This is a genomic window from Streptomyces sp. URMC 126 (assembly GCF_051386555.1).
Classification (GTDB): domain Bacteria; phylum Actinomycetota; class Actinomycetes; order Streptomycetales; family Streptomycetaceae; genus Streptomyces.
Window position 1 is genome coordinate 1 of sequence record NZ_JBPQTX010000006.1, and the last position, 56636, is coordinate 56636.

Consider the following 56636-nt stretch of genomic DNA (forward strand, 5'->3'; position numbering starts at 1 on the left):
GGTCTGGGTAGCGGGGTTTTCGGGGCAGGGGTGGAGATGAGTAGCGGTACTCATGTGGTCCGCGGGCCGGTCCGCGACGCTGCCGGGCATGAGTACTCCATCGATACAGCGGCCGACGACCACCGCCTTCTACATCCAGGCCGCCCTCTCCTTCGGACTGTCCCTGGTGGCCCTGACGGTCGGGATCGTGAAGCTGCCGGTGGGCGCGTGGGAGCGGGGGTTCCTGGCGCTGGGGCTGGTCTTCGTGGTGTCGTCGGCGTTCACACTGGCCAAGTGCGTGCGCGACCGGCAGGAGGTGGACGAGATCACCAATCGGGTCGACAAGGCGCGGATCGACAAGCTGCTCATCGAGCAGGACGCGTTCAAGGTCGACGGGCTGTGAGCGACTGCCCAGGGTGAGAGCACACGCGTAAGGCGGCCAGGGCGAGATCACGGGGCGGGAGCGCGGTGGCGTCCCGGCCGCCCGTGGCGGGCCGGTCCCCTCCTCTGGGGTGTTGACCCGGCCCCCCGCACCGTGAACGATGATCCGATCGAGATCTTCCTCTCGCGCCCCGTGCAACTCCCGCACCCCAGGAGGACAGTTGGACGTCCAGGGCCCCTCGGGCACCCGCCTCTCTCCCCTCTCCCGGCGCAGATTCCTCCAGGCCACCGCGGGTACCGCCGCCGTCGCCGGGGTCGCCGGAGCGGTCGCGGCGCCGGCGGAGGCCGCGGCGCCGGTGGAGGCGGCGCCGGGTTCCGTGGGTGCGGCGGCGGCTTCCGCGTCGTCGTCGCCCGTGCTGTCGTTCACCGCCGCGACCAACGGCTCGGCGTCGCTCTTCGGTGACCGTCTGGTGGCCGAGGTGCAGAACGTCCTGTGGTCGCTCCCCCGGGCGGGCGGGGACGCCGTGGCGATCACTCCGCCCGATCTGGAGCCGACGCGGCCCGTGCACGCGCCGGACGGCCGGCTGCTGGCCGTCTGCGCGTACCGGGGCGGCGGCTTCCACATCTGGACGCTGCGCCCCGACGGGACCGCGCTCCGGCAGCTGACCGACGGGCCCTGGGACGACCGCGGCCCGGCCTGGTCCCCCGACGGCACCCGGATCGCGTTCGCCTCCGAGCGCGAGGGCGACCCGGTGGCCGGCAGCCCGTACCGGATCTGGACGGTGGACGTCCGGACCGGCGCGCTGACCCGGGTCACCGGGCTGAAGGGCCAGGACGGGCCGCTGCAGGACGGCGCCTGGGAGGACTTCGACCCGGTCTGGTCGCCGGACGGCAAGCGGCTGCTGTTCGTCCGCGGCCAGGCGACCAAGGACGCCCTGGTGTCCCGGACGGTGGCCTCGGTGCCTGCGGACGGCCGGGGTCCGGTCCGCGTCGAGCACACCGAGACGGCGAAGGCGCAGGTCATGACGCCGGCCGTGAGCCCGGGCGGGCGGCTGGCCTATCTGCGGACGACGGCCGCGCCCACCGCGTCCTGCACCCTGGTCGTCGACGGCGCCGCCGTGCCCGTCAAGGGTGACGTGGAACCGGTGCCGCCGCGGTGGATCTCGCGCGACGAGCTGCTGCTGACCGTCGAGGGACAGTTCCGGGTCGTCCGCGTGGCGCCCGCGGGAGGCGGCCGGGAACCAAGGGCGGAGACCGTCGCCACCGTCCCGTTCACCGCGAAGCTGCCGGTCGACCGGCCGCGGTACCGCGTCAAGCGGTACGACGTCGAGGTCGGCGGCGTGGGCCGGGTGCGGGCGGTGCACCTGCCGGCGCTGTCCCCGGACGCCCGCCGGGTCGCGTTCGCCGCGCTCAACGCGCTCTGGGTCGCCGACGTCGACGGTGGCGCGGCGCCCCGCCGGGTGGTGCGCGCCGACGCCACCCGCTACCTCCTCGGCCCGTCCTGGACGCCCGACGGCAAGGCGCTGGTCTACGCCGACGACCGCTCCGGGCTGCTCGCCGTCCGCCGGCACGACCTGGACTCCGGAGAGGAGGCCGAGCTGGCCGGCGGCGGCCGGGTGAGCCCCGCGCTCTCCCCCGACGGCAAGCGGCTCGCCTGCCTCGACCTCACCGGCAACCTCCTCGTCCGCGACCTCGCCGCCGGCACCGACCGCGTCCTGGCCGCGCCGATGGGCGGCGGCGGGCTGCCCGGCCGGCCCAGCTGGTCGCCCGACGGCCGGTACGTCGCCTACTGCGACCGCAACCGGCTGAACCAGCGCTTCCGCGAGGGCTACAACCTCATCCGCGTCATCGACACCTCCGACGGCTCCTCCCGGCTGCACGCCCTGGCCCCGCACGCCTCCGTCGCCGACCGCTACGACTCGGGCCCGGTGTGGTCGCCGGACGGCCGCTCCATGGCGGTGATCAGCGAGTCCGCGCTGTGGCTGCTGCCGGTGAAGCCCGACGGCACCCCGGCGGGCGCGCCCCGGCGGCTCACCGACGAGGCGGCCGACCACCCGTCCTGGTCGGCGGACTCGCGCCGGATCCTCTACCTGTCGGCCGGACGGCTGCGACTGATCGACGTCGACGGGGGCCGGACGCGGACCGTCCCCGTCTCCCTGAGCTACCGCCGCCCGACCCCCGTCGACACGGTCGTGCACGCCGGCCGGTTCTGGGACGGCACCGGGAACACCGTGCGGGAGGACGTCGACATCCTGGTCCGCGACGGCCGGGTGCGCTCCGTCGAGCCGCACCGGGCGAGGCGCGCCGCGCGGCGCCGGGTGGACGCCTCCCGGCGTACGGTGCTGCCGGGCCTGTGGGACGCGCACACCCACCCGTGGCAGATCACCTACGGCGGCCGGCAGACCGCCCTCCAGCTCGCCTACGGGATCACCACGGCCGTCTCGCTCGGCGGCGCCGCCTACGAGCAGGCGCGCGTCCGGGAGGCCGTGGCCGCCGGCGACCTCGCCGGGCCGCGCCTGCTGACCTGCGGCGAGCTGCTGGACGGCGCCCGGGTCGCGTACAGCATGGGCCGGGCGCACCGCACCCGCGAGGGCCTGCGCCGGTCGCTGTCCCGGGCCTCGGCCCTCGACTGGGACTTCGTGAAGACGTACGTCCGCGCGCCCGGCTGGGTGATCGAGGAGGCGGCCCGGCACGCCCACGAGGTGCTGGGGGTGCGCACCGGTTCGCACCTGTGCACCCCGGGCGTCCAGCTCGGGCAGGACCTTACGACCCATCTCCAGGCCACGCAGCGCCTGGAGTTCGGGCACGCCACGTCGGCGACCGGCCGGGCGTACGAGGACGTGCGGGAGATCTACACCCGTACCGACTTCCACATGATCGCGACCATGTTCACCTCGACCCCGCTGCTCGGCGAGCAGCCGGGCCTGGCCGAGGACCCGCGGGTGACCCGGCTGATGCCGCCGTGGGACGTGGAACTGGTCCGCAAGACCGCCGCCGAGCGGCCCACCGGCGACCAGCTGGCCACCCTCCGTACCGAGGTGGACGTCTACCGGCGGATCCTCTCCGGCGGCGGCCTGGTCGCCCTCGGCACCGACGCGCCGCTGGTCCCGGTGGGCCTCTCCCTTCACATGGGTCTGCGCGCCCTGCACCGCCACGGCCTCTCCCCCGCCGAGGCGCTGCGGACGGCGACGGTGATCCCGGCCCGTGTCTTCGGCGCCGAGCGGGACCTCGGCACCCTGGAGGACGGGAAGCTCGCCGACATGACGATCGTCGACGGCGACCCCTTCACCGATTTCGATTCGCTGGTGCGGACGGAATCCGTGCTCCGCGGCGGGATTCCGTTCGAGCAGCGGCAATTGCTCGACGCCTACGGCGGCGACAAGGCCCCGGCGGCCCGGCGTGGCAGCTCGACGCACGGCGAGTGGCTGGAGGTCGGGCGGCTGCTGCGGCGGGATTCCTGCTGCGATCCGGGGCACTGATCACGGTCGGCTCGCGCGGGCGGGCGGGCGGTGCGGGCAGGAGCCGGCACCGCCCGCACCGCCGCTCACGACGGCAGCGGCGCCGACCGCCCCGGTGAGTCGCCGGCCTCCGGAGCGGCGTCCGGAGCGGCGTCCGGAGTCGTCAGGCGCCGGTGGATGAGGGACGCGATGCGGGCCAGGGTGCCGGTGCCGCTCATGAGCTCGGCCGGTGAGACGCGGACGTCGAAGTACTCGCGTGTGCGGACGAGGAGTTCGGCCCCCGTCAGGGAGTCGAGGCCGAACTCAGTCAGCGGCCGGTCCGCGGCCGGCTCGGCCGGGTCGGTGCGCGGGACGCCGGCCGGCAGGCGGCTGAGGACGTCGGTGATGGTGCGGATCGCCTCGTCGGCGGTCAGGGTGGGGAGGGAACGCAGGAGGTCCTCGCGGGTGTCGTCCGTTTCGAGGGCGTGCCCGGCGGTGAGCGGAGCGAAGCGGGACGCGCCGAGGGCGGCCAGCAGCCGGCGGGCGCGGGCCCAGTCGAAGCGGCCGGCACCGGCAACGTCCACGCGGCCGGCGAGGAGGGATTCGGCGACGGGAAAGAGGGTTTCGGGGCCGGCGATTCCGAGGCCGAGGGCCGTGATGGTGGTCTCCAGGCCGTGGCGGGCGACGTGGCCGGCTCCGGCGATGCCGCCCCAGGCGATGGCCCTTCCGGGGAGACCGGCGGCCCGGCGGGCGCGCACCAGGGCCTTCAGGTAGCCGCTGCCCGCGGCGCACCAGGTCTGCCTGCGAGGAGTAGAGCAGGAAGAGGCCGAGGTCACGGTCGGCGGTGAGGCGGTGCGAGACGGCGGCGCCGGCCGCCTCGGGGACGAGGACGGCGCCGAAGCGCTCGTCGCTCGCTCAGCTCGGTGAGCGGCGCGTCGTCGAGACGCATGGCGTTGTGCACGACTCCGCGCAGCGGGTGTCCGGTGGCGTCCACGGCGTCGAGGACTCGGCGTATGGCGGCCTCGTCGGTGACGTCCGCGGCGTACGCGGTCGCGGTGACACCGCGGCATTTCAGCCGGTCGAGGAGGTCGGCGGACTCCGGTGCCTCGGGGCCGCGCCTGCCGACCAGGGCGAGGTGGCGGGCGCCCAGCCCGGCGAGCCAGTTCGGCAGTGGCGGCGCCGAAACCGCTCAGGCCGCCGGTGACGAGGTGGATACCCCGGGCGTCCGGCGTCACCGTCGCCGTGGCGGCGTGGACGGGGACGGGGACGGGTTCGTCGACGGGGTCGAAGGAGACGACGGCGGCGCGGCCGGACTCCCGCCAGGCGGCCCGCGGTTGCGCGATCCGGCCGTCCGGCGCCGCGACCAGTCCGGCGGGGTCGGGCTGCCGTTCCGCCGCCGCACCGCTCCGGTCCCCCGGCCGCGGGGCGGCCCGCAGGACCGTTCGCTGTACGGAGAAGCGGGGTGCCCCCGGAGGGTATGCGGCGCAGCCGCAGGCGGTCCGCCTCCAGGGCGACCGTGCCGTCGGCGTCCATGAAGGTGACGTCCCAGGCGACCTCGGCCGCGGAGGCGGCCCGCTGCCGTGCCAGGATCAGCCCGGCGGGTGCCGGCGTGCGCCATACGCGCAGGGCTTCGAGGGCGCGGGGCAGGAGGGCCGTCATCCTCCCCCGTGCGGCGGCGCAGCAGGGGCGCGCCCGCCTGCAAGGCGGCGTCCGGCACCGCCGACCACAGCTCGTGGCCGGCGTCGCCGGGCGGGTCGCAGACGTAGGAGGCCAGGACCTCGCCCTCGCCGACTCGCCGCTCGCGCAGCAGGCGGAACGCCGGGCCGTAGGCGAGCCCGGCCGAGGCGTTCCCCTCGTAGTGCCGTCGGCCGTGGACGGAGTGCGGACAGCGGGCCCGCACCCCGTCCACGGCGACCAAGCCCGGGGGGTGCCCGAGCAGGGCCCGCACCTGGGCCCTGACGAGGGTGTGGCACGGTCCGCCGCGGGTCCGGCCGACGCTGACGGCGAGGGCGCCGCCGTCCGTGACGACGGTGGTCTGCAGCCGGGTGCCTACGGGTGCCTCCGGGGTCCGGCCAGGGCACGGTGAGGGGCTGGGTGATCTCGAAGTGACGTACCTCCACCGTGGTGTCGAGGGCGCGGCGGCCCGCCGCAAGGGCCGTCTCCAGGTAGGCCGCCGCCGGCATGACGACGGCATCGTCGACGCGGCGGTCCCCCAGCCAGGGGACCAGCTGCGGTTCGATCGTGCTCTCCCGAGCGGGGTGCGGGCCGGGCAGCCGCTCGCCGGGCACGGGGTGTTCGAAGCGGCCGGCGCCGCGCTGCGGTTCCAGCGGCCGGGCCGGCCGTGCCACAGGCTCTTCCGCTGCCAGGGGTAGGAGGGCGGTCGGTCACCCGGCCCGGGCGGGGAAAGCGCGCCGTCCGGTCCGTGTCGGCCCCCGCCGCGAGCGGCGCGGCGACGGCCGCGTGCGCCGCCGTCCGTCCGTCGGCGCCGCGCCGCAGGGTGGGCACGTACGTGGCCTCGGTGCGGCGGAGGTAGGGGGCGAGGACGGGGTGGGGGCCGATCTCCACGACGATGCCGGGTTCCGTGCCGAGGGCGTGTCCCGCCGCCTCGGCGAAGCGGACCGGTTCGCGGATGTTCCGCCACCAGTAGTCGGCCGTCGGCTCCTCCCCCTGCGACTGGCCACCGCCCTGGCAAGCGACCGCCTCGACCCCGGCGACACCGTCGCCCTCATCGGCCTGGCCGACGGGTTCAGTGTGGGAGTGGTGCTCCTCCGGCTGTGAACCGGAGGGTCAGGCGTCGGGCGCCGGAGGGTCCGGGGCCGGGTCGAGCAGGTGGGGGCCGTTCTCCCGGACGTTGTTGACGGCGGTGGACACCGCGCGGGCGTCGAGCCGGCCGGCGGCCGGGGCGGTCGGCAGCGCGCGGAGCTCGGCGGGGTCCCGGTGCGTGGGGTCGAGCCAGGTGTCCCAGTCGTCGGGGGCGATGGCCAGGGGCATGCGGGGGTGGACCCGTCCGGCGGCGTCGGTGGCCTCGGTGGTGATGACACTGCACGACGCCACCCACGCGGCGGGATCGTCGTCCTCGGTGACGGCGGGGTCGCGCCAGAACGCGTAGATCCCGGCCATGGCCATGACCTGCCCGTCGGCCGGGCTGATGAAGTAGGGCTGCTTGTACGCCTTCGCCCGTTCGGTGGCCGGGACCGGGACCCACTCGTAGAAGCCGTCGGCGGGCAGCAGGCAGCGGTGCTTGGCGAACGCCCGGCGGTAGGCCGGCTTCTCGGCCACCGTCTCCACCCGGGCGTTGATCATCTTCGCTCCGTCCGACGGGCTCTTCGCCCAGGACGGCACCAGCCCCCACCGCAACGGCCGCAGTCGCCGGACGATCTCCCCCGTCTCCCGGTCGGCGTGGTCCAGGACCGCCCACACGTCGTCGGTGGGCGCCACGTTCCAGGACGGGGCGAGGGACTCCCGCGGGTCCCAGGAGGTCACCCGGAACAGTCCGACCAGATCCTGTGGGCTGCGGGTGGCAGCGTATCGACCGCACACCCGGCCCACCTTACGGTCGGCGGGGGCGGGGCGACGGCGCGCCACGGCGGGCCGCTCGTCGGCGGCGGGTCCCGACCAGGGCGAGGGGCGGACCTGACGGGCGCGGGGCCGTCTCACCCGCGCCCGAACACCGCCCGCAGGAAGCGGAGGACCGCCTCCGCCGACTCCTCCGGCTCGCGCAGGTGGACCCAGTGGTCGGTATCCAGCTCGACGAGAGTGGTGCGCGGCCGCCGGGCGGCCATCTCGCGGGCCTGAGCGGTGGGCAGCACGGAACTGGCCGTTCCGTGCAGGAGCAGCGCGGGGCAGTCGGAACCCAGCCAGCGGCTCCAGTGGTCGCCGAGCAGGCGGGTGTCCGAGTCGACCATGTCCTCCGGGTGGCAGCCGAGCCGCCACCCGTCGCCGTACGGCCGTAGACCGCTCTCCAGCAGCGGCGCCAACGCGCCCGCCGCGGCCAGGAGTTCGGCGCGCGTCGGGGCGTGGTACGGCAGGCCGGACAGGAAGGACAGCGGGGCGGGCGTGACGACGGGGAGGTCCGCGGGCCCGTCGATGTTCACCAGGGCGCTGACCACGCGGGGCCCGCTCGCGGCGGCCAGGTGGTAGCCGTTGACAGCGCCGAGGGAGTGCCCCAGGACGGGGAGGGGGTGGCGGTCGAGGCCCAAGTGGGCGAGGAGGAGCCGGAGGTCGCCGAGGTAGCCGTCCCGGTCGTACCGCCGCGCCCGGTCGGAGTCGCCGTGCCCCCGCTGGTCGGGCGCGACCACCCGCCAGCCGTCGGCACCGAGCGCGGCGGAGAGCTCCGCGAACTCGGCGCCCTCGCCGAGGTGTCCGTGCAGCGCGAGCAGGGGCCGGCCCGCGGCCGGGCCGAAGTCGAGGTAGGAGATCCGCCGGCCGTCGGGGGTGGTGAGATGGGCGCGGCCGGATCGGCAGGAGACGGGTCGGCTCGGCATGCGCTCACCGTACAGCCGGCCACTGTCGGCTCACGCGGCCCAGGCGGGGCGCATCGCGCCCCGCCGCTCCGGCGCGTCGCGGGGTCGGCGGATCCCCGCGACGCGCGGGAAACCGGCCGGCGACGTCCGCTCCGGCAGACCCTGATATCCCTCGCCCGCCGACGAGTCGACGTCCTGTGGGCCCATGATCCGAGACGGAATCAAGGGGCCCACACGGCCGCAGCTCGCACCCAGTGCGGGTGGGGGCGGATGGGTGAACCGCGTCGGCCGCAGGCTGGAGGCCCGGCGTGGGGTGAGGTTTCGGACGATGATGACGACGTGGCGTGGATCAGAGTCGGTTGTCCGGGGTGGCGTAAGCACCGGGCGGGAATTCGCGGCGGAGGAGTCGTATGACGGTGATGCCGGCGTTCGGAGTGAATCGCTTCGACTTCACCTCGCCCTCGGCCTTCGCCGATGATGTGGCGCGAGCGGAACGTCTGGGCTGGGATTACGCGTTCATCCCCTCGACCCCTCTGCTGCTGCGTGATCCGTATGTGAACCTGGCGTTCGCCGCGGAGCGCACGCGGCGCATCGGGCTCGGGCCGCTGATCGTGAACCCGGTGATGCGCCACCCCGCGGTGACCGCGTCGTCGATCGCCACCATCGCGGGTCTGGCTCCGGGCCGGACCATGCTGACCTACGGCGCGGGGGACACGGCCGTCCGGCTGGTGGGCCGGCGCCCGGCGACCGTGGCCGCTCTCGCCGAAGCCGTCACTCTGGCCAAAGGGCTGCTGTCCGGGGAGGAAGTCCAGGTTCCGGCCGCCGCGCGCCCGGCCCGTCTGACCCATGCCGCACCGGTTCCGGTCTGGGTCGCCGCCGGCGGGCCGCGCACCCTGCGGATGGCCGGGCGGGTGGCGGACGGGGTGTTCATCAGGGTGGGACGCCACCCGGCCAACCTGCGCGCGGCCATCGACGCGGTACGGACAGGCGCCCGCGAAGCGGGCCGGGAACCGGACCGGGTCAGGATCGGAGCCGTCTTCCACACCGTCCTGGACGACGACCTCGAACGGGCTTCTCTGATCAGCCGCTCCATGGCCGCCGGATACTACGAATACTCACCACAGCTGTTCGATCCTCCGGGTTTCGCATGGAACGGTCCGCCCGTCGAAGAACTCAAAGCGAAGGTCTGGCCGGACTTCCATCACGCCGCGGACCTGACGGAATCCGGCCGGGTGGTCTCCTTCCTGCCGGACGAGGTGGCCGACGCCTTCGCCCTGTACGGCACGCCCGCGATGATCGCCGAGCAGCTCGAACGGGCCCTCGGTGACCTGCCGATCTCCGTGGTCGTCGCCCACCCGATGCCGGCCCCGCTCTCGGGCGGCCCGTCACCGTACATCGAGCGGTTCGCCACCGAGGTCATCCCGCGCCTGCGCAACCGACTCGCCAGCTGATCGCGACCCTGGTGATCAGGGGGTGTCGGAGCGCTGGTCGAGCCGCTCGTGAGTCGCGTGCGTGCATCACCCAGGCCGGATCCTCTCCACCGTCCAGCGGAAGACGCGAAAGATCGACGGCCCCGGCGCCCGCGGAGCCTCAGAGCGCCTCGACACCGCACCGCCCGCACACCGCCCGCGCCGGTCCGCCGTCGGTCGCGGGCCCGTACCCCCGGTTCCCCTCGCCGCAGGCCCGGCAGGTGACCGCGCTCGTCCCGTCGGGCGGCGGCGCCCAGCGGATCACGCGCCGGATCACCACCGGCAGCGGCTCGGTGGGGTGGACGACGGGGTCGGGGCAGTAGGCGATGCCGTTCCAGCCGCGTCGCCGCGCGCCCCCGCCGTGCGCGGCGTGCCAGGCGGCGTCGGCGGGCTCGTGGCGCTGTCCCCGCGCCTTGGCGGCCCGCCGGCCGGCCGCGCGCTCCCGTACGTGGGCCAGCCAGAGCTCGCGGGCGGCGTGCAGTTCCTCGACGGCGCGGACCAGGGCCGCGGGGTCGTCCTCGGGGTTCCGGGGGATCCGCGCGCTCAGGGTGAGGTGGTGGTAGGTGGCCCGGAAGCCGTAGGGCGCGAAGCCCACCAGGCAGCACCGCAGGTCGCAGCGGCGGTACGCGGCCGGCAGCCGGTCGTCGTGGACCCGCCGCCGGTGCACCGCGAAGCCGCTCATCCCCGGGAGCCCGCCCCTCCGCCGGACGTCACCGTTCCGCCGCGAGGTCGAGCCGCGCCGACGAAGCGGGCGTCCGGCCGACGGCCCGGTCCCGCGGGGATTCCGCCGCGACGGCCCGCCACCACTCGTCCGGCTCCAGCCCGGCCGCCGGTTCGAAGGGCCGGCCGGGGCGGGGCACCGCGTAGCGGACGCCGGCCCGGCGGGCGGCGGTGACGGTGCGTTCGGCGGGCTCGTCCCACGGGTGGGGGGCGAGGTTGAAGGTGCCCCAGTGGATGGGGAGGAGGACGCCGCGTTCGGCGGCGGCGGAGCCCTGGAGGTCGAGGTGGGCGCGGAGACCCTCCTCCGGTTCCATGTGGATGTCGGGCCAGAACTCGCTGTACGCACCGATCTGGATCATCGTGGCGTCGAACGGGCCGTAGCGCTCGCCGATCCCGGCGAAGCCCGGGAAGTAGCCGGTGTCACCGCTGTGGAAGACGCGGTGCTTGGGGCCCGCGACGACCCAGGATGCCCAGAGGGTGTGCTGGGTGTTGCGCAGCGCGCGCCCGCAGAAGTGACGGGCGGGGGTGGCGGTGAGGGTGAGCTCGCCGACGAAGGTGGTCTCGTGCCAGTCGAGTTCGGTGATCTGCCCTGCCGGGATACCCCAGTGCTCCAGGTGCGCCCCGACGCCGAGCGGGACGACGAACTCCGTTCCCGTCCGGGCCAGCGCGCGGACGGTGGGCATGTCGAGGTGATCGTAGTGGTCGTGGGAGATGACCACGGCGTCCACCCGTCCGGTCTCGGCGAGCGGTATCGGCACCGGGTGCAGGCGGCGGGGGCCCGCGAAGGCGAAGGGCGAACAGCGCTCGGACCAGACGGGGTCGAACAGCACTCGGTGGCCGTCGATCTCGGCCAGCACGCTGGAATGGCCCATCCAGGTGAGCCGCAGCCCCGACACTACGGGCCCGGCCAGATCGGCGACGGTCGTCGGGTGCACGGGGACCGGGTGGGCGGGGGCGCGCAGGGCGCGCTCCTCCTTGCGGAAGTAGGTGGGCAGGTAGGCCAGCATCGAGCGGGTGCTCGGGGTCCGTTCCGGACCCGGGGGGTTGACGAAGACGCCGCCGGCGAAGTGGGGCGAGCGCCGGATGCGGGCCATCCGCTCCCCCGACGGATCGGCGCCGAAGGCGGCCGGGCGCAGCGCGTCGAGGGGAAGTCTGGGGACGCGGAAGCCGGTCACGGCACCTCCAGGCGTGGGGGAAGGGTCCGTCTCATTATCGAACGGCGCTCCCCGCCCGCGCCATCCTTGATCGTTTTTCCGAGCGCGAACGGCGATCGGGGAGCGACCGTCGGTAACAGCCCGAGCCGGGTGGGAGCAGGGCCCCGGCGGGGAGTCCTCGACGAGACCGCCCACCGCCCGCGCGTCACAGCCCGCTGACCCGCAGCGTGATGTTCAGCCGCCCGGTCAGCCCGAGCCAGGCGGGCGCCGTGCCCGGGAACGTCCGGGGCACGCCGTGGTACGCGTAGCGGGACGGCCCGCCGAAGACGAACAGATCGCCGCTGCGCAGTTCCACATCCGTCCATGGGCGCGTCCTGGTCTCCGTGTTGCCGAAGCGGAAGACGCAGGAGTCGCCGAGGCTGAGCGAGACGACGGGTGCGTCGGACTTCTCGTCGCCGTCGCGGTGCAGGCCCATACGAGCGCCCGCCTCGTAGAAGTTGACCAGCGCGATGTCGTACGGCTCGGGCCCGGGCGGCGTTCCGTAGGCGCGCGCCACGGCGTCCCGGGCCAGGTCGCCGAGCCGGCGGGGGAACGGCTTGACGGGCGCGCCGTCGCCGTCGACGACCGTCCGGGCGTACCCGTAGGGGTACCAGTGCCAGCCCAGGCAGACCGTGCGGACGGACATCTCGCCGCCGTTCGGCATCCGGACGGTCCGCAGGCCCGCGGGCGGCTCCGCCCACTTCCGGCAGTCCCGGAGCAGCCGGTGCTGGGCGGCCTCGTCCAGCCAGCCGGGGACGTGCACGGCTCCCGGCGCCACCTCGGCCGACGCTCTCGGAAACAGCTCGTCGCGCATACGTTCAGGCTAGGCGAGGCGAGAAGGGAGCGCCGGGGGGGTGCGGCCGCCCCGGAAAGTCGGCAAGGGAGACGGTGGTCGGTCGGGGAAGTCTTTTTTCCCCGAACCCGTCACATCCGCGCGGGCTCGCCCGTCCCACTCCCGCAAGCGATTCCGCGGACCGGCGGCGGCTCAGCGTCCCGCCTCCGGTCCCGGCGACCCGAGAGAGGACCGGTCCCCGTCATGGCCCGTATCCCCCTGAACCCGCCCGCCACCCCGCTGACCCGCCTCGTCGCCTGGTACAGCCGCCGTGCCTACGGCAAGGTGCTCGACCCGCTGCCGGCCATGGCCCACCACCGCGGTGTGCTGGTGGCCACGTCCCTCTTCGAGCTGGCCGTGGGCCGCTGGAAGCGGCTCGACCCCGGGCTGAAGGCACTGGCCGTGATGGCCTCGGCGGCATCCATCGGCTGCTCGTGGTGCATGGACTTCGGCTACTGGGAGAACCGGCGGCACGGCATGCCGCTCGAGAAGCTGCGCGACGTGCCGCGCTGGCGGGACAGCGACGTCTACACGCCGCTGGAGCGCGACGTGATGGAGTACGCCGAGGCGATGACGGCGACGCCGCCCACCGTGGACGACGCCCTGGTGGAGCGGCTGCGGAGGCGGCTGGACGACGCCCGGCTCGTCGAGCTGACCCAGATGATCTCGGTCGAGAACCTCCGCTCCCGCACCAACACGGCCCTGGGGCTGACCAGTCAGGGCTTCAAGGACAGCTGCGACGTCCCGGCGCCGGGCGCCGCCCCCGTCACCGGCCGCCGCCCTTGACCCCCACCCCGCCGTAGATCCCGACCCGGGCCAGGTCCGCCGGGGTCGGCGGCTCGCCGTCCGGGTGCCAGAGCGGCACCTGGACGACGCCGGGGTCCATCAGCTCGAAGCCGTCGAAGAACGGCACGACCTCGTCGTACGTCCGGAGCGTCACCGAGGCGGTCGCGTTCTTGTAGGCGTCCTCGGCGACCCGGGCGGCCTCGCTGTGGAAATCGGTGGTGCCGTGGCTGAGGACGAGGCAGCTGCCTTCGGGCAGCGCCTCGGTCAGGGTGGCGACGATCCCGGCCGCGTCCTCCTCGTCGGATATGAAGTGCAGGATCGCGACGAGCAGCAGGGCCACCGGCTGGTCGAAGTCGATCAGGCGGCGCAGCTCCGGGTGGGCGAGGATCTTCTCCGGCTCGCGCACGTCGGCCAGCAGGAAGCTCGCGTTGCCGTTGTTCGTCAGCTTGGCCCCGGCGTGCGTCGCCACGATCGGGTCGTTGTCGACGTAGACGACGCGGACGTCGGGGTCGACCTCCTGTGCCACTTCGTGGGTGTTGGGGGAGGTGGGGATGCCGGTGCCGATGTCGATGATCTGGCGTACGCCGCTTCCGACGACCTTGCGCACCGCGCGCAGCAGGAAGTCACGGTTGGCCCGGGCGGCGAAGCGTACGTCCGGCAGGACGGCGATGAAACGTTCCGCCGCCGCACGGTCGACCTCGTAGTTGTCCCAGCCGCCGAGGTAGTAGTCGTACATCCGGGCCGGGTGCGGCCTGCTGGTGTCGATCTCCTGGGCCGCGAATCCCCCGCTGCCGCCCGTGCCCTGCTCCGTCACTGTTCCCTACCCCTTTTCGGCTGTTACGACGGCCCGCCCGGTGACCCGCCGGCGGGTCTCCCCGTCCCGGACCGGCCGACGGCCGTGCCACTTCCCCTGTTCGAGCCCCGTGCGGGCCCGGTTCGAGCCCCACTCCGCCGTACCCGCCGGCCTCCGCCGGCACCCCCGTGACCCGCGGTTCACCGTACGGGCGCCGCGGCACCGGACGGCACCGGGGCCCCTGTCGTGCGGACCCCCGTCCGGTGCTCGGCGCGGGCGGAGCGGGACGTCTCCTGTCGTTCCCGGCGCCGACGCCTGCCGTCGCTCACAGACAGCGCTGCGGTCTGGCCCGCACGCCGACGGCCCTACCGCGCACGCCGACGGCCGCGCCCCCCACACCGCCGCTCACGTCCGCGGCCCCTCCGCCGCTCCGGCGAGCAGGAAGTCCGCCTCGCCGGCCTTGGCGCCCCTGATGAAGGTCTCCATCTCGCTGTGCGTGTAGATCAGCGCGGGCCCCTCCGGGTCCGTGGACTGGCGCAGGGCGACCCGGCCGTCCCTCAGGCGCATGACCTCGACGCAGCTTCCCCCGTTGCCGCCGCTCCACGGCTTGCGCCAGCCCTCGGTGCCGAGGTCGGTGGCGGGCATGCCGTTGTATATGCGATCCATGGTTCAGATCTCCTTACGAATGCCACCCAGGAATGCCTTGGTGGTGTGTGCCGGCGCGGCCTGCGCGCACATCCGGTCCAGTGCCTCCAGGAAGGCCGAGACGTCCTCGCGCTGGTCGAAGTAGGAAGCGCTGATGAGGTTTTCCGCGTACGCGATGTCCGGGAGCTCCTCGATGGGGAACCGGAAGATGTGGAACGGTCCGTACATCGCCGGATGCGGCCCGGCGGCGTACGGGATGACCTGGAGCCTCACGTTCGGCATGGCCGTGGCCTCGATGAGCCGGTCGATCTGGGCCCGCATGACCTCGGGGCCGCCGATCGGGCGGCGCAGCACCGTCTCGTCCATCACCACCCACAGCAGGGGCGCGTTCTCGCGGACGAGCAGGTTCTGCCGTTCGCGGCGGACGGTGACGGCCCGCTCGATCTCGGCGTCCGGCGCGTGCGGCTGGCCGGCGCGGAGCACCGCCCGGGCATACGCCTCGGTCTGCAACAGCCCGGGGACGTAGTGCGGTTCGTAGGCGCGGATGACGTTGGCCTCGCCCTCCAGGCTGACGAACGCGCTGAACCACTCGGGGAGCACGTCCCGGAAGCGGTGCCACCAGCCGGGCCGGTTGGCCTCCCGGGTGAGGGCGAGGAAGCCCTCGACCTCGGCGGGATCCTCGACGCCGTAGATCCGCAGCAGCTTCTCCACGTACGGGACCTTCAGGCCGACCTCGGCCTTCTCCATCCGGCGGATGGTGGCGTGCGTGACGTCGAGCGCCCGGCCCGCCTCCTGGAAGGAGAGCCCGGCCCGCTCGCGCAGGTCGTGCAGCCGCTTGCCGAGTACGACACGCAGCACGGTCGGTGCCCCTGCCGGCCGCGCGTCCCCCACTGTCCCCTCCTCCTGCCGTGCCAACTACCGTCTCCGCGCGGGACTTGTCCCCCACTGACCAGCAGTGTGCCACGCAGTCCGCAAAGCCGACAGGCTGCGCTTTCGATTCTGCAATTTACAGACTGAAGCTTGCCACATCTGTCTCGCATCGCACATAGTTGCGGAGTGGTCCCCTCCCAAGACGCACCTTTGCTGGGGCGCCGCGGCGGCTGCTTCGGCGGGCGCCCGCAGGCCGCCTACGCCTACGGGTTCAATTTCCCGGCCCTCAACGCCTCGGTGGCGGAAGCGCGAAGACGAGTCCTCGCCCGGTTGCGGGAGTGGGGCATCGACGAAACCGCCTGCGACGACGCCCGGTTGGTGGTGTCGGAACTCTTCACCAACGCGGTGCGGCACACCGACAGCGACAAGGTCAGCTGCCACCTGCGGGTGAGCGAGGCCCTGGTGCGCATAGAGGTCGCGGACCACGGCCGCGCCTCCACCGAGCCCCGGGCGCGCTGCAGCGGAACGGACGAGGAGAGCGGACGGGGACTGCTGCTCGTCGGCGCCCTCTCACAGGCGTGGGGCGTCCGGCCGGACGACGCCGGGCGGGGCCGCATCGTCTGGGCCGACCTGCCGCACCGACGGCTCTGTCCGTAGGCGGACCGCCCGCCCCCGCCACGGCTCCGTCCGCCCACACCAGGACCGCATCCCTATGGATCGTGCCCCGGCCCCTCCCCTACCGGGGGAAGGACCGGGGCACGATCCATGCGGCCCATCCGGCCCGCCGTCGCGCTACAGCGGCAGCAGGTCCGGCCGCTTGGGCTCCACGTGATCGCCCGACGACTCGCCGCGCAGCCGCCGCCCGATCCACGGCACCAGGTGCTCCCGCGCCCAGTGGATGTTGTCCCGCCGCACCTCGGCGGGCGTCCGCTGGTCCTCCGCCGGCCACGGCTGGTCCGGATCGGCCGGCACCGCCAGGCCCAGCACCTGCGCCGCGCGCAGCGCCACCCGGGTGTGCCCGTCCGGCGACAGGTGCAGCCGGTCGTCGCTCCAGGCCCGCCGGTCCTGCACCGAGCGCAGCGACCAGAGGTCGAGCACCGGGCAGTCGTGCCGGTCGGCGATGGCGCGGACGTGCGCCGTGTACGTGGCGATCTTGCCCCGCAGGTGCTTCAGCACCGGTACGTCCCGCGTGTCGAAGCCGGTGCACACCAGCACCGTGCCGACCGAGGTCCGGAGGTCGGCGACCGCCGCCTCGTACCGTTCGGCCACGTCGTCCGGGTCGGAGCCCGGCCGCAGGATGTCATTGCCCCCCGCGCAGAACGTGACCAGGTCGGGCGCGAGTTCCTTCGCCCGCGGCACCTGTTCCTCGACGATCTGGTCGAGGAGCCTGCCGCGCACCGCCAGGTTGGCGTACCGGAAGGTGTGCTCCTCCCGCTCGTCGGCCAGGAGTACGGCCAGTCGGTCGGCCCAGCCGATGAACGAGTCGCCGGGACCCGGGTCGCCGACGCCCTCGGTGAAGCTGTCCCCGACGGCTGCGTACGACCCGATCGCGCTCTTGCTCAATGATTTCGAATCGTCTGCCACGTCAGCACATCATTCCTGCTGACGAGTGACCTACGCCACCGTAACCAGGGGTTGACGTGCCGTGATGTATCCCACCCCGATTGGGTCGGCTCATCCGGAATAGGGCGGACGTAAGGTCGGACCGGCGCCGCGCACCCACGCCCGGCGCCGCCGACGACCGGAGGAGCGCCCGTGACCCAGACGCCGCACGTCCCCGCCACCGAGCCCCTGCTCTCGGGGGTCCGCAACTTCCGCGACCTGGGCGGCCTGCCGGCCGCCGACGGACGGCGCGTCCGGCCCGGCGTCCTCTTCCGCAGCGGCCATCTGGCCCGGGCCACCGAGGCGGACACGGCGTTCCTCGGCTCGCTGGGCCTGCACACCGTCTTCGACTTCCGCAACGCCGCCGACATCGCCGGCCAGGGCCCGGACGTGCCCCTGCCCGGCGTCCGTTACGTCAACCTCCCCATGAGCGACGCGGCGGACGGCGACAAGTTCTGGCGGATGGTCCACCACGGTGACCCCGAGCAACTGCGCGCCCTGCTCGCCGAGGGCCGGGCCGCCGCCCGGATGATCGCCTCCTACCGGTCGATCATCACCCACCGGACCGCCGAACACGCCCGCGTCCTGCGCGCGCTGGCCGACGGGGACGTGCCCGTCCTGATGCACTGTGCCGCCGGCAAGGACCGCGCGGGGCTCGCCGTCGCCGTCACGCTGCTCGCGCTCGGCGTCCCCCGCGACGCCGTCGAGACCGACTACCTGCTCTCCGGCGCCCCGCACCGGCGGTTCGCCGTACGCCGCGAGGTCCCCTTGCCGGCGGACGTCGCGGAGCTGCTCTCCCCGCTCTTCGCGGCGCGCGTGGAGTACCTGGCGGAGGCGTTCGCGACGATCGACGAGCGGTGGGGCTCGGTCGAGCGGTATCTGACGGACGGGCTGGGGTTCTCCGCCGAGGACCGGGAGCGGCTGCGGGAGCGCCTGCTCACGGCCTGACGGGCGCGCGGCACCCTCCGGTCAGGAAGTCTTCCGCAGCAGCCAGGCGTTGGGAGTGAAGGAGGAGTTGACGAAGACGACGCAGCCCCCGCTGTAGTAGGTCTGGACCTTGGTCCAGCCCTTCGGCGGGAGCGCGGAGGCGCAGGCGTTGACTTCGGTGCCGACGGGCAGGCCGTCCAGTTGCTTGATCATCTTGATGTTGGAGCCGCTCATCACGCGGCACGAGGCACTGGTGCCCCAGTTCACGTCGACCCAGCCCTCCGGGGTCATCGAGTCGGCGCACACCGTGCGGGTCTCGCCCGGCGACGCCTGGGCCGGGCTCGCCGCGAAGGAGGCGGCGAGCGTCGCGCCGAGCAGGGCCAGACCAGCGGTGCGGAGTCGTCTCATGAGGTGTCTCCCAAGCGTCGGCAGTGGTGGCCAGGGCATTCAACGGCCCGCGCGAACGGCTTGAGGAGTGGGTTTCCGGCCATGAACGGCCTCATCGGTTGACCACGGCCTGCTTCACGAGCGTCCGCCCGAAGTCCCACATCAACGACCCACCCCCGTGCGCCTCGTCCATCACCGCGGTGAACGCCGTCACGAAGCGGTCCACCTCCCGCTCGCCGATGATCAGCGGCGGAATCAGCTTGATGACCTCCAGGTGATCACCCGACACCTGAGTCAGAATGCGGTGCTTCTGGAGCAGCGGCACGACCACCATCTGCGCGAACAGCCCCTTGCGCGCGGCCTGGAGCATCGTCCACCGCCCGCGCAGCGCGAGCGACTTGGGCCGCCCGAACTCGATGCCGATCATCAGTCCCCGCCCCCGCACGTCGTGCAGCAGCTCGTACTTGTCGACGAGGGCGGCCAGCCGCGACCGCAGCAGCTCGCCGGTGACCCGGGCGTTCTCGACGACGCGTTCGTCCTCCATGACGGAGAGGACGGCGAGGCCGGCGGCCATGGCCTGGGCGTTGGAGCCGAAGCTGGCGGAGTGGACGAGGACCCGGTCCATGGAGGAGTAGACCTTCTTGAAGATCCAGTCCTTGCCCAGGGTGGCCCCGACCGGGACATAGCCGCCGGACAGCGACTTGGCGACACACACCAGGTCGGGCTCGACGCCGTCCTCGTGCTGGTAGGCGAAGAACTTCCCGGTGCGCCCGAGCCCGGTCTGCACCTCGTCGGTGATGAGCAGCGCCTTGTGCCGGTGCAGCAGTTCCCGGGCGGCGCGCAGGAAGCCGGGCGGGGGCATGTGCACGCCCTTGCCCTGGATCGGCTCGACGACGAAGGCGGCGACGTCGCCGCGGCGCAGTTCCCGCTCCAGCGCGTCCAGGTCGCCCAGCTCGATCGCCGTGTCCGGGAGGAGCGGGGCGAAGCCGTCGCGGAAGCCGCTCTCGCCGTTGACGGAGAGCGAGCCGGTGGTGAGGCCGTGGAAGGCGTGCGCGCAGTAGAGGACGCGCGGTTTGCCCGTGGCGTAGCGGGCGAACTTCAGGGCGGTCTCGACCGCCTCCGTCCCGCTGTTGCCGAAGAACACCCGGTCCAGGTGCGGGGCGTGCGCGAGCAGCTTCTCGGCGAGCAGGCCGGGCAGCGGCGGGCAGTCGAAGCGGGTGAGGTCGGCGAGGGAGGCGTCCAGCACGTCGTGCAGGGCCTTGCGGACGACGGGGTGGTGCCGGCCGAGGCCCATCACGCCGAAGCCGGCGAGCATGTCGAGGTAGTCGTCGCCGTCGGCGTCCCAGAAGTAGGCGCCCTCGGCCCGCTCGTACACCTTGTCGAAGCCGATGGTGTGCAGCATGCGCGGCAGTTGGTGGTTGAGGTGCCGGGCGTGCAGTTCGTACCGCTCGGCGCCGCGCTCGGCGAGCAGCCGGGCGAGGTCGAAGCCCTTGGCGTCCCCGGTGTCCTTGACGTGCTTGACGTCCTTCACGTCCTCGGTGGGTTCGACGGTCATGCGTTCTCCTCACGCGCCGGGGCGGCGGCCCGGAGCGGGCCCTCCCCGGCCTCCTTGCGGGCCAGGACCGCGCTGATCCGGCCGGCGGTCTCGGCGGGGGTGAGGCCCAGGTCGGCCAGCACCTCGGAACGTTTGGCGTGCGCCAGGAACTGCTCCGGAATGCCGATGGTCTCGACGGGCAGGTCCACGTCCGCGTCGCGCAGCGCCTGGGCGACGGCCCAGCCGACGCCGCCGGCGCGGCTGTTGTCCTCCAGGACTGCCACCATCCGGTGGCCGGCGGCGAGGGCGGGCAGTTCCGGGTCGACCGGCTTGACCCAGCAGGGGTCGACGACGGTGCAGCCGGTGCCGCGGGCGGCCAGCAGGTCGGCGGCCTCCAGCGCGACCTCGGCCATGGTGCCGACGGCGACGAGCAGCACGTCGGGCGTCCCGGCGCGGTGCAGGACGTCCATGCCGCCGACGCGCTCCACCGCCGGGATGTCCGCGCCGACGGTCGCTTTGGGGAAGCGGACGACGGTGGGGGCGTCGGAGACGTCGACGGCCTCGCGGAGCTGGGCCCGCAGCCGTGCGGCGTCGCGCGGGGCGGCGATCCGCAGGCCGGGGACGACCTGGAGGACGGACATGTCCCACATGCCGTTGTGCGAGGGCCCGTCGGTGCCGGTGACGCCCGCCCGGTCGAGGACGAAGGTGACGCCGCACCGGTGCAGGGCCACGTCCATCAGCACCTGGTCGAAGGCGCGGTTGAGGAAGGTGGCGTACACGGCGAACACCGGGTGCAGACCGCCCGTCGCCAGCCCGGCCGCCGAGGTCGCCGCGTGCTGCTCGGCGATGCCCACGTCCCAGACGCGGTCGGGGAAGCGCTCGGCGAACTTCGTCAGCCCCACGGGGTGGAGCATCGCGGCGGTGAGCGCCACCACGTCCGGCCGCTCGGCGCCGATGCGGACCATCTCGTCGCCGAAGACCGACGTCCACGAGGTGCCGGAAGCGGGGGCGAGCGGCTCGCCGGTGAGCGAGTTCATCACGCCGACGGTGTGGAAGCGGTCCGCCTCGTCCTCCAGCGCGGGCCCGTAACCGCGGCCCTTCTCCGTCCTGACGTGCACCAGGACCGGGCCGTGGAAGCGCTTGGCGCGGCGCAGCGCCGACTCGACGGCGGCGATGTCGTGCCCGTCTATCGGCCCGAGGTACTTCAGGCCGAGGTCCTCGAACATGCCCTGGGGGGCGAAGGCGTCCTTGAAGCCCTTCTTCGCGCCGTGCAGCGACTCGTAGAGGGGCTTGCCGATCAGGGGCAGGCCCTGGATGGTCTCCTTGCCGCGCGCGAGGAAGCGCTCGTAGCCGTCCGTGGTGCGCAGGGTGGCCAGGTGGTCGGCGAGGCCGCCGATGGTGGGCGCGTAGCTGCGTTCGTTGTCGTTGACGACGATGATCAGCGGGCGGTCCTTGGCGGCGGCGATGTTGTTGAGCGCCTCCCAGGCCATGCCGCCGGTGAGGGCGCCGTCGCCGATGACGGCGACGACGTGCCGGTTCCAGCGGCCGAGTACCTGGTTGGCCTTGGCGAGGCCGTCGGCCCAGCTCAGCACGGTGGAGGCGTGGCTGTTCTCGATGACGTCGTGCTCGGACTCCTCGCGGGAGGGGTAGCCGGAGAGGCCGCCCTTGCTGCGGAGCTTGGAGAAGTCCTGCCGTCCGGTGAGCAGTTTGTGGACGTACGACTGGTGTCCGGTGTCCCAGAGGACGCGGTCGGACGGGGAGTCGAAGGAGCGGTGCAGGGCGATGGTGAGCTCCACCACGCCGAGGTTGGGGCCGAGGTGGCCGCCCGTCCTGGCCACGGCGTGCACCAGGAAGTGGCGGATCTCCTCCGCGAGTTCGTCCAGGTCCTCCGCGCCCAGTGCCTTCAGGTCCCGCGGACCGCGGATGTTCTCCAGCAGCGACACGCCGGCCCCCTCCTTAGCTCAGTCGGCCTTGTCTGTTCCGGGCCGCCGCCGGGCCGTCCCGCGCCGCCGGATCTCTCCGGCCGCCCTCGGGCCCGTCGGCTTCCCGGTCGGCCCCGGCCCCTCGCGCCGGGTCCCGTGTCGGTTCTCGCTAACCGGTCACGGTCACGGCGGGCGGCCCCGAGGGCACGCCCGCCGCCGCCATGCCGTCGGCCAGCTTCATCGCTTCGTCGATGAGGGTCTCGACGATCTTCGACTCGGGGACGGTCTTGATGACCTCGCCCTTCACGAAGATCTGCCCCTTGCCATTGCCGGACGCCACACCCAGGTCCGCCTCACGCGCCTCACCCGGACCGTTGACCACACAACCCATCACGGCCACCCGCAGCGGCACCTCCATGCCCTCCAGGCCCGCCGTCACCTCGTCCGCCAGCTTGTAGACGTCCACCTGCGCCCGCCCGCACGACGGACACGAGACGATCTCCAGTCGGCGCTGGCGCAGATTCAGCGACTCCAGGATCTGGATGCCGACCTTGACCTCCTCCGCCGGCGGCGCCGACAGCGAGACGCGGATCGTGTCCCCGATGCCCTCCGACAGCAGCGCGCCGAAGGCCACCGCCGACTTGATCGTGCCCTGGAACGCCGGGCCCGCCTCCGTCACGCCCAAGTGCAGCGGGTAGTCGCACTGGGCGGCGAGCTGGCGGTAGGCGTTGACCATCACGACCGGGTCGTTGTGCTTGACCGAGATCTTGATGTCCCGGAAACCGTGCTCCTCGAACAGCGACGCCTCCCACAGAGCCGACTCCACCAGCGCCTCCGGCGTGGCCTTGCCGTACTTCCGCAGCAGACGCCGGTCCAGCGACCCGGCGTTCACCCCGATCCGGATCGGGGTGCCGGCCTCGGAGGCCGCCTTCGCGATCTCCTTGACCTTGTCGTCGAACTGCTTGATGTTCCCCGGGTTCACCCGCACCGCCGCGCAGCCCGCGTCGATCGCCGCGAACACGTACTTCGGCTGGAAGTGAATGTCCGCGATCACCGGGATCTGCGACTTCGCCGCGATCACCTTCAACGCGTCGGCGTCGTCCTGCGTCGGACACGCCACCCGCACGATCTGGCAGCCCGACGCCGTCAGCTCCGCGATCTGCTGCAACGTCGCACCGATGTCCGACGTCCGCGTGGTCGTCATCGACTGCACCGACACCGGCGCGTCCCCACCCACGGCCACCGACCCGACCCGGATCTGCCGGCTGACCCTGCGGTCGGCGATCCGGAGCGGGACGGAGGGCATGCCGAGGGCGACCGGTTCCGTCACGGTCACGGCCGTCAGTCCCGGTTGCCCGAGACGGTCTCGCGGACGGCGCGCAGGGACTCCTTGAGCGAGCCCATGGTCGCCAGCACGGCGGTGGGCTCGTAGCCGCAGTGCGCCATGCAGTTGGCGCACCGCGGGTCCTTGCCGCGGCCGTACTTGTCCCAGTCGGTCTCCTCGACCAGCTGCCGGTACGTGGGCACGTACCCGTCGCTCATCAGGTAGCAGGGGCGCTGCCAGCCGAAGAGCGAGTAGTTGGGGATGGCCCAGGCGGTGCAGGGGAAGTCGGCCTTGCCCTCCAGGAAGTCCAGGAAGAGGGGGCTGTGGTTGAGCCGCCACCGCTTGCGGTTGCCGCCGGCGAACGCCTTGGAGAAAAGCTCCCGGGTCTGCTCGACGCCCAGGAAGTGGTCCTGGTCCGGGGCCTTCTCGTAGGCGTAGGCGGGCGAGATCATCATCTCGTCCACCTTCAGGTCGTCGTTGAGGTAGTTGAGCACCTCGACGATGGTCTGGGGGGTGTCGGTGTTGAAGAACGTCGAGTTGGTGGTGACCCGGAAGCCGCGCCGCTTGGCCTCCTTGATGGCCGCCACCGCCTCGTCGAAGACGCCCTCCTTCGCCACGGACTCGTCGTGCCGCTCGCGCAGCCCGTCGATGTGCACCGCGAAGGCGAAGTACCGGGAGGGCGTGAACTTGTCGAGCTTCTTGCGCAGCAGCATGGCATTGGTGCAGAGGAAGACGTATTTCCTCCTGGCCACCAACTGGCGCACGATCTCGTCGATCTGAGGGTGCATCAGGGGCTCGCCGCCCGCGATGGAGACCATCGGCGCGCCGGACTCCAGCACCGCGCCGACCGCCTGCGCCACCGGCATGCGCTGTTTCAGGATTCCCGCCGGATGCTGGATCTTGCCGCAGCCCTCGCACTTCAGGTTGCAGGCGAAAAGGGGTTCCAGTTCCACGATCAACGGGAACTTCTCCCGCCTGCGCAGCTTCTGTTCTGCGAGATAGGTGCCTACGCGAATGGACTGACGAAGCGGCATTGCCATCTGGCTCACCTCCTGGGGAGCAGCAAAGAACGGTGCCATGCAAAAAAGGCCGGCAGGACGGTGCGCAGCACACGGAATGCCGATATTCCACCGCGCAGGGTCCCGATGCGGACAAGCTCGTGTTCGGGGGCGTCGACGACCACTCGGACGGCCGCAACCGGGCGCGGACCGGCCCGGACGGCGCTTCTGAGGGTGGCGGCGGACTCCATGTCCACCGCGAGCGCCCCCGAGGCGTGCAGGGCGGATCGTTCCGCCCCGCGCACCACATGGTCGGAACCTACCAGTGGGCCGGTGTGGATGGTCCGCCTGGGTACCACCCGGGCGAGCTCCTTGGCGAGGAGCTCCACACCGGTGCACTCGGTACGCCCCTCGGCGTCCCGGGTCTCGTCGGCGACGACCAGGTCCCCGGGGTGCATCCCGGGGGCCAGGCCGGCGCAGAACCCGGTGGCGATCACGGCGGCGTCGGCGAGCGCGGCGTACCGGCCGTCGCCGCCGAGCGCCGCGGTCACGGCACGGTCCGCCGCCTGCGGGCCCATGCCCGTCCGCAGGATGGTGGCGGAGCCCGCCGCGCCGTGCCGGCCGCCGCGCAGGGCGAGGCGCTCGATGCCCAGGGCGCAGGCGACCAGCAGGGGCGCTACGGGTGGTTCCGTGCCGGGATCCATCATGCCTCCCGGGCAGCGAAGGGTTCGCCGTGCAGGTAGCGGCCGAGGGCCGTGAGCGGGAACACCTGCCGGTACAGGTGGTAGTTGATGGAGAAGTCCCAGGGGAAGCCGGTGCCGGTGAAGTACGGCTCGTCCCAGGAGCCGTCCGGGCGCTGGGTCTCGGCCAGCCAGGCCACCCCGCGTGCCACGGCCGGGCTGTCCCGCCCCCCCGCCGCCAGCAGGGCGAGCAGGGCCCAGGCGGTCTGGGAGGCGGTGGAGGCCCCGCGGCCCATCCAGTCGGCGTCGCGGTAGGAGCGCAGGTCCTCGCCCCAGCCGCCGTCGGCGTTCTGGACGCTCTCCAGCCAGGCCACGGCCCGCCGGAGGGCGGGGTGGGAGCCGGGCAGGCCCGCGGCGACGAGCGCGGGGACCACCGCGCCGGTGCCGTAGACGTAGTTGACGCCCCAGCGGCCGAACCAGGCGCCGCACTCCTCCTGTTCGGCGAGCAGCCACTCGATGCCCCCGCGCGCGCGGGGGTCGTGCTGTTTGCCGAGGACGGCCAGCGCCTCCACCACGTGGGCGGTCACGTCCGCGGAGGGCGGGTCGATGACCTCGCCGAAGTCGCAGAACGGGAGCCGGTTGGGGAAGGGGCTGGTGTTGTCGACGTCGAACGCCGCCCAGGCGCCGTTCCGCGACCGCATCCCCACGGTCCAGCGCATGGCCCGCCGGACGGCCTCCTGGACGCGCGCCGGGTCCGGGTGGCGGACCCGCAGCAGCGCGAGCACCACCTCGGCGGTGTCGTCGACGTCCGGGTAGTTGTCGTTGTGGAACTCGAACGCCCAGGCGCCCGGCTGGAGTTTGGGGCGCCGGACGGACCAGTCGCCGGGCCGCAGCACCTGCTCGTCGAGCATCCAGTCGGCGGCCTTCACCAGCGCCGGGTGGTCGGGGGCGAGCCCGGCGTCGGCGAGGGCGATGGTGGCCAGGCAGGTGTCCCAGACCGGGGACTGGCAGGCCTCGATCATCCGGACCGGCTCGCCGTCCGCGTCCTCGCGCCAGACGGCGAAGCGGTCCAGCGACTCCAGGCCCGCGCGCAGCACCGGGTGCTCCAGGTCGTAGCCGAGGAGGTGGAGGGCGATGACGGAGTACACCGCCGGGGGCTGGATGCCGCCCCAGCAGCCGTCGTTCTCCTGGCGCTCGACGATCCAGCGGGCGGCGGCGTTGAGCGCGGCGCGGCGCAGCGGGCGGACGGCGACCCTGCGGTAGGCGTGCAGCGCCTTGTCCAGGCGCTGGAAGAAGCCGTCCCAGGAGGCGGCCGGCGCGGGCGGGCGCGGCGGGTTGGGGCGGCGGGGGTCGGTGTGCAGCTCGTCGAGGGCGAACGGCGCGGGCCGGACGGGCCGGTGGGCGCCGACGACGGTGAGGGGCACGATGGTCTGCCGGGCCCAGCAGGCGAAGTCGTAGATGTTCAGCGGCATCCACTTGGGGAGGAACATGATCTCCGGAGGCATCTCCGGGAGGTCCTCCCACTTCCACCAGCCGAAGAGGGCCAGCCAGATCCGGGTGAAGACCCGGGTGGCGGCGATGCCGCCGTGCTCGCGGACCCAGGCGGAGGCGGCGGCCATGTGGACGTCGTCGGGGGCGTCCCCGGCGAGGCGGAGGGCCACGTACGCCTCGACGGTGGCGGACAGCTCGCCCGGCCCGCCGTGGAAGGTGGCCCAGGTGCCGTCGGGCCGCTGCTGGGAGCGGATCCAGCGGGCGGCGGCGCGGGTGGTGCGGTCGTCCCTGATCCCCAGGAACTCGCGGAGCAGCAGGTCCTCGGCGTCCATGGTGACATTGGTCTCCAGGTCGCCCTTCCACCATCCCCGCTCGTCCTGGCGGGACAGGAGGTACTCGGTCGCCCGGGCGGTGGCCCGCTCGGCGGCGGCGCGGACGGCGGCCGGTGCTCCGCCGGCCGCCTCCTCCTTCACTTCTGTCACAGCGGTGGCACTGTGACCGGCCTCGGCCGCACGGGGCAGGAGAGCCCCGGCGCCGTCGGTCGTCGCTGTCATGGTTTCCCCTAATGCAGTGAGTTGCTTCTCTGCCGTACTGCCGTACCTGGGGTTTCCGTCGACCGACGCGAGCAGCGCGCCGGCCGGCGACCGCGATGGCTAGTTCGGGTGAATACTCATCATCTCTTTCGTACTACAACGAAGTCCGACAGCGCGACGAGACGGGCCCGGATATCTGACGGGATGTCAACTCCGTCCAGCGCCTCGATCGCCGTCGCGTGCTGCCGGCGGGCCTCCTGGGAGGTCCACTCCCGGCCGCCGGCCTCCTCGATCAACGCCGCGCGGCTGGCGAATTCTTCCTCGTCGAAGTCGGCGAGCTGGGCGTCGGTCAGCTTCGCGTCCTCGGCGAGGATGCGGGCCAGCCGCTCGGAAGCCGGTCCGCCGGCCGCCAGGGCCGCCACGACCGGCAGCGACTTCTTGCGCTGCCGCAGATCGCTCCAGGTCTGCTTGCCGGTGGCCTCCGGGTCGCCCCAGATGCCGAGCAGGTCGTCGACCGCCTGGAAGGCCAGGCCCATGTGGTAGCCGTACGCCTCCAGGACGTCGGCCGTGCGGTCGTCGGCCCCGCCGAGCACCGCGCCGATGGAGGCGGCGCAGGCCAGCAGGGCTCCGGTCTTGTTGCCCTCCATCTCCAGGCACTCCGCCACGGTGACCCGCTCGCGGTGCTCGTACGAGATGTCCTGGGCCTGGCCGTCGATCAGCTTGCGGGTCGCGGTGGTCAGCCGGCGGGTGGCCCGGCCGGCCTCGGCCGTGCCCAGCTCCAGCAGCACCTCGTTCGCGAGCGCGAACAGAGCGTCGCCTACGAGGATGGCCTGCGCCGGCCCGTGCACCTTCCACACGGTGTCGCGGTGCCGGCGCTGCTCGTCGCCGTCCATCAGGTCGTCGTGCAGCAGCGAGAAGTTGTGCACGAGCTCCACGGCCACCGCCCCCGGCACGCCCGTCTCCGGGGCGGCGCCGGCGGCCTCGGCCGACAGCAGGGCCAGGGCGGGGCGGACGGCCTTGCCGCTGTCGCCGTCCGTCGGCCGCCCGTCGACGTCGATCCAGCCGAAGTGGTAGGCGGCCACGGTGTCCATCGGTGCCGCGAGCCGGTTGACGGCGGCACGCAACACCGGCGCGGCGAGCGTCCGTCCGCGCTCCAACAGGGCGCTGACGTCGCCGGTATCGCAGGCTGGGATCGCCGAAGTCACGGTCTCTCCTCTGGTGATCGTGCTCACGCGCGCCCCGTTCGGGGGGCGCGCGCCGTGGGGGTGCCCCCTCTGGGGCGGGCTCGCTGGGTCATACCGCCTCCCGCACGGGGCTGCGATAGGTCCGGCCGAGCCCGGCGAGAGCCGCGTCCGCGGCGTTGAGACCACTGCGCACGGCGCCCTCCATGGTCGCGGGCCAGCCGGTGGCGGTCCACGCGCCGGCCAGGAACAGGCCCGGCGCGTCGGTCCGGGCGCCCGGCCGCAGCCGGCCGACGCCCGGTGCGGGGGCGAACGTCGCTGTCCGCTCCCGGGTCACGAAGAAGTCCCGCACGCCGGCGCCGCGGGCGGCCGGCAGCAGCCGCTCCAGCTCGGGCAGGTAGCGCGCCCGCAGCTCGGCGACCGGCCGGTCGATGTCGTCCTGCGCGGCCGACTGGGAGACCGCCAGGTACTGCCCGGTCGCGGTGCGTTCCGCCAGCCCCGAGGAGTGCGTCCGGTCGAAGACCCACTGCACGGGACTGCCGAGCGCCGTGAAGAACGGCTGCCGCAGGACTTTGCGATCATAAATCACATGCAGGTTGAGGATCGGCGCGGTGCCGATCTCCAGCAGCCGCCCGGCGTCGGGCAGCGCGCCGTCCGGCAGCAGGGCGTGCGTCTCCCGCTGCGGGACGGCGAGCACGACGGTGTCGGCCGCCAGCCGCTCCCCGGTGCCGGGGCCGGTCTCCGTCTCCACCCGCCAGCGGCCGTCGGCGGCGCGGTCGAGCCCGGTGACACGGGTGCGCAGCGCGACCCGTACCCCGGCCTTGTCCAGCGCGGCCCGGGCCCGGGTGTCGTGCAGCTCGCCCAGCGGCACGCTCGCCCAGCCGATGTCGGCGGCGCCCGGCTCGGAGAGCAGCCCGGTCTTGAAGACCTTCGCGGCCAGCCCCATCGCCGCCTGGTCGGCGGTGGCGTTCAGGGTGGCGACGCCCACCAGGTCCCACAGCGCCTCGACGGTCCGCGCCGACTGCCCGTGGCGGTGCAGCCAGGTGGCGAAGTCGACGTCGTCCAGGGCCGGGTCGGCGGGGTCGAGCCCGCGCAGCGCCAGCGCGGCGCGGCCGACGCTCATCCGCTCGGCGAACGACAGGTGCGGGTAGGTGGCCAGGCTCGCCGCCAGGTGCAGCGGGACCGGCAGCGCGGACCGGCGCAGCCGGCCCAGGCGCGGACGGCCCGAGCGGTGGCCGACGTCCAGGACGGGGACGTCGAGCCGGTCCTGCACGGTGGCGAGGTGGCCCGCGTCGACCCGGTCGAGGAACCAGCGGTAGGCGGTGCAGCAGCGCAGGAAGACGTGCTGGCCGTTGTCGACGGTCAGCTCGCCCCGTCGGAACGAGAAGGCGAGGCCGCCCAGCCGGGGGCGGCCCTCCAGCAGGGTGACGCGCAGCCCGGCGTCGGCGAGCTCCAGCGCCGCCGTGACGCCGGCGAGTCCGCCCCCGACCACCACGGCGGCCGCCCCCTCGGGGCGCCCGGACCGGTCGGCCGGAGGTACGGCGGGTGCGTCCGTCTCCGTCATGCTCCCACCCTTCTGGCTGCTGTCAGGGACGCGTCCACGCCGTCGGAGGTTGCGTCCCCGAGCGGGGCCCGCGCGTCCGGCCCGCCGGTGCGGGCGGGGGTCATCAAGCGCGCCCCCTGGCGGTCTGCCGGACGCTGCGCGCGTCGTAACCGGACAGCCCGCGGACGGCCACCAGGGCCTTCTCCCGGCCGGGGAGCGAGACCCGGCCGCGCAGCACGGCCTGCGGGGTCTCGGCGATGCGGTCGAGCAGCCGGCGGTAGATGCCGGACATGGCGGCGACGCAGGCGCCGCTGCGCCGGTCGAGCATCGGCAGCAGCCGCATCCCCTCGGCGAACAGCGCGCGGGCGCGGCGGACCTCGAAGGCCACCAGGCCGGTGAAGTCGGCACCCTCCGGCGGCACGGCGGAGCCGAACCCGGCCGAGCAGCCGAACTTGGCGAGGTCGTCGGAGGGCAGGTACGTCCGGCCGTTGGCCGCGTCCTCCCGGACGTCGCGCAGGATGTTGGTGAGCTGGAGCGCCAGCCCCAGCGTATTGGCGTACTCGGAGGCGCGTTCGGTATCCCGTGCGCCGGGCACGGTGCCGAACACGCCGAGCGAGAGCCGTCCGATCGACCCCGCGACGCAGCGGCAGTACACCGCGAGGTCGTCCCAGGTCTCGTAGGTCTCGCCGCGAACGTCCATCTGGACGCCGTCGATCAGTTCGTCGAGCGCGCCGAGCGGAATGGGAAAGCGCCGCGCGGCGTGCGCCAGGGCGACGGCCACCGGGTCGGTGTCGTCCTCCTCGACGCCGCCGTCCCTTATCCGGCCCAGCACGGCGCGCGTCTCCTCCAGCCGGAGCCGCTTGGACTCGTCGTCCAGCGGTCCGTCCCCGATGTCGTCGACCCGCCGGGAGAAGGCGTACAGCGCCGACATGGCCCGCCGCTTGGCGGTGGGCAGCAGCCTGATCCCGTAGCTGAAGTTGCCGGCCTGCTGTCCGGTGACGGCCTCGCAGTAGCTGTACGCGGCGAGTACCGGTGCGGACGCGTGTGGCGTTCCGATCACGGTCCCGCTCACCCCTCTCTTCGCAGTGTCGCCCCCACCTCGCGCAGCATGCTGAGCTTGGTGGGCTTGGGCGGTCCGGGGAGTACGTCGTGTCCCGCGGCGGCGACCGCCCGGAGCGCGGCCCTCCCCCCGCCCACGAACCCCGCGAGCAACAGCTTCAGCCTGCCGTGGACGCTACCCACCAGGGGGGTCCCTTCATTCAGCAGGCACCGGGCGCGTTCCGCCTCGAACGCGACCAGGGCGCGCACCGACGCGCCCGCGCTGGGCCGTGCGAGGTCGGCCTCGCTCACCCGGAAACGTTCCATGTCCTCGGCCGGGAGGTAGATCCTGTCACGTGCCAGGTCCTCGGCCACGTCCTGGAGGTGCTCGACGATCTGGAGCGCCGTGCAGACCGCGTCCGAGCGGCGGATCCGCTCCGGGCTGGCCGTGTCGGTGACGCCGAGCACGAGCCGGCCGACGGGGTTCGCCGACAGCTCGCAGTAGGCGAGCAGGTCGTCGTACGTGGCGTAGCGGCGCACCCGCTGGTCCATCCGGTTGGCCTCGATCAGGCCCAGGAAGGGCTCCGGGGTGAGGCCGTGGCGCCGGACCATCGGCCGGATCCGCCGCAGCAGCGGGTGCCGGGGGCCGGTGCCGTGGGCGTCGAAGACCCGCCGCAGGTCGGCCTCGAAGGCGTCGAGCATCGCGATCCGGTCGTCCGCCTGCTCGCGGTCGAGCCCCAGCAGCTCGGCGTCGCGCCCGCCGGGGGCCACGTCGCCGTCGCCGATGTCGTCGACCAGCCGCGCGTAACCGTAGATCGCCATCAGATCGTCACGCCGGGCGCGCGGCAGGAAGAACGGCGCGACCGGGAAGTTCTCGTGCGCGGCCTTGTCGAGCACGGCACGCGCGTGCGCGTCCGTCCCCGCGGTCATCGCGGGCTGCCCGGACCACAGACGGCGTATGCGCCTCTGATCTGGAGAGGCCCCGCAGCCAACACAGCCATCGCCGTCACATCTCCCGTTCTACACTGCCGACCCAGAACATCCTATTTCGGACACGCCGCAGCGCGGCCTCCTGCCCTGCTCCCCCGTGAGCCGCCCCTGAAACGCCCCTGGTGCCCGGCGCCTCCCGGCGCCTTCCCGGCACAGCACGCTACAGCGTACGCCGTACAAGCACGGGCTCTTCGCCGAGGTCCGTGCTTGATCCATACAATGCCACGCCCCGCCGTGACCGTCCCAGTCAATATGCGGGTCCATGTCATTTCGTACCGCGCCAACGGAACGGGCCCCCCGCCGCGCGGTGCGGCGGGAGGCCCGAATCCGCCCTCAGCGGGCGGTCTCCTTCTCGTAGGCCCGGACGACCTCGTCCGTCGGCCCGTCCATCAGCAACTGGCCGTGTTCCAGCCAGAGGACCCGGTCGCAGGTGTCCCGGATCGAGCGGTTGTTGTGACTCACCAGGAAGACCGTGCCCGCCTCCTGGCGGAGTTCGCGGACCCGGGCCTCCGAGCGCTTCTGGAACGACCGGTCACCGGTGGCCAGCGCCTCGTCGATCATCAGCACGTCGTGCTTCTTCGCCGCGGCGATGGAGAAGCGCAGCCGGGCCGCCATGCCGGACGAGTACGTCCGCATGGGCAGTGTGATGAAGTCGCCCTTCTCGTTGATGCCGGAGAAGTCGACGATGTCCTGGTACCGCTCGCGGATCTCCTCGCGGGTCATGCCCATCGCGAGACCGCCGAGGATGACGTTCCGCTCGCCGGTCAGGTCGTTCATCATCGCGGCGTTGACGCCCAGCAGGGACGGCTGGCCGTCGGTGTAGACCTTGCCGCGCTCGGTCGGCAGCAGCCCCGCGATGGCCTTCAGCAGCGTCGACTTGCCGGAGCCGTTGGAGCCGATGAGGCCGATCGCCTGCCCGCGGTACGCGGTGAAGCTCACGCCCTTCACGGCGTGCACCTCGCGCACGCCCGCGCTGGGGGCGCGCTTGACGATCCGGTTGAGCGCGGCGGTCGCGCTGCCCCGGCCGCTGTTGCCGCCGTAGACCCGGTAGACGATGTGGACGTCGTCCGCGATCACGGTGGGGATGCGGGCCCCGTCGGGGGCGGTTCTCTGTTCAGCCACGGCCGTACTGCTCCTCAGCCTTCCAGAAGTACACGAAGCCCCCGAGACCCACGAGCGCCGCCCAGCCGACGGCCAGCAGCCATACGTGCGGCGGCAGGTGGCTCGACCCGTAGCCGTCGATCAGCGAGTAGCGCATCAGGTCGATGTAGACGGCGGCCGGGTTGGCGCCCAGCACGTCGATGACCCAGCCGGGCGCGTGTGTCTTCTTCAGCGCCTCGACCATGTTGTACATCACACCGGACGCGTACATCCACGTCCGGAGGATGAACGGCAGGAGCTGCGCGAGGTCCGGGGTCTTGCTGCCCAGCCGGGCCAGGACCAGCGACAGGCCGGTGTTGAAGACGAACTGCAGCACCAGCACCGGCACGATCATCAGCCAGGACAGCGCCGGCATGTGCCCGAAGCCGACCAGGAAGACGAAGACCACGCACATCGAGAACAGCAGCTGCTGGAGCTGCTGGAGCGCGAAGGAGATGGGCAGCGCCGCCCGCGGGAAGTGCAGGGCGCGCACCAGCCCGAGGTTGCCCGCGATGGCCCGGACCCCGGAGAGGGCCGAGCTCTGGGTGAAGGTGAAGACGAACACGCCCGTCACCAGGAAGGGGATGTAGGTCCCCATCCCCATGCCCTTGCTCTGCTGCATCAGCACGCCGAAGATCAGCAGATAGACCATGGCGTTCAGCAGGGGCGTGGCCACGTGCCAGAGCTGCCCCAGCTTGGCCTTGCTGTACTGGGCCGTCATCTTGGCCCGGGAGAAGGCAAGGATGAAGTGCCGCCGGTCCCACAGCTGCCGGGCGTACTCCGGCAGCGACGGGCGGGCGCCGCTGACCGACAGGCCGTACTTCTTCGCCAGCTCGGCGGCCGACAGTCCGTCGTCGGGTGATGGTGCAGCACTCATGGCGACCGCACTGCCGTGCGTTGTCTCGCTCACTGTTGACACTTTCGTCCTCAAGGTGCGCTGCCGGGGACGGTCCCCCGGCAGCGCCCGATGCTCTCAGACAAGAGCTTGTCAGATCACCGGCGGGCGACCCAGCCGGGTCAGGCGCCACACGGTACGCCACTTCATGGGCCGGCGCGGGCCGCACGGCGTCGTCCAGCCCTCCTTGAAGCCGCCGAACCAGGCGCGGAGCGCCGGCAGCGAGGGCTTCCTGGCCAGGGTGAGGAGCATCCACACCCCGAGGTAGACCGGGACGAGGAGGGCCGGCAGGTTGCGGCGGGCCAGCCAGACCCGGTTGCGGGCCACCATGCGGTGGTAGACCGCGTGCCGGCTGGGGGCGGTGGTCGGGTGGTGCAGGACCATGTCCGCCCGGTAGTCGATCATCCAGCCCGCGTCGAGGGCCCGCCAGGCGAGGTCGGTCTCCTCGTGCGCGTAGAAGAACTCGTCCGGCAGACAGCCCGCGTCCGCGAAGACCCGGGTGCGGGCCGCGTTGGCGCCGCCCAGGAAGGTGGTCACCCGGGAGGAGCGCATCGGGTCCGAGGCGCGCAGCCGGGGGACGTGCCGGCGCTGGGTGACGCCGGTGTCCGGGTCGGCGATGCGGAAGCTGATGATGCCCAGCTTCGGGTCGGCCCCGAACGCGCGGCGGCACAGCTCGGCGGTGTCCTGGTTGGGCAGCAGGCCGTCGTCGTCCAGGAAGAGGAGGACGTCGACGTCGCGCCCCGCCGGGCCGAACGCCTCGATGCCGACGTTGCGGCCGGCCGGGATGCCCACGTTCTCGGGCAGCTCGACGGTCCGCACGGCCAGCCCGGGGACGTGCAGCTCGGGCAGCGGCGCGCCGTTGCCCACGACGACGACCTCGATCGGGTCGCCGTCCTGCTTGGCGACCGACTCCAGCAGCGCGCGCAGCTCGGCGGGGCGGTTGCCCATGGTGAGGACGACCGCGCCGACCTTCAGGCCCCGGGCGCTCATCGCAGCCTGCTGGAGGCGAGGATGGACACGAGGTGCAGCAGCGTCTGCAGCAGGGCGATGCCGGCGAGGACGGCGGTGCCGAGGCGGGTGAAGAAGAGGTCGCCCCGGGCCTGGTCCAGGATCGCGAGGAGCACGATCAGCAGGGACGCCTCGATGCCGAGGATCAGCCGGTGGAACTTGAGCGCCGCGGCGGCCTTGCGGGCCAGGGCGACACCGGAGGAACGCGGCTCGGCCGCGGCCTCCTTGACCGGCGGCAGGCCCTGCTGGTGGCGGGCGACGCCGACGAGGTCGGTCTCCGCCTTGATCAGGACGGCGCCGAGCGCGGCGAGCGTGCCGAGGAAGGCCCACAGCCAGTCGGCGCCGCCGTCGCCCCAGAGGTCGGCGGCGCGCAGGCCGAGTCCGACGAGGACGGCGGCGTCGCACAGGTAGGCGCCGACCCGGTCCAGGTAGACCCCGGACATCGAGTACTGCTTCTTCCAGCGGGCGATCTCGCCGTCGACGCAGTCCAGCAGCAGGTAGAGCTGCACGGCGATCGCGCCGAGCACGGCGCCCGCGATCCCCGGCACCAGCAGGGCCGGGGCCGCGAGGACGCCCGCGACGGTCATCAGGTAGGTGAGCTGGTTGGGCGTGACACGGGTGTTCACCAGGTGGCGGTCCACCCGCAGCGAGATTTCCCGCATGTACAGGCGGCCGGCCCAGTGCTCACCGCTGCGCCGGTCCTTCACCCCCGCGGGGTGGACGACCGGCCGGAGTTCAGCGACTGACGGTTTCTGCATAGTCGGCGTATGCGTCCCTGATCTGGTCGGTGGTGAGGGCGAGGTGCTCCAGGATGGTGAACCGCCCGGGCCGGGTCTGCGGAGCGAACTCCACGGCGCGGACGAACTCGTCCTCGGTGAAGCCGATGTCGCCGGGGAGCACGGGCAGCTTGTGCCGCCGCAGCGCCTCGACCATCAGCGCGGACTCCTCGCGGGCGCCACGGAGGTGCATGGCGAAGGCGGCACCGAGGCCGCACTGCTCGCCGTGCGGGGCGGCACGCTTGGGGTAGAGCAGGTCGAAGGCGTGGTTGATCTCGTGGCAGGCGCCGGAGGCCGGACGGCTGTCGCCGGCCACGGACATCGAGATGCCGGTGAGCACGAGGCCCTCGGCGAGCACCTGGAGGAACCCGTCGTCGTCGACGTTGCCGGGGTGGCGCAGCACGGCCTCGCCGGCCTGCCGGGCCAGCGCGGCGGCCAGGCCGTCGATGTCCTCGCCGCGCACCCGGTTGGCCAGCTCCCAGTCCGCCACGGCGGAGATGTTGGAGATGGCGTCGCCGATGCCCGAGCGGACGTAGCGGCCGGGGGCCTGCCGGATGACGTCGAGGTCGATGACGACGGCGATCGGGTTGGGCACGCCGTACGAGCCGCGGCCCGCGTCGTTGTCGAGGGTGGCGACCGGCGAGCAGAGACCGTCGTGGGAGAGGTTCGTGGCCACGGCGACCAGCGGCAGGCCGATGCGCGCGGCGGCGAACTTCGCACAGTCGATGATCTTGCCGCCGCCCAGGCCCACGACCGCGTCGTAGTGGCCCGACTTCATGGCGTCGGCCAGCTTGATGGCGTCGTCCAGGGTGCCGCCGCCGACCTCGTACCAGGTGGCGCCGGGCAGCGCCGGGGCGAGCCGCTTGCGCAGCGCCGCCCCGGAGCCGCCGCTGATCGCGACGGCGAGCTTGCCGGAGCTGGAGATCCGCTGGTCCGCGAGGACGCTGGCGAGATCGTCCAGGGCCCCGGCCCGGATGTCGACGACGACCGGCGAGGGGATGAGCCTCGTCAGTACTGGCACGCGATCTCCCGGCCCTTGGCGAGGTCGTCGTGGTTGTCGATCTCGACCCACTTGACGTCGCCGATCGGCGCGGTGTCGATCTTGAAGCCGCGGTTGACCAGCTCCTGGTAGCCGTCCTCGTAGTAGAGGTCGGGGTCCTTCTCGAAGGTGGCCTTGAGGGCGTCGGCGAGCTCGGCGCCGGCCTCGGGCTCGATCAGGGTGACGCCGATGTACTCGCCGGTCGCGGTGGCCGGGTCCATCAGCTTGGTGATGCGCTGGACGCCCTTCTCGGGGTCCACGATGACCTTCATCTCCTCGTCGGCGAGGTTCTTCACCGTGTCGAGGGCGAGGATGATCTTCTGGCCGTTGCCGCGGGCGTCGAGCAGGGTCTTCTCGACGGAGACCGGGTGGACGGTATCGCCGTTGGCGAGGATCACGCCGCGGCCGAGGACCTCACGGGCGCACCACAGGGAGTAGGCGTTGTTCCACTCCTCGGCCTTGTCGTTGTCGATCAGGGTGAGCTTGAGGCCGTACTTCTCCTCCAGCGCCGCCTGCCGCGCGTACACGGCCTCCTTGCGGTAACCGACGACGATCGCGACCTCGGTCAGACCGACCTCCGCGAAGTTGGCCAGGGTGAGGTCGAGGACGGTGGTGTCACCGTCGACCGGCACCAGGGCCTTCGGAAGGGTGTCGGTGTAGGGGCGCAGACGGCGTCCGGCGCCGGCTGCCAGCACGAGGCCGATCATGCGGGTTCTCCTGTTTCGTCGTGTACTGCGGGCGCCCCGGAGGACACCCAGAAGCGGATGCTCTCGATGAGCACCGCCAGCGCGATGACGGCCGTGAGGACCGTCAGAGCGATCGTGAAGCCTTGGCCCTGCCACAGGACGGCGGCGACGGTGACCGCCAGCGCCCGTCCCTCGTGGCCGCCGATCATCCGGACCAGCCAGTGCGGGGGCGCGCCGGTGCCGCCGCGGATGCGGTACACCGTGTCGTAGTGATGGTAGGCGACCGCGGCGACCAGTCCGAACGCCGCGGGAAGCGCCCCGTCGACGTCCGAGCGCGCGGCCAGGACGAGGATCGCCAGGTATTCGGCGGCCCGGAGGACGGGCGGGAGCAGCCAGTCGAGGGCGCCCTTGAGCGGCGAGGAGACGGCGAGGCCGGTGAGGACCGCGTAGACCGCGGCGCCGGCGACGCCCAGGGGGCTGCCGAAGGGCTTGACCAGCAGCGGGACCAGCAGCGCGGCGGTGCCCAGCAGGCCCAGCAGCGGGACGGTCACGGCGCCCTTGACGCGGGCGGCGCGGGCGATGGTCTCGGCGATCGGGCCGGAGTCCGTGAGCTCGTACAGCGCGTGGGCGGCGCGGTCGGTGCGGCGGGCCTTGCGGGTGACCGAGCGCAGGACGCGGCCGGCGGTGGTGTAGCAGGCGGCGAAGGCGCAGCCGATCAGGAGGACGACGAAGACGATCCGCGGGGTGGTGAGCGCCGTGAGGACGGCTATCAGGGCCCAGCGCTCGCCGATCGGCAGGATGATCATGCGGCGGGCCCAGACCGTCCAGCCGACGCTGTCCAGCTTCCCGGAGAGGGCGGCGGTCGGACTGGTGTTCGCCGTGGCGTCGTGGTTGGCCTCGTTGAACGCGAAGTCCACGACGTGCCGGCAGGTCTGGAGGACCATCGCGCCGAGTGCCAGCGCCCAGACGTCCTCGCCCCCGCGGGCGGCGCCCAGCGCCAGGCCCGCGTAGTAGGCGTACTCCTTGGCCCGGTCGAAGGTGGCGTCGAGCCACGCGCCGAGGGTGGAGTACTGGAGCGAGTAGCGGGCGAGCTGGCCGTCGGTGCAGTCCAGGACGAACGAGAAGATCAGCAGCAGGCCGGCGGCGACGAAGCCGGGGCGGGTGCCGGTCGCCGCGCAGCCCGCCGCGATCAGCGCCGTCAGCAGCGAGGCGGTCGTCACCTGATTGGGGGTGAATCCGCGCCGGGCGCACCAGCGGGCGATGTAGCGGGAGTACGGACTGATGCAGAAGGTGGTGAAGAACCCGTCGCGGGACTTCACGGCGTTCCGCAGCCGGACCGCCTCGTCGTCGGTGGCCGCGACGGCCTGTGCGGCGTGCGCCCGGGCCGGGGCGTCCGGGGGGACGTCGGCGACGAGGACGCCCAGCTCGGGGCGGTGCACGGCGACGCCGTGCGCCTCCAGGCCGGCGGCCAGAGCGTCCGGCAGGACGTCGAGCGGGGAGGCCGGCGCGGCCGGGAAGCCCGCGTAGGCGCCCACCCGGTGCCGGCCGTCGGCCAGCGCGACGACGTCCCGCAGCGCGGCCCGGGCCTCGGGCCGCACCGTGAGGGCGCCGCGCACCGCGGCGGCGGGGAAGCGGGGGTCGGTCAGCGCCAGCCGGAGGCTGTGCCGGTGGCCGACGAAACGGTGGTCGACGAGGGCGACCCGGGCGTTCGCCGGGGCGGCCGCCAGTTCGGCGGAGACCGCGGCGGCGTCGGCCGCCACGCGCACGTCGAAGCCCAGGGACCGCAGGTCGTCCTCCAGGGAGGAGCCGACAGGCGGCAAACCGGTGAGGATGGCGGTCGACAGACGAACTCACTCCTTGGAAGCGTGCCTGGCCGCCTCGGGTCCATCGGGTGTCCGGGCAGCGGTGGTGCCGCGCGGGCCCCGGCATCGGTGGCGAGCGGCACGTCGGCAGAGGCTATCGGATCACTGGAAGCCGCCGTTCACCGCCGGGGTGCGGCCCGGGCCTCACGAGGAGGACGCACGGGGCGCCGCGGTGGTTCCCGGCCCGTCCGGACGCGGTCCGGCGCGGACGGGCGCGGGGTCCGGACTGGTCTAGGGTGCCGTCATGACGTGGCTGATCACAGGCGGGGCCGGGTACATCGGGGCCCATGTGGCGCGGGCGATGACGGAGGCCGGGGAGCGCGTTGCCGTCCTGGACGACCTGTCCAGCGGTGACGCGGCACGGCTGCCCGAGGGCGTCCCCCTGGTGCGCGGCTCGGTCCTGGACCGGGAGACCGTCGACCGGGCGCTCAAGGAGCACGGGGTGACCGGTGTGGTGCACCTCGCGGCCAAGAAGCAGGTCGGGGAGTCGGTCGAGCGCCCGCTGCTGTACTACCGGGAGAACGTGTACGGGCTGACCGTGCTGCTGGAGGCCGTCGTCGCGGCGGGCGTGCGGAGCTTCGTCTTCTCCTCCTCCGCGGCCGTCTACGGGATGCCGGACGTGGACCTCGTCACCGAGGCGACGCCATGCCTGCCGATCAACCCCTACGGGGAGACCAAGCTGGCCGGCGAGTGGCTGGTCCGGGCCGTGGGCGCCGCGCACGGCCTGTCGACCGCCTGCCTGCGCTACTTCAACGTGGCGGGGGCGGCCCGGCCGGAGCTGGCGGACACCGGTGTGTTCAACATCATCCCGATGATGTTCGACCGGATCACCCGGGGCGAGCGGCCGAAGATCTTCGGCGACGACTACGCCACCCCCGACGGCACCTGCGTCCGCGACTACATCCACATCGAGGACCTGGCCACCGCCCACCTGGCCGCGGCCCGCCGGCTGGCGGAGCGGCCCGAGGCGGGCGACCTGACGCTGAACGTGGGCACCGGGCACGGGGTGTCCGTCCGGGAGATGGCGGACCTGATCGGCGAGGTCACCGGCCACCCCGAGCTGGCCCCCGAGGTGGAGCCGCGCCGTCCGGGCGATCCGGCCCGGGTGATCGCCGCCAACGACCTCATCACCCGGACGCTCGGCTGGAGCCCGCGCCACGACGTGCGGAGCATGGTCGTCTCGGCCTGGGAGGGCTGGCGGCTGCGCCATCCGGACGCGTCCGCCGGGTGAGCCGGCACGTCCCTCGAACCGGTGGAATCCCCGCAGGTCAGAGGGGATGACAACGGTGTTCGGTGTCGCGTTGCCCAGGGCCCCCCGCCCGTAGTTCACTGAGGAGCCGGGCGGCACCCGCCGCCGGGACCGGTGGGACACGGGAGGCGGCGTACATGGGTGCAGGGCACGACCACGGCCATTCGCACGGCGGCCCCCCGCCGACCGGCACCGCCGCGGCGGCCTACCGGGGGCGGCTGCGGATCGCCCTGGGCATCACGCTGTCGGTGCTGGTGGCGGAGGTCGTCGGTACGGCGCTGACCGGCTCGCTGGCGCTGCTCGCGGACGCCGGCCATATGGCGACGGACGCGGTGGGCGTGGGGATGGCGCTGGTCGCGATCCATTTCGCCAACCGGCCCAGCGGCGGCCGGCGTACCTACGGCTACGCGCGCGCCGAGATCCTGGCGGCGCTGCTGAACTGCCTGCTGCTGCTCGGCGTCGGCGGCTACATCCTCTTCGAGGCGGTCCGTCGGCTGGCCTCCCCGGCGGAGGTGCCGGGCGGGACGACGATCGTCTTCGGCCTGGTCGGCCTGGTCGCCAACCTGGTGTCGCTGTCCCTGCTGATGCGCGGGCAGAAGGAGAGCCTGAACGTGCGCGGGGCGTTCCTGGAAGTCCTCTCGGACGCGCTGGGCTCGCTGGCGGTCGTGGTCTCCGCACTGGTGATCATGGCCACGGGCTGGACCCGGGCCGACCCGGTGGCCTCGCTGCTGATCGGGCTGATGATCGTGCCCCGCACGCTGAAGCTGCTGCGCGAGGCGCTGGACGTGCTGCTGGAGGCGGCGCCCCGGGACGTGGACATGGACGAGGTCCGGGCGCACATCACGGCCCTGCCGGGCGTCACGGGCCTGCACGACCTGCACGTCTGGACGATCACCTCGGGGATGCCGGTGCTGTCGGCGCACGTGGTGGTGGACCGGGAGGCACTGGACGCGGCCGGGCACGAGCGGATGCTGCTCGATCTCCAGGGGTGCCTGGGCGAGCACTTCGCCGTCGAGCACTGCACTTTTCAGCTGGAACCGGGCGGGTACGCGGAGCGCGAGGCGCGGCTCTGCCACTGACGCCCGCCCCCCGTGCCTCTGCCGCCCCGGTCCCCGCGTTCCCGCCGGGCCGCCGTGGGGCAGACTTGAGGGTCAAGACCGACACCCGAGGATGGTCAATGCCGATCACATCAGCCGAGGGCCGCTCCGCCGACTCCGCCGCGGTCCCCGCCTCCCCCGAAGCCGCTGAACCGATCATGCTGGAACTGGTCGACGAGGACGGCAGAACCATCGGGACCGCAGAGAAGGTCTCCGCGCACCTCGCCCCCGGCCGGCTGCACCGCGCCTTCTCGGTGTTCCTCTTCGACGAGCGGGGCCGGCTGCTGCTCCAGCGCCGGGCCCTGGGCAAGTACCACTCCCCCGGCGTGTGGTCCAACACCTGCTGCGGGCATCCGTACCCCGGCGAGCCGCCCTTCGTGGCCGCGGCCCGGCGTACGGCGGAGGAGCTGGGCGTGGCCCCCGAGCTGATGCGGGCGGCGGGCACGGTGCGCTACAACCACCCGGACCCGCTGTCGGGGCTGGTGGAGCAGGAGTACAACCATCTGTTCGTCGGGACCCTGCGGGCCGTTCCGGACCCGGATCCCGAGGAGGTGGAGGAGTTCGCCTACGTCACCCCCGCCGAGCTGGAGAAGCTGATGGGCGAGGTGACGTTCTCCGCGTGGTTCACCACGGTGCTGGACACGGCGCGGCCGGCCGTCCGCGAGGTCATCGGGGCCGAGGCGGGCTGGTAGGCGCGGGCCCGCAGGCCAGGGGCAGGGCGGCCCAGACGACCTTGCCGCCGCCCGGGGTGTGCTCGACGTCGTACCTGCCGCCGGCCTCGTCCACGACGGCCTGCACCAGGAGCAGCCCCCGGCCGCCGATCCGCTCCTCGTCGGGCAGCAGGGGGCGCGGCCGGTAGGGGTGGCCGTCCTCGACGGCCACCCGCACCTCCTCGGGGCCGACGGAGACCTCGACGGTGAGCTCCGGGGAGAGCAGCGCGGCGTGCTGGACGGCGTTGGTGACCAGCTCGGAGACGATCAGCAGCAGGCCGTCCAGCAGGTCGGCGGCGAGCGGCACCTTCTGACGGCGCATCAGGTCGCGGACGCCGTGCCGGGCGCGGGGCACCGAGGTGGGGAGCGCGGGGGCGGTGAACCGCCAGCTGCCGTGCCGGACGGGGCGGGGCGCCTGCCCGGGCGGGCCGGCCGGCTCGCGGGGCGCCGTGGGCGGCGGGGCCTGGCCCGGCTCGGGCGGGACGCTCCCGACGATCTCCATGTCCGATACCAACCCCTCGCCGTGGCTCCACCGCACACGTCGAGTGTTGGGAAGACCACAGTCCGCGCGGACAGCTGATCAGAAGTCGCCGCCAATCGACGCTATTTGATCGCGTGCGTATGCCGCAGTCACTCTCGCGACTGTTCCTGGCTGCCCTGATCGTCGTTCGCGGAACGCTCCGGAGCAGGTCGCTCCGTCTGCCGGCGTCTTCGGCGACGGGCCGTCCGGGCGGCGGGCACGAGCGGGCCCCGCCGTCCCTCCGGCTAGCATCCGTCCCATGGAGCCCGCACTGCACCTGGACGTCGTCGACGGCACGGCGACGGTCCGCATCGCCCACCCCGCCAAGCGGAACGCCATGACGCCCGCCATGTGGCGGGCGCTGCCCCCGCTGCTGGAGCGCTGCGCCGCGGACCCGGCCGTCCGGGTCCTGGTGCTGACCGGCGAGGGCGACACCTTCTGCGCGGGCGCCGACATCGCCTCGCTCACCGCGGGTGGCGAGGGCGACCCGCAGGACCTGGCCGTCGCCGCCGAGGAGGCGCTGGCGGCCTTCCCCAAGCCGACGGTCGCGGCCGTACGCGGCCACTGCGTCGGCGGCGGCTGCCAGCTCGCCGTCGCCTGCGACCTCCGGTTCGCCGCCGAGGGCGCCCTCTTCGGCGTCACCCCGGCCCGGCTGGGCGTGGTGTACGCGGCCTCGTCCACCCGCCGGCTGACCGGCCTGGTCGGCCCGGCGACCGCCCGGTACCTCCTCTACTCCGCCGAACTCATCGGCGCGGAAAGGGCCTTGCGCACCGGCCTGGTGGACGAGGTGTGGGCACCGGACGAACTGGACGCCCGGGTCGCCGGGTTCGCCCGGCTGCTCGCCGCGCGGTCGCAGCTGACGCAGGCCGCGGCGAAGGAGTTCACCCGCCCGGGGCCGGTGCCGGCGGAGCGCGTCGCCCACTGGGCGGAGCAGGGGCACCGGAGCGCCGACCTGGCGGAGGGGGTCACGGCGTTCCTGGAGCGCAGGGAGCCGCGGTTCACGTGGAGCGTTCCGTCCGGGAGCCGACCGGCCGGGAGCTGACGGGGCGTCAGTCCTTGCCGCGTACCCGCTTCCACTCGGCCACCAGCTCGGCGGGGGCCGTGCGCACCGAACCCGCCGTGTACGGCGGCCGGGGGTCGTACTCGGTGATCAGCTGGATCGACCGGGCCGTACGGTCGTCGGCCAGCCGGCCGGCCAGCGTCAGCCCCATGTCGATCCCGGCGGAGACGCCGGCGGCCGTCACGTACTTGCCGTCGGTCACCACCCGCTCGGCCGTCGGTTCGGCGCCGTACCCGGCGAGCTGCGGCAGCGACAGCCAGTGGCCGGTGGCCCGGCGGCCCGCCAGCAGCCCGGCGGCGCCGAGGACCAGCGCGCCGGTGCACACCGACGTGGTCCAGCGCGTGTGCCGGTCCACCGCCCGCAGCCAGTCGTGCACGGGCCCCGGTTCCAAGGGCAGGTTGGCCTCGGGGCCGCCCGGTACGACGAGCACGTCGGCCTCGGTGATTTCGTCGAACGCGGCGTCGGCGACCAGGGTGAGCATGTCCCGGTCGTCGCGGACGGGCCCGCGCCGCTCGGCGACGAGGACCGCCTCGGCGCCGGGGAGCCGGGTCAGGATCTCATAGGGGCCGGTGACGTCGAGGACGGTGAAGCCGGGGAAGAGGAGGACGGCGATCTGCACGGGTGGCCTTTCGGGCGGTGCTTCAGCGGGTGGGTCGGTGGTCCGGGCGGACCCGGCGGCGGTACGCGCCGGGCGGGGCGCCCAGCGCGCTCAGGAAGGCCCGGCGCATCGCCTCGGGCGTGCCGTAGCCGCAGCGGCGGGAGATCTCCTCGACGCCGTCCGCCGTCTCCTCCAGCAGCCGCCGGGCGGTCTCCAGGCGTACCCGGCCGACGTACCGGCCGGGCGGAACGCCCACTTCCGCCCGGAAGGCGCGGGCGAAGTGCCGGGGCGACAGGCCGGCGCGGGCGGCGAGCGCCTCGACGCTCAGGTCCGCGCCGGGGTGCTCGGCGATCCACTGCTGGAGGTCGCGCAGCGCGGGCCGGCGGGGGGTCTGCGCGGCCAGCTGGGCACTGAACTGCCGCTGGCCGCCCGGGCGCCGCAGGTACACGACCAGGTAGCGGGCGACGGCGAGGGCGACGGCCCGGCCGAGGTCCTCCTCGACCAGCGCCAGGGCGAGGTCCACGCCGGCGGTGACGCCGGCCGAGGTGGCGACGCTGCCGTCCCGCACGTAGACGGGCTCGGTCTCCAGCCGGACGGCGGGGAAGCGCTCGGCGAAGCCGTCGCAGTACGCCCAGTGGGTGGTGGCCCGGCGGCCGTCCAGCAGCCCGGCGGCGGCCAGCAGGAACGCCCCCGTGCACACGGAGACCAGCCGGCCGGCGCGCGGACCGTGCTCGCGCAGCAGCGCGACGAGCCGTGGGTCGGGGTCGGTGACGCTCCGTCCGCCGGGGACGAGCAGTACGTCCGGCGCGGGCTCGGCGACCAGGGCGCCGTCGGGCGTCAGAAGGAGGCCGCTGCCGGTGCGCACCGGCCGGCCGTCGACGGTGGCGGTACGCACCCGGTACGCGCCGGGGTCGCCGACCGTGAGCCCGGCCTGGGTGAACACTTCGAGCGGGCCGGTGACGTCGAGGCTCTGGACGCCCTCGTGGAGGACGATGAGCACGGTGTGGCGAGGCGTCATGATCACATGCTGGTCCCGGTGGCGCGGGGCGGCAATGACGTCCTTCCCACCTTTCCGGCCATGCCGGACGTCCTCCCGGGAGGTCCGGCCGCCTCCGGACATCCCTCCCGGGAGGTCCGGCCGCCTCCGGTCTTCCGTGCGGGCCCGCCCGCCGCCTAGCGTGCGGTGTATGACCACTCCTTCCCCTCTGCCCTCCCTCCTTTCCGCGGGCCGCCGTTGCCAGCAGGCCCTGGAGGCCGTACACGTCTTCACGTACTTCACCCCCGAGACCGTCCGGGAGTTCGCCGCGTTCGGGGTGGAGGACGGGCACACCCGGTACTTCGCCGAGCGGTCCGCCGCCATGGGACGGGTCGGCGCGGGCACGGTGACGGCGGCGTTCCACGTGTTCAAGTACGAGCTGGTGGCCCGTCATGTGCCGGCGGTGTGGGAGCGGGTGGCGCCGGAGGAGGCGGTGGCGGCGCGGCTGCGCGCCTGCGACGCCGCGCTGCGCCGGATGCTCGGGGAGGAGGTCGTATCCGCGCCGGAGACCGCCGAGGCCGCCGAGCTCGCGCTGCGGGCGGCGGAGGCGGGCGAGCGCGCGTCCCGGCCGCTGTTCGCCGCCCAGGCGGACCAGCCCGTTCCCGACGCCCCGCACCTGGCGCTCTGGCACGCCGCGACGCTGCTCCGCGAGCACCGCGGCGGCGGGCACCTGGCGGCGCTGGCCGGCGCCGGGCTGGATCCGGTCGAGGCCCTGGTCAGCCACGCGGCCGACGGCGACCGGGGGTCGCTGACCCGACGGCTGCTGCGCACCCGCGGGTGGAGCGCGGAGGAGCTGGAGGAGGGCGCGCGGCGACTGCGCGAGCGCGGGCTGCTCGCCGCCGACGGGGCGCTCACCGCGGCGGGCGCGGCGCTGCGCCGGGACGTGGAGGAGGCGACCGACCGGCTGGACGCCGGGCCGTGGGAGCGCCTGGGCGCGGACGGCACGGCCCGGCTGACCGAGCTGGCCGGGGACCTGGCCCGCCGGATCGCGGCCGCCGGAGGGTCCCCGACGGGCTCCCCGCGTCGGGCGGAGGACGCCCGCGAGGGGTGAGCCGGGGGCGGCGCGGCCCGCGTTGTCGGAGGTACCTGCCACAATGCGGAGCGCAGTCCGAATGAGAAAGCGGAGCGTGATCGTGACGGCTACCGGTATGTCGGTCGAAGGCAGGATCGCCGAGGAGCTCGGCGTTCAGGAGCGGCAGGTGAAGGCGGCCGTCGACTTGCTCGACGGCGGGGCGACCGTGCCGTTCGTCGCCCGGTACCGCAAGGAGGCGACCGGCGCGCTGGACGACGCGCAACTGCGCACCCTGGAGGAGCGGCTGCGCTACCTGCGGGAGCTGGAGGAGCGGCGGGCCGCCGTCCTGGAGTCGGTGCGCTCGCAGGGCAAGCTGGACGCCGCGCTGGAGGCGCGGATCCGCGAGGCCGACTCCAAGGCCCGGCTGGAGGACATCTACCTGCCGTTCAAGCCCAAGCGGCGGACGAAGGCGCAGATCGCCCGCGAGGCGGGGCTCGAACCGCTGGCCGAGGGGCTGCTGTCCGACCCGGGCGTCGAACCCCTCGCCGCGGCCGCCGCCTTCGTCGACGCGGACAAGGGCGTCGCCGACCCGGCCGCCGCGCTGGAGGGCGCCCGGGCGATCCTCACCGAGCGGTTCGCGGAGGACGCGGACCTGATCGGCGAGCTGCGCGAGCGGATGTGGACGCGGGGGCGGCTGGTGGCCAAGGTGCGGTCCGGGAAGGAGGAGGCGGGCGCCAAGTTCGCCGACTACTTCGACTTCGCCGAGCCGTTCACCGAGCTGCCCTCGCACCGGGTGCTGGCCATGCTGCGCGGCGAGAAGGAAGAGGTGCTGGACCTCGTCCTGGAGCCGGAGCCGGCCGGTGAGGCGACGGCCGGCCCCAGCTCGTACGAGCAGGCCGTCGCGCGCCGGTTCGGCGTGGCCGACCGGGGGCGGCCGGGCGACAAGTGGCTGGCCGACACGGTCCGCTGGGCCTGGCGCACGCGGATCCTCGTCCACCTCGGCATCGATCTGCGGCTGCGGCTGCGGCAGGCGGCGGAGGACGAGGCGGTCCGCGTCTTCGCCGCCAACCTGCGCGACCTGCTGCTGGCCGCCCCGGCCGGCACGCGCGCCACGATGGGGCTCGACCCCGGCTTCCGTACGGGCGTGAAGGTCGCCGTGGTCGACGCCACCGGCAAGGTCGCGGCCACCGAGACGATCTACCCGCACGTCCCGCAGAACAAGTGGGACGCCTCGCTGGCCACTCTCGCGCGGCTCGCGAAGGAGCACGGGGTGGAGCTCGTCGCCATCGGCAACGGCACGGCCTCCCGGGAGACGGACCGGCTGGCCGCCGACCTGATCGGCCGCCACCCCGAGTTGGGCCTGACCAAGGTGATGGTCTCGGAGGCGGGAGCCTCGGTCTACTCGGCCTCCGCCTACGCCTCGCAGGAACTGCCCGGCCTGGACGTGTCGCTGCGCGGCGCCGTCTCGATCGCGCGGCGGCTCCAGGACCCGCTGGCCGAGCTCGTCAAGATCGACCCCAAGTCGATCGGCGTGGGCCAGTACCAGCACGACCTGTCCGAGGTGAAGCTCTCGCGGTCGCTCGACGCGGTCGTCGAGGACTGCGTCAACGGCGTCGGCGTCGACGTCAACACGGCGTCCGCGCCGCTGCTCTCCCGGGTCTCCGGCATCAGTTCCGGCCTCGCGGACAACATCGTCGCCCACCGCGACGCGAACGGCCCCTTCCGGTCCCGCAGGGCGCTCAAGGACGTGGCCCGGCTCGGCCCCAAGGCGTACGAGCAGTGCGCCGGCTTCCTCCGCATCCGCGGGGGTGACGACCCGCTGGACGGCTCCAGCGTCCACCCCGAGGCGTACCCGGTCGTCCGGGCGATGGCGAAGCGGACGGGGAACGACGTCGCCGCTCTCGTGGGCAACACGAGTGTGCTGCGGTCGCTGCGGCCCGAGGACTTCGTCGACGACGCGTTCGGTCTGCCGACGGTGACGGACATCCTGCGCGAGCTGGAGAAGCCGGGGCGGGACCCGCGGCCGGCGTTCCGGACGGCTTCGTTCAAGGACGGTGTCGAGAAGATCGGTGATCTGACGCCGGGGATGATCCTGGAGGGCGTCGTCACGAATGTCGCCGCTTTCGGGGCGTTCGTCGATGTCGGCGTCCACCAGGACGGGCTCGTGCACGTGTCCGCGATGTCGCGGAACTTCGTGAAGGACCCGCGGGATGTCGTGAAGCCCGGGGACATCGTGCGGGTGAAGGTGCTGGAGGTCGACATTCCGCGGAAGCGGATCTCGTTGACGCTGCGGCTGGACGACGAGGCTTCCGGTTCTTCGCGGCGGGAGCCTCGTGAACAGCGGCGTGGGGGTGCGCCTCGGCAGCAGCGGCGTGAGGCTTCCGCGCCCGCGGCGGGTGGGGCTATGGCCGACGCGCTGCGGCGTGCGGGGCTGGTGCGGCCGGAGGGCCGCAGGTAGGCAGCCCCGGTCCCGCCCTTTCACCGTTTCCTGGGGCTGACGCCCCAGACCCCGAAACCGCGCTGCGCGCGGTTGTCCTCAAACGCCGGACGGGCTGGAGCGCGCGCTTCGGCCCGTCCGGCACTCCAGCGCCGGATCCCGCCGCAGGATCGCGTGCTGGAGCCGGGCGAGCTCCTCGCCGGGCTCCACCCCCACTTCGTCGATGAGCATCCGCCGCGTGGCGCGGTAGAGCGCGAGGGCCTCCGCCTGCCGGCCGCCGCGGTACAGGGCGAGCATGAGGAGGGCGCGGGGCCGCTCCCGGAGCGGGGAGTCCCGGATGAGTTCGTCGAGCCCGGCGGCGGCTTCGTCGAAGCGGCCGAGGGCCAGGGCCGCGGCGGCGCGGCCCTCGGCGGCGGAGCGGCGCAGCTCCTCCAGCCGGGCGATCTCGGCGGCGAGCGGCTGGTGGTCCGCGAGGCCGGCCAGCGCGGGGCCGCGCCACAGGCCGAGGGCTCGGGTGAGGCAGTCGTGCGCCGCCGGGGGATCGCCCGCGTCGAGCAACGCGCGCCCCCGGCCGACCAGTCCGGCGAACCGGACGCTGTCGACCTGATCGTCCCGGACGTACAGCGCGTACCCGCCGGTGGTACCGCGGACCAGGCGAACCGTTTCGGTTCCCGGACGGACCCCCAGCAGCTTCCGGAAGCGGGACACGTAGCTCTGCAGGCAGTTGGTGGCACTGGGCGGGGCGTCGGTCCCCCACACGTAGTCGATGAGCCGGGGCGCCAGCACCAGGGAGTTCCGGTGCAGGAGCAGGGCCACCACGACGGCCTGCTGTCTGCGCCCTCCCGGGCTGACGACCCGGTCCTCGTCGGCGATCGTGACGGGCCCGAGCACGCGGAACTCCATGGTGTTCCCCCGGAGCGATGCTGCCTTCCCAAGCCCCGGGGTCACCCGGAGTGGCTCCTTGTGTAACACGTGGATCTCGCGGCTGGAAGGGCCTACCACCCGGCACGGGCACCCCGCCCGCCACGGCGCGTGCGCGGCCGGACCCGGCTGCACGACGGTTGCAAGGATTCCGCATGCCTCCCGGACAAGCCTGAGTGTCGCGGCTCCGTCGATCCGTCCGGATCCGCGGTTCATGAGCTACGGGGGAATGTTCGTCATGATCGAATCACCGTTATCGCCGGGGCGGTTCGCCGGGGCGACGGCAGAAGGTGTCGTCGAGACCGCCGCCTCGCAGATCGGCGTACACGAAGGGCGTTCGGGCGGCCACTGGAACAACGTCCAGCGGTACAGCGAGGAGGTCCCGGGGCTGGAGTGGTCGCAGGGCCAGCCGTGGTGCGCGACCTTCGTGTCCTGGGTGGCCCTGCGCGCGGGCGTCGCGGGGCTGTTCCCCCGCACCGCCTCGTGCGCGGCGGCGGTGGCCTGGTTCCGCGACCGCGACCGCTTCTCGGCATACCCGGCGGTGGGCGCCCAGGTCTTCTACGGTCCCGACGGCGCGGACCACACCGGCGTCGTCGAGCGGTACGACAGCACGTACGTCTACGTCGTCGAAGGCAACACCAACGTGAACGGTTCCGCCGAGGGTGACGGGGTGTACCGCCGCGTCCGGGAGCGGAAGTCGTCCCGCGTCCACGGCTACGGGTACCCCCGGTACCCGGGCGGCATCGACTCGGCCGACCCCTCGTGGCCCCGCCCGGACCCCCGCCCGCCGGACGTGTACGAACCGTTCCCGGGCGAGGAGTGGTTCCGTGCCGCGCCGTACAGCCCCGTCGTCACCGCGATGGGCCGCAGGCTGGTCGCCGAGGGAGTGGCGGTGTACACCCGGGGCCCGGGCCCGCAGTGGACCGACGCCGACCGCCGCTCGTACGCGGGCTTCCAGCGGAAGATCGGCTACCGGGGTGCCGACGCCGACGGCTGGCCCGGCCCCGTCTCCTGGGCGAGCCTGCGCGTACCCCGCGGCTGACACCCACCGGATCCCGCGAGCGGGATCCCGCGGTGCGTCCCGTGTCCCGGCTCCGCCGCCGCGGCCCTCGCGACGCACCCGCACCCTCCATGACGGACCTCGTCATGACGCTCACCGATATCAGGGGGATACAGCGATGGCGCTGGTCGTCACCTTCACCGGACGGACACCGCTCGCGAGCAACGGGCCCCGGGCGAGATACGAGCTCTGGAGCTACACCGTGCAGCCGACGACGCCGTCGGACCTGGCGGGCACCCAGCGGATCGCCCTGGCGATCCCGGCCGGTGTCGACGTCCAGGACCCCCGGCTGTTCCCGGACGTACCCGCGCTCGCCGGCGCGTTCCTCGAAACCGACCCGAACATCAGCCGGCAGTACGTCGGCAGGCCGGTCAGCGGCCTGGGCGCCCAGACGATCACGTTCGTGGCTCCGCCCGCCCAGGGCGACCGCGAGCTGTTCCTGGTGGGCAAGGGGGTGGCCGCGCGCTCCTGGACGGTCGTGCCGTTCGCCCGGAGTGCCACGGGCGATCCGGACAACGTCCAGACCATGCCGGCGCCGATACCGGTCCCGCGCCCGGGCAGAGGGCGGCCGGTCACCGACTTCGCCGGGGCGCTGCCGTACGCCAGCGAGTCGTTCGGCCTGTACCAGCCCCTGCTGGGCTGGCGTTCGCAGCGCACGGTCGACCGCTTCCTGGACGGCCTCTCCCGCGCCGACGAGGACCTGCTGGCCGTGGTGTCCCGGCTGATCGCGACGGACACCAATGTCTCCGACTCCCCGATCAGCCTCTCCCCGCAGGCGGCCGTGCCGATGTCCGGGGAGGTCCTGACCCTGCGCACCGGCACGGCCGCGGCCCCCAGGCCGTACCGCGCGCTGATCGAGTCGGTGCTGGCCGACGTGATCCGGGCGAAGGTCAAGGGCAGGAATCTGCGCGACCGCGCGGTCTGGCTCCCCCTGCTCAAGCGGGAGGCGCTGAACACCACGCTCGCCACCGAGGTCACCCCGGTGCTGATGCAGCGTACCGAGACGGAAACGGACTCCAACCGCCGCAAGGCCCTCCTGAAGGTCCTGGCCGACAAGGAGTCCATGGTCGCCGGACTGCTGAACCACCTGCTGGAACAGGACATGGTCCCCACCCTGGCGGACCTGTTCACGCCCCCCGCGCCCGAGGTGGACGCCGAGCGCTACCGGGGCATCACGCGGATGCTCGACCCGCTGGAGACGCTGTCACGGCAGGAGGCGGTGAACCGGGTCAGCCTCTCCCCGGTCGGCGTCGTGCATCTCTTCCGGCAGTACTTCTTCGAGTTCGACACCTTCCTCGGGCCGCCCGTCCAGCACGTCTGGCTCAGCCCGGGCGGCACCGTGGAACTGGTCGAGGCGCACTCCAAGAAGAGCACGGTCGAGCGCAGCGTGGAGACCGGTCTGGAGACGACGGAGAAGTCGGAGCGGGAGACCGTACAGCAGGACGACGTCTCCGAGGCCGTCAAGAACGAGAACGAGAGCAGCACCAAGCTGGGCTTCTCGGTCTCGTCCAACCAGAGGTGGGTCTGGGGCGACGCCAACGAGACCGCGACCATGGACATGAACAACACCCAGCGCCAGGCCCGCGAACAGACCCACAAGCGGATGCGGCAGCAGAGCGAACGGCTCAGCTCGGAGATCAAGCGCAGTTTCAAGACCACGTTCCGCACCGTCACGGAGACCGGCGACACCGCCAGCCGGCGCTACGTACTCCAGAACACGACCGACAAGCTGGTCAACTACGAGCTGCGCCGCAAGATGCGCCGGGTGGGCGTCCAGGTGCAGGACCTGGGGACGCAGCTCTGCTGGCAGAGCTACGTGGACGACCCGGGGCAGGAGCTCGGCCTGGCGAAGCTCGTGCACCTGGCCGCCCCGCCGGACGCCACCGCCGCCGCCCCGGCCAACGAACTGCCGGTCCCGGACGACTACACCGAGGAAGTGACCGGCGCTTTCACCCTGCCGGGCCGCGGTGACATCACCTACCGCGGCTCCCGCGCCTGGGTCTGCGACATCGAGCTGCGGGCCAAGGACGGATACGCCTACCTGAGCCACGGCGGCGTGAAGTGGACCGGGACGAACAACGTGAGCGTCACCGTCGTCGCCAACCGGAAGGACGACCAGGGCGGCGTCCCGGCCGGCACCCCCGCGCCCCGGGAACCGAGCCTGTCCCTCTACGTCACCTACGGACACGGCAAGGGCGGCGAGGAGTTCCAGTTCACGATCCCCGTGAAGTACACGCCGAAGGAGGAGAAGAAGAAGCAGATCGCCGACCGGAACGCCGTCCTCGCCAAGGAACGCACCCTGGAACTGGACCGGTTGCAGCGCGAGGCGTATCTGAAGGCCGCCATCGAACGGATCGAGGCCGTCGGCCGCGTCGAGCCCAGGAGCTACGACACCCTGCGGGAAGAGGAACGGGTCGTCGTCTACCGCAAGCTCCTCAGGCACCTGCTCCAGCTCGGCGAGACCGTGCCCACCGACCCCAAGGTGCTGCACAAACTGTCCGAGCTGGTCGGCTCCATCTTCGACGTCGACGCGATGCTGTACTTCGTCGCCCCCGAGTGGTGGCGGCCCCGCCTCCACCCCGGCCACCCGCAGGTCGCACCGGAACTCGACCGGCTCCCCGACCCCAAGACCGCCGGGCAGCCGGACCGGTCACGGCTTCCCGTCCCGGTCCTGGAGTCGTTCCGGCGCAGGCCCGGGGGCCTGGACGACCACGTCGTGGGCTGGTCCAACCCACAGGACATGCTGCGCAAGGACAACTACTACATCACCGCGAAATCCGCCCCCGCGCGCATGGGCAGCTCCCTCGGCTGGCTCCTGCAACTGGACGGGGACGAGCAGCGCAACACCTTCCTCAACGCCCCGTGGGTCAAGGCGGTGATCCCCATCCGCCCGGGCAAGGAGCTGGCCGCGCTCAACTGGCTCAGCGACGACAGCATCGAGGGGGCGGCCGGTCTCGACGACCTCTACCAGCCGGCGGCGGCGGGCGAGAGCGGCCGGATCCTGGACCGACTGCGCGCCTACCCGTGGTCGGACCCGGAGCTGGTCGCCCGGTACCGGTCCCTGGACCCCGCCGCGCTCACCGTCCGCGACGTCCTGCGCTACGTCGCCGTCAGCATCGTGGAGAAGTACCGGAAGGGCCAGGACGTGGTGACCGAGCGGCTGGAGGACGGGGTCACCCTCAACTACCTCCCCCCGGACAAGGTCTACGAACACGGCTTCTACCCGCTGACCGACGGGTTCAAGGCCGAGTCGCAGCAGCCCTACGAGGTGTTCGACCAGTGGGTCGAGGTCCTGCCGACCGATCAGGTGGCCGCCGTCCAGGTCACCTACCACCCGCAGACCGGCCAGCAGGTCTGAGGCCGCGCCGTGCCGACACCCGAACTCCCGCGCGTCACGCCGCCGGCCCGGCCGGCGGCCCCCCGGCCGGAGCTGGTCACCCGCGCGGCGGTGATCAGCCCGCCGGCGGCGGCTCCGGTGCCGCGGGAGCGCCATTTCGGTCCCGACCTGACCGGCCTGTGGGAGGCGGACGGGTCGGGGAGGAACACCACCAGTCCGCTGCTGGTACAGATCAGCCAGGCCGGCGCCGCCCTGGCGATCTGGTTCAGCCGGCCGCCCCGGGGCCTCACCGGCGTCGACGTCCTCGTGCTGAAGGACGGGGACGGCCGGGAGCGGAAGGCCGACGAGACCTGGGTGCACGGAGTCGCCCGGGGCTTCCTCGCCGACAAGACGGGCCGCAACCGGCTGCGGAGCGGCGAGCCCGTACCGCTGACCTGGTGCGTCGCGCAGGGAGCGAACGACGCCCCGTACAACCCCTTCGACGCGACGGCCACCGACCCGTTCAACCCGCTCGACCCCTGGCAGAGCGAGGGTGCTTCGGTGACCGGACTGGGCTTCCGGGGCAAGGGCACCCTCCACTACCCGTGGGACGCTCCGGAACGCCTCGTGCTCGCCTTCGCCCGGAACGGCGGACCGGTACTGAGGCTGCGGCGGGTCAGCCCCGTCGTGCGCTGGCCCAGGCGGCTGATCGGCCGGCTGGCCGAGCCGCTGCGGACGCAGGTGCTCATCGACCAGACCCGGCCGGTCCCCGCGGCGTACCAGAGCGGGATGACGTCGCTGTTCGGGTCGCCCAGCTCGGAATTCGCCGCCCGGATCAGGGCGTGGAAGCACACCGACGGCGCCCAGCGGCGGAACAACCGTGTCGCGATCGCCGGCAGGCTGGAGTGCGCGCTCGCCGAACCCTGGCGGTCACGCCTGCGCGACGTGATGGCGATGTACGGGAACTTCCGCAACCTGGAGGTGGACGGCACGCTCCAGACCTACTACGCGTGGCTGAACGAGATCCTCGACGACGAGGTGCGCGACGGCGGCGTGGACGCCGCGTACCCGCCGGGCTGGGACACCGTGCGGGTGCAGGAAGCCCTCCGAAGTCTGGGCGTGGGCGGTGAGGCGTCCTTCCTCTACCGGTTCACCTTCCACGACGTCGGCGTCGCGGGGCCGGTGGCGGGGGTCCGGCTGGGTGTCTTCGGGGCATTGGCCAAGGTCGAGAAGTTCCGGCTGGTCTTCAAACGGTCCCCCGACGGAAAGCGGGTGTACGACGCGTTCGGGCGGCCGGAGACCGAGGAACCGACCCCGGTGAAGTGGGACGACGGCCACCAGGTGTTCGCCGTCTTCGGCCGGATGGACGCCGGGCTCTCCACCGACATCGTCTGGAGGAAGGGCTTCGGCCGCCCCAAGGACGTCGTCATGGAGCCCGGGGACAAGCTCGAGTCCTCCGTCGCCGACCTCGGCACCCTCGACTTCCGCTCGGAGCTCGACCTGGCCTCGTCGGCGGACTTCTCGGGGGCCCTGATGACCATCGCCTCGGTGACGGTGGACAAGACCGAGGCGGGAAACCTGGGGCAGGCGAACCTGGTCGACAGCGCGCTGTGGCAGATCCGGCTCCCCGGACACGGCTGGATGCACGCCGTCGTCGAGGCGGAGAACTTCTCGGGACCCAAAATCCCGTTCAACTGGGGTGGTTTCCTCGCCAAGGGGTGGTGGAAGGGCTGGCTCCCCTCGACCGCGGAGTTCACCCCGTTCCGGGTCGGGATGTGCGTCGGAGCCCTCTTCACCCTGTCCGGCGCCACGGCCGCCGCCCGGAAACGGAACGCCGACGACAAGACCCGGGCGCTGGTCACCGGCACGGCCTCCGCCATGTTCCCCTACGACTCGTGGGACCTCGACGCCGAGGAAGCGGGCTCGGACACCACCGGCAGAATGCGCTTCGAACGCGAACTCGCCGAGATCCGGGCGGTGATCGATTCCTATGGACCGGCACCCGTCCTGCTCGCCTTCACCTCGCCGGAAGGCAGCGTGCGCCACAACGACGTGCTCTCCGAGAACCGGGCCCTCGCGACCCGCCAGGCCGTCGTGGACGCCCTCGGCCGGTACCTCGCGCGCGAGGGGTTCGTCGTCTCCGCCCAGGGGGAGTACCCCGCCAAGGCCAGGGGCGACCTCAGGATCCAGGGCATCCCGGTGGCCGGCGGCGGCCTCCCCGATCCGGAGAAGTACCCGTCCCGGGACGACTTCGACCGGTCGCCCGACGGGCCCACCGCCAAGGAGTGGCCCCGCTGGCGACGCGTCGACGTCTACGTGGAGGGAACCCTCGTCGCCCGGCTCCTGGACAGCGGGTCCACCCCGTGACGCCCGCCGGCGGGCTGCCGGGCGCCCGCGCCCTCACCCCCGCCGGAAGTCCGGCACCCGCTTCTCGTACAGCCACGGCGCCAGCACGCCCTCCACGTTCCGCGCGGCGACCCGTCCCGCGTGGGCGAG

General features: G+C 73.3%; 50 protein-coding genes and 3 pseudogenes (1 of these 53 running past the window's edge). 15 read left to right on the forward strand and 38 right to left on the reverse strand.

The window, feature by feature from the left end:
- Positions 1-88 precede the first annotated feature (88 nt).
- Positions 89-382 (forward strand): YiaA/YiaB family inner membrane protein, encoded by a 294-nt coding sequence (locus tag ACSNOK_RS01550; RefSeq protein ID WP_436778686.1) that lies wholly within the window; start codon positions 89-91, stop codon positions 380-382.
- A gap of 199 nt (positions 383-581) precedes the next feature.
- Entirely contained in the window at positions 582-3839 is a 3258-nt protein-coding gene (locus ACSNOK_RS01555) for an amidohydrolase family protein (RefSeq protein ID WP_436778687.1), read from the forward strand.
- Between the two features lie 65 nt (positions 3840-3904).
- On the opposite strand, the gene ACSNOK_RS01560 is transcribed toward ACSNOK_RS01555, so the two are convergent.
- The 8 genes and pseudogenes from ACSNOK_RS01560 to ACSNOK_RS01595 form a co-directional block, all read right to left on the reverse strand.
- The gene (locus tag ACSNOK_RS01560) at positions 3905-4633 is read right to left on the reverse strand and encodes a beta-ketoacyl reductase (RefSeq protein ID WP_436778688.1); all 729 of its coding nucleotides are present in this window, start codon (positions 4631-4633) and stop codon (positions 3905-3907) included.
- The gene (locus ACSNOK_RS01565; RefSeq protein WP_436778738.1) at positions 4630-4968 is read right to left on the reverse strand and encodes a KR domain-containing protein; all 339 of its coding nucleotides are present in this window, start codon (positions 4966-4968) and stop codon (positions 4630-4632) included. The genes ACSNOK_RS01560 and ACSNOK_RS01565 overlap by 4 nt, the downstream gene beginning before the upstream one ends.
- Positions 4869-5991, reverse strand: a pseudogene (locus ACSNOK_RS01570) (polyketide synthase dehydratase domain-containing protein). The gene ACSNOK_RS01565 and the pseudogene ACSNOK_RS01570 overlap by 100 nt, the downstream one beginning before the upstream one ends.
- Positions 5930-6145: pseudogene (locus ACSNOK_RS01575) on the reverse strand (hypothetical protein); the annotation flags it as partial. The pseudogenes ACSNOK_RS01570 and ACSNOK_RS01575, both read right to left, overlap by 62 nt.
- 187 nt (positions 6146-6332) lie before the next feature.
- Positions 6333-6428, reverse strand: a pseudogene (locus ACSNOK_RS01580) (hypothetical protein); the annotation flags it as partial.
- Positions 6429-6584: 156 nt separating this feature from the next.
- Entirely contained in the window at positions 6585-7337 is a 753-nt protein-coding gene (locus ACSNOK_RS01585) for an SOS response-associated peptidase (protein ID WP_436778689.1), read from the reverse strand.
- A 113-nt stretch (positions 7338-7450) separates the two neighbouring features.
- Positions 7451-8281: an alpha/beta fold hydrolase gene (locus ACSNOK_RS01590; protein ID WP_436778690.1), complete on the reverse strand. Its 831-nt coding sequence runs from the start codon at positions 8279-8281 to the stop codon at positions 7451-7453.
- A 30-nt stretch (positions 8282-8311) separates the two neighbouring features.
- Positions 8312-8467, reverse strand: a complete 156-nt coding sequence (locus ACSNOK_RS01595; protein WP_436778691.1) for a hypothetical protein — start codon at positions 8465-8467, stop codon at positions 8312-8314.
- A gap of 203 nt (positions 8468-8670) precedes the next feature.
- Between ACSNOK_RS01595 and ACSNOK_RS01600 the strand changes: the two genes are divergently transcribed.
- A complete protein-coding gene (locus ACSNOK_RS01600) occupies positions 8671-9711 on the forward strand; it encodes an LLM class flavin-dependent oxidoreductase (RefSeq protein WP_436778692.1) in 1041 nt (346 codons plus the stop codon).
- Between the two features lie 139 nt (positions 9712-9850).
- Here the strand turns inward: ACSNOK_RS01600 and ACSNOK_RS01605 are convergent, their stop codons facing one another.
- The 3 genes from ACSNOK_RS01605 to ACSNOK_RS01615 all read right to left on the reverse strand — a co-directional run bounded on the left by ACSNOK_RS01605 (position 9851) and on the right by ACSNOK_RS01615 (position 12456).
- On the reverse strand, positions 9851-10411 hold the full coding sequence (locus ACSNOK_RS01605) for a hypothetical protein (RefSeq protein ID WP_436778693.1): 561 nt from the start codon (positions 10409-10411) through the stop codon (positions 9851-9853).
- Positions 10412-10439: 28 nt separating this feature from the next.
- Positions 10440-11624 carry an MBL fold metallo-hydrolase gene (locus ACSNOK_RS01610; RefSeq protein WP_436778694.1) on the reverse strand — a complete coding sequence of 395 codons (1185 nt, stop codon included), beginning with the start codon at positions 11622-11624 and terminating at the stop codon, positions 10440-10442.
- A gap of 184 nt (positions 11625-11808) precedes the next feature.
- Complete coding sequence (locus ACSNOK_RS01615) at positions 11809-12456, reverse strand: alpha-ketoglutarate-dependent dioxygenase AlkB family protein (RefSeq protein WP_436778695.1); 648 nt, start codon at positions 12454-12456, stop codon at positions 11809-11811.
- A gap of 222 nt (positions 12457-12678) precedes the next feature.
- On the opposite strand from ACSNOK_RS01615, the gene ACSNOK_RS01620 reads away from it, so the two are divergent.
- On the forward strand, positions 12679-13260 hold the full coding sequence (locus ACSNOK_RS01620; RefSeq protein WP_436778696.1) for a carboxymuconolactone decarboxylase family protein: 582 nt from the start codon (positions 12679-12681) through the stop codon (positions 13258-13260).
- Here ACSNOK_RS01620 and ACSNOK_RS01625 read toward each other — a convergent pair.
- The 3 genes from ACSNOK_RS01625 to ACSNOK_RS01635 all read right to left on the reverse strand — a co-directional run bounded on the left by ACSNOK_RS01625 (position 13241) and on the right by ACSNOK_RS01635 (position 15589).
- Entirely contained in the window at positions 13241-14074 is an 834-nt protein-coding gene (locus ACSNOK_RS01625) for an SAM-dependent methyltransferase (protein ID WP_436778697.1), read from the reverse strand. The two genes, ACSNOK_RS01620 and ACSNOK_RS01625, sit on opposite strands and share 20 nt — an antisense overlap.
- 384 nt (positions 14075-14458) lie before the next feature.
- Positions 14459-14719: a DUF397 domain-containing protein gene (locus ACSNOK_RS01630; RefSeq protein ID WP_004941345.1), complete on the reverse strand. Its 261-nt coding sequence runs from the start codon at positions 14717-14719 to the stop codon at positions 14459-14461.
- A gap of 3 nt (positions 14720-14722) precedes the next feature.
- Entirely contained in the window at positions 14723-15589 is an 867-nt protein-coding gene (locus tag ACSNOK_RS01635) for a helix-turn-helix domain-containing protein (RefSeq protein WP_436778698.1), read from the reverse strand.
- 165 nt (positions 15590-15754) lie between these two features.
- Here ACSNOK_RS01635 and ACSNOK_RS01640 point away from each other — a divergent pair, with 165 nt between their 5' ends.
- A complete protein-coding gene (locus ACSNOK_RS01640; protein WP_436778699.1) occupies positions 15755-16225 on the forward strand; it encodes an ATP-binding protein in 471 nt (156 codons plus the stop codon).
- Positions 16226-16360: 135 nt separating this feature from the next.
- On the opposite strand, the gene ACSNOK_RS01645 is transcribed toward ACSNOK_RS01640, so the two are convergent.
- A complete protein-coding gene (locus tag ACSNOK_RS01645; RefSeq protein WP_436778700.1) occupies positions 16361-17152 on the reverse strand; it encodes an SGNH/GDSL hydrolase family protein in 792 nt (263 codons plus the stop codon).
- 171 nt (positions 17153-17323) lie between these two features.
- Here ACSNOK_RS01645 and ACSNOK_RS01650 point away from each other — a divergent pair, with 171 nt between their 5' ends.
- Positions 17324-18118 (forward strand): tyrosine-protein phosphatase, encoded by a 795-nt coding sequence (locus ACSNOK_RS01650; RefSeq protein WP_436778701.1) that lies wholly within the window; start codon positions 17324-17326, stop codon positions 18116-18118.
- Positions 18119-18139: 21 nt separating this feature from the next.
- On the opposite strand, the gene ACSNOK_RS01655 is transcribed toward ACSNOK_RS01650, so the two are convergent.
- The 18 genes from ACSNOK_RS01655 to ACSNOK_RS01740 form a co-directional block, all read right to left on the reverse strand.
- Entirely contained in the window at positions 18140-18505 is a 366-nt protein-coding gene (locus tag ACSNOK_RS01655; protein ID WP_436778702.1) for a hypothetical protein, read from the reverse strand.
- A gap of 91 nt (positions 18506-18596) precedes the next feature.
- Entirely contained in the window at positions 18597-20039 is a 1443-nt protein-coding gene (locus tag ACSNOK_RS01660) for an aspartate aminotransferase family protein (protein WP_436778703.1), read from the reverse strand.
- Positions 20036-21961: a 1-deoxy-D-xylulose-5-phosphate synthase gene (gene dxs / locus ACSNOK_RS01665; protein WP_436778704.1), complete on the reverse strand. Its 1926-nt coding sequence runs from the start codon at positions 21959-21961 to the stop codon at positions 20036-20038. The genes ACSNOK_RS01660 and dxs overlap by 4 nt, the downstream gene beginning before the upstream one ends.
- Before the next feature lie 148 nt (positions 21962-22109).
- Complete coding sequence (ispG, locus tag ACSNOK_RS01670) at positions 22110-23246, reverse strand: flavodoxin-dependent (E)-4-hydroxy-3-methylbut-2-enyl-diphosphate synthase (RefSeq protein ID WP_436778739.1); 1137 nt, start codon at positions 23244-23246, stop codon at positions 22110-22112.
- A 35-nt stretch (positions 23247-23281) separates the two neighbouring features.
- Positions 23282-24304 carry an adenosyl-hopene transferase HpnH gene (hpnH, locus tag ACSNOK_RS01675; protein WP_436778705.1) on the reverse strand — a complete coding sequence of 341 codons (1023 nt, stop codon included), beginning with the start codon at positions 24302-24304 and terminating at the stop codon, positions 23282-23284.
- 5 nt (positions 24305-24309) lie between these two features.
- A complete protein-coding gene (locus ACSNOK_RS01680; protein ID WP_436778706.1) occupies positions 24310-24966 on the reverse strand; it encodes a phosphorylase family protein in 657 nt (218 codons plus the stop codon).
- The gene (gene shc, locus ACSNOK_RS01685) at positions 24966-26987 is read right to left on the reverse strand and encodes a squalene--hopene cyclase (protein WP_436778707.1); all 2022 of its coding nucleotides are present in this window, start codon (positions 26985-26987) and stop codon (positions 24966-24968) included. Before shc ends, ACSNOK_RS01680 begins: the two co-directional genes overlap by 1 nt.
- Before the next feature lie 119 nt (positions 26988-27106).
- The gene (locus ACSNOK_RS01690) at positions 27107-28198 is read right to left on the reverse strand and encodes a polyprenyl synthetase family protein (protein WP_436778708.1); all 1092 of its coding nucleotides are present in this window, start codon (positions 28196-28198) and stop codon (positions 27107-27109) included.
- Positions 28199-28259: 61 nt separating this feature from the next.
- Complete coding sequence (gene hpnE / locus ACSNOK_RS01695) at positions 28260-29711, reverse strand: hydroxysqualene dehydroxylase HpnE (RefSeq protein ID WP_436778709.1); 1452 nt, start codon at positions 29709-29711, stop codon at positions 28260-28262.
- A 103-nt stretch (positions 29712-29814) separates the two neighbouring features.
- Entirely contained in the window at positions 29815-30762 is a 948-nt protein-coding gene (gene hpnD / locus ACSNOK_RS01700; RefSeq protein WP_436778710.1) for a presqualene diphosphate synthase HpnD, read from the reverse strand.
- A complete protein-coding gene (hpnC, locus tag ACSNOK_RS01705; protein WP_436778711.1) occupies positions 30759-31658 on the reverse strand; it encodes a squalene synthase HpnC in 900 nt (299 codons plus the stop codon). Before hpnC ends, hpnD begins: the two co-directional genes overlap by 4 nt.
- A gap of 393 nt (positions 31659-32051) precedes the next feature.
- Entirely contained in the window at positions 32052-32840 is a 789-nt protein-coding gene (locus ACSNOK_RS01710) for an ABC transporter ATP-binding protein (RefSeq protein ID WP_436778712.1), read from the reverse strand.
- Positions 32833-33768, reverse strand: a complete 936-nt coding sequence (locus tag ACSNOK_RS01715; RefSeq protein ID WP_436778713.1) for an ABC transporter permease — start codon at positions 33766-33768, stop codon at positions 32833-32835. The genes ACSNOK_RS01710 and ACSNOK_RS01715 overlap by 8 nt, the downstream gene beginning before the upstream one ends.
- A gap of 78 nt (positions 33769-33846) precedes the next feature.
- On the reverse strand, positions 33847-34743 hold the full coding sequence (locus ACSNOK_RS01720) for a glycosyltransferase family 2 protein (protein WP_436778714.1): 897 nt from the start codon (positions 34741-34743) through the stop codon (positions 33847-33849).
- Positions 34740-35519 (reverse strand): CDP-alcohol phosphatidyltransferase family protein, encoded by a 780-nt coding sequence (locus ACSNOK_RS01725; protein ID WP_436778715.1) that lies wholly within the window; start codon positions 35517-35519, stop codon positions 34740-34742. Before ACSNOK_RS01725 ends, ACSNOK_RS01720 begins: the two co-directional genes overlap by 4 nt.
- Positions 35497-36558, reverse strand: coding sequence for an iron-containing alcohol dehydrogenase family protein (locus ACSNOK_RS01730; protein WP_436778716.1), 1062 nt, complete (start codon positions 36556-36558; stop codon positions 35497-35499). Before ACSNOK_RS01730 ends, ACSNOK_RS01725 begins: the two co-directional genes overlap by 23 nt.
- Positions 36546-37283 carry a sugar phosphate nucleotidyltransferase gene (locus ACSNOK_RS01735; RefSeq protein ID WP_436778717.1) on the reverse strand — a complete coding sequence of 246 codons (738 nt, stop codon included), beginning with the start codon at positions 37281-37283 and terminating at the stop codon, positions 36546-36548. The genes ACSNOK_RS01730 and ACSNOK_RS01735 overlap by 13 nt, the downstream gene beginning before the upstream one ends.
- Complete coding sequence (locus ACSNOK_RS01740) at positions 37280-39106, reverse strand: DUF5941 domain-containing protein (protein WP_436778740.1); 1827 nt, start codon at positions 39104-39106, stop codon at positions 37280-37282. Before ACSNOK_RS01740 ends, ACSNOK_RS01735 begins: the two co-directional genes overlap by 4 nt.
- Before the next feature lie 262 nt (positions 39107-39368).
- On the opposite strand from ACSNOK_RS01740, the gene galE reads away from it, so the two are divergent.
- From galE to idi, 3 genes are all read left to right on the forward strand, one after another.
- On the forward strand, positions 39369-40355 hold the full coding sequence (gene galE / locus ACSNOK_RS01745) for a UDP-glucose 4-epimerase GalE (RefSeq protein ID WP_436778718.1): 987 nt from the start codon (positions 39369-39371) through the stop codon (positions 40353-40355).
- A gap of 155 nt (positions 40356-40510) precedes the next feature.
- Positions 40511-41452, forward strand: coding sequence for a cation diffusion facilitator family transporter (locus ACSNOK_RS01750; protein WP_436778719.1), 942 nt, complete (start codon positions 40511-40513; stop codon positions 41450-41452).
- Between the two features lie 98 nt (positions 41453-41550).
- Complete coding sequence (idi, locus tag ACSNOK_RS01755) at positions 41551-42162, forward strand: isopentenyl-diphosphate Delta-isomerase (protein WP_436778720.1); 612 nt, start codon at positions 41551-41553, stop codon at positions 42160-42162.
- Here the strand turns inward: idi and ACSNOK_RS01760 are convergent.
- Positions 42137-42682: an ATP-binding protein gene (locus ACSNOK_RS01760; RefSeq protein WP_436778721.1), complete on the reverse strand. Its 546-nt coding sequence runs from the start codon at positions 42680-42682 to the stop codon at positions 42137-42139. The two genes, idi and ACSNOK_RS01760, sit on opposite strands and share 26 nt — an antisense overlap.
- A gap of 277 nt (positions 42683-42959) precedes the next feature.
- Here ACSNOK_RS01760 and ACSNOK_RS01765 point away from each other — a divergent pair, with 277 nt between their 5' ends.
- Positions 42960-43742 carry an enoyl-CoA hydratase/isomerase family protein gene (locus ACSNOK_RS01765; RefSeq protein ID WP_436778722.1) on the forward strand — a complete coding sequence of 261 codons (783 nt, stop codon included), beginning with the start codon at positions 42960-42962 and terminating at the stop codon, positions 43740-43742.
- Positions 43743-43749: 7 nt separating this feature from the next.
- Here the strand turns inward: ACSNOK_RS01765 and ACSNOK_RS01770 are convergent, their stop codons facing one another.
- Both ACSNOK_RS01770 and ACSNOK_RS01775 read right to left on the reverse strand, forming a co-directional pair.
- Positions 43750-44379: a DJ-1/PfpI family protein gene (locus ACSNOK_RS01770; RefSeq protein WP_436778723.1), complete on the reverse strand. Its 630-nt coding sequence runs from the start codon at positions 44377-44379 to the stop codon at positions 43750-43752.
- A gap of 22 nt (positions 44380-44401) precedes the next feature.
- Entirely contained in the window at positions 44402-45376 is a 975-nt protein-coding gene (locus ACSNOK_RS01775) for a GlxA family transcriptional regulator (RefSeq protein ID WP_436778724.1), read from the reverse strand.
- Between the two features lie 169 nt (positions 45377-45545).
- Here ACSNOK_RS01775 and ACSNOK_RS01780 point away from each other — a divergent pair, with 169 nt between their 5' ends.
- Together ACSNOK_RS01780 and ACSNOK_RS01785 are read left to right on the forward strand one after the other, a co-directional pair.
- Positions 45546-46445, forward strand: coding sequence for an SCO6745 family protein (locus tag ACSNOK_RS01780; RefSeq protein ID WP_436778725.1), 900 nt, complete (start codon positions 45546-45548; stop codon positions 46443-46445).
- Between the two features lie 97 nt (positions 46446-46542).
- On the forward strand, positions 46543-48864 hold the full coding sequence (locus ACSNOK_RS01785; protein WP_436778741.1) for a Tex family protein: 2322 nt from the start codon (positions 46543-46545) through the stop codon (positions 48862-48864).
- Between the two features lie 78 nt (positions 48865-48942).
- Here ACSNOK_RS01785 and ACSNOK_RS01790 read toward each other — a convergent pair whose 3' ends face one another.
- Positions 48943-49734 (reverse strand): AfsR/SARP family transcriptional regulator, encoded by a 792-nt coding sequence (locus ACSNOK_RS01790; protein ID WP_436778726.1) that lies wholly within the window; start codon positions 49732-49734, stop codon positions 48943-48945.
- A 268-nt stretch (positions 49735-50002) separates the two neighbouring features.
- On the opposite strand from ACSNOK_RS01790, the gene ACSNOK_RS01795 reads away from it, so the two are divergent.
- From ACSNOK_RS01795 to ACSNOK_RS01805, 3 genes are all read left to right on the forward strand, one after another.
- Positions 50003-50806, forward strand: a complete 804-nt coding sequence (locus ACSNOK_RS01795; protein WP_436778727.1) for a peptidoglycan-binding protein — start codon at positions 50003-50005, stop codon at positions 50804-50806.
- A 136-nt stretch (positions 50807-50942) separates the two neighbouring features.
- Positions 50943-54182: a hypothetical protein gene (locus tag ACSNOK_RS01800; RefSeq protein ID WP_436778728.1), complete on the forward strand. Its 3240-nt coding sequence runs from the start codon at positions 50943-50945 to the stop codon at positions 54180-54182.
- 9 nt (positions 54183-54191) lie between these two features.
- Entirely contained in the window at positions 54192-56507 is a 2316-nt protein-coding gene (locus ACSNOK_RS01805; protein WP_436778729.1) for a hypothetical protein, read from the forward strand.
- Positions 56508-56540: 33 nt separating this feature from the next.
- Here ACSNOK_RS01805 and ACSNOK_RS01810 read toward each other — a convergent pair whose 3' ends face one another.
- Positions 56541-56636: the end of a M1 family metallopeptidase gene (locus tag ACSNOK_RS01810; RefSeq protein ID WP_436778730.1), read on the reverse strand. It continues 1323 nt past the right edge of the window; 96 of the gene's 1419 nt are visible here — the last part of the coding sequence; the start codon falls outside the window, past its right edge — the gene reads right to left on this strand; the stop codon is at positions 56541-56543.

Bases quoted from the DNA above. Each gene is read 5' to 3' on its own strand.
- ACSNOK_RS01720 (WP_436778714.1), bottom strand. From the start codon at position 34,743: ATGAGCGCCCGGGGCCTGAAGGTCGGCGCGGTCGTCCTCACCATGGGC.
- ACSNOK_RS01780 (WP_436778725.1), top strand. From the start codon at position 45,546: ATGACCACTCCTTCCCCTCTGCCCTCCCTCCTTTCCGCGGGCCGCCGT.
- hpnH (WP_436778705.1), bottom strand. From the start codon at position 24,304: ATGGCAATGCCGCTTCGTCAGTCCATTCGCGTAGGCACCTATCTCGCA.
- ispG (WP_436778739.1), bottom strand. From the start codon at position 23,246: ATGCCCTCCGTCCCGCTCCGGATCGCCGACCGCAGGGTCAGCCGGCAG.
- ACSNOK_RS01600 (WP_436778692.1), top strand. From the start codon at position 8,671: ATGACGGTGATGCCGGCGTTCGGAGTGAATCGCTTCGACTTCACCTCG.
- ACSNOK_RS01550 (WP_436778686.1), top strand. From the start codon at position 89: ATGAGTACTCCATCGATACAGCGGCCGACGACCACCGCCTTCTACATC.
- ACSNOK_RS01795 (WP_436778727.1), top strand. From the start codon at position 50,003: ATGATCGAATCACCGTTATCGCCGGGGCGGTTCGCCGGGGCGACGGCA.
- ACSNOK_RS01725 (WP_436778715.1), bottom strand. From the start codon at position 35,519: ATGCAGAAACCGTCAGTCGCTGAACTCCGGCCGGTCGTCCACCCCGCG.
- ACSNOK_RS01800 (WP_436778728.1), top strand. From the start codon at position 50,943: ATGGCGCTGGTCGTCACCTTCACCGGACGGACACCGCTCGCGAGCAAC.
- ACSNOK_RS01765 (WP_436778722.1), top strand. From the start codon at position 42,960: ATGGAGCCCGCACTGCACCTGGACGTCGTCGACGGCACGGCGACGGTC.
- ACSNOK_RS01615 (WP_436778695.1), bottom strand. From the start codon at position 12,456: ATGCGCGACGAGCTGTTTCCGAGAGCGTCGGCCGAGGTGGCGCCGGGA.
- ACSNOK_RS01750 (WP_436778719.1), top strand. From the start codon at position 40,511: ATGGGTGCAGGGCACGACCACGGCCATTCGCACGGCGGCCCCCCGCCG.
- ACSNOK_RS01735 (WP_436778717.1), bottom strand. From the start codon at position 37,283: ATGATCGGCCTCGTGCTGGCAGCCGGCGCCGGACGCCGTCTGCGCCCC.
- galE (WP_436778718.1), top strand. From the start codon at position 39,369: ATGACGTGGCTGATCACAGGCGGGGCCGGGTACATCGGGGCCCATGTG.
- ACSNOK_RS01775 (WP_436778724.1), bottom strand. From the start codon at position 45,376: ATGACGCCTCGCCACACCGTGCTCATCGTCCTCCACGAGGGCGTCCAG.
- ACSNOK_RS01590 (WP_436778690.1), bottom strand. From the start codon at position 8,281: ATGCCGAGCCGACCCGTCTCCTGCCGATCCGGCCGCGCCCATCTCACC.
- hpnC (WP_436778711.1), bottom strand. From the start codon at position 31,658: ATGACCGCGGGGACGGACGCGCACGCGCGTGCCGTGCTCGACAAGGCC.
- ACSNOK_RS01760 (WP_436778721.1), bottom strand. From the start codon at position 42,682: ATGGAGATCGTCGGGAGCGTCCCGCCCGAGCCGGGCCAGGCCCCGCCG.
- ACSNOK_RS01620 (WP_436778696.1), top strand. From the start codon at position 12,679: ATGGCCCGTATCCCCCTGAACCCGCCCGCCACCCCGCTGACCCGCCTC.
- ACSNOK_RS01605 (WP_436778693.1), bottom strand. From the start codon at position 10,411: ATGAGCGGCTTCGCGGTGCACCGGCGGCGGGTCCACGACGACCGGCTG.
- ACSNOK_RS01660 (WP_436778703.1), bottom strand. From the start codon at position 20,039: ATGACCGTCGAACCCACCGAGGACGTGAAGGACGTCAAGCACGTCAAG.
- ACSNOK_RS01630 (WP_004941345.1), bottom strand. From the start codon at position 14,719: ATGGATCGCATATACAACGGCATGCCCGCCACCGACCTCGGCACCGAG.
- ACSNOK_RS01655 (WP_436778702.1), bottom strand. From the start codon at position 18,505: ATGAGACGACTCCGCACCGCTGGTCTGGCCCTGCTCGGCGCGACGCTC.
- hpnE (WP_436778709.1), bottom strand. From the start codon at position 29,711: ATGACGGAGACGGACGCACCCGCCGTACCTCCGGCCGACCGGTCCGGG.
- ACSNOK_RS01680 (WP_436778706.1), bottom strand. From the start codon at position 24,966: ATGGATCCCGGCACGGAACCACCCGTAGCGCCCCTGCTGGTCGCCTGC.
- shc (WP_436778707.1), bottom strand. From the start codon at position 26,987: ATGACAGCGACGACCGACGGCGCCGGGGCTCTCCTGCCCCGTGCGGCC.
- idi (WP_436778720.1), top strand. From the start codon at position 41,551: ATGCCGATCACATCAGCCGAGGGCCGCTCCGCCGACTCCGCCGCGGTC.
- ACSNOK_RS01595 (WP_436778691.1), bottom strand. From the start codon at position 8,467: ATGGGCCCACAGGACGTCGACTCGTCGGCGGGCGAGGGATATCAGGGT.
- ACSNOK_RS01785 (WP_436778741.1), top strand. From the start codon at position 46,543: ATGTCGGTCGAAGGCAGGATCGCCGAGGAGCTCGGCGTTCAGGAGCGG.